Origin of the sequence: Sporomusa sp. KB1 (genome assembly GCF_007830295.1) — a bacterium.
Classification (GTDB): domain Bacteria; phylum Bacillota; class Negativicutes; order Sporomusales; family Sporomusaceae; genus Sporomusa.
In genome coordinates, this window is record NZ_VLKC01000002.1 from 2,141,776 (window position 1) to 2,199,446 (window position 57,671).

Annotated in this window: 61 protein-coding genes and 1 pseudogene (1 of these 62 running past the window's edge); 54 read left to right on the forward strand and 8 right to left on the reverse strand. The window is 45.4% G+C overall.

Features of this window, described 5'->3' with window-relative positions; all coding sequences use genetic code 11:
• From SALPA_RS31525 to SALPA_RS13625, 15 genes and pseudogenes are all read left to right on the forward strand, one after another.
• Positions 1-1,182: pseudogene (locus tag SALPA_RS31525) on the forward strand (monomethylamine:corrinoid methyltransferase).
• 130 nt (positions 1,183-1,312) lie between these two features.
• Complete coding sequence (locus SALPA_RS13560; protein ID WP_145094880.1) at positions 1,313-1,822, forward strand: GNAT family N-acetyltransferase; 510 nt, start codon at positions 1,313-1,315, stop codon at positions 1,820-1,822.
• Between the two features lie 29 nt (positions 1,823-1,851).
• Positions 1,852-2,307, forward strand: a complete 456-nt coding sequence (locus SALPA_RS13565; protein WP_222427987.1) for a GNAT family N-acetyltransferase — start codon at positions 1,852-1,854, stop codon at positions 2,305-2,307.
• A gap of 91 nt (positions 2,308-2,398) precedes the next feature.
• Positions 2,399-3,469 carry a magnesium/cobalt transporter CorA gene (gene corA, locus SALPA_RS13570; protein WP_145094883.1) on the forward strand — a complete coding sequence of 357 codons (1,071 nt, stop codon included), beginning with the start codon at positions 2,399-2,401 and terminating at the stop codon, positions 3,467-3,469.
• A gap of 163 nt (positions 3,470-3,632) precedes the next feature.
• Positions 3,633-4,544, forward strand: a complete 912-nt coding sequence (gene cpaB, locus SALPA_RS13575; protein WP_145094886.1) for a Flp pilus assembly protein CpaB — start codon at positions 3,633-3,635, stop codon at positions 4,542-4,544.
• 48 nt (positions 4,545-4,592) lie between these two features.
• Positions 4,593-5,822, forward strand: a complete 1,230-nt coding sequence (locus tag SALPA_RS13580; protein ID WP_145094889.1) for a type II and III secretion system protein family protein — start codon at positions 4,593-4,595, stop codon at positions 5,820-5,822.
• Between the two features lie 5 nt (positions 5,823-5,827).
• On the forward strand, positions 5,828-7,045 hold the full coding sequence (locus tag SALPA_RS13585) for a response regulator (RefSeq protein ID WP_145094892.1): 1,218 nt from the start codon (positions 5,828-5,830) through the stop codon (positions 7,043-7,045).
• 15 nt (positions 7,046-7,060) lie between these two features.
• Positions 7,061-8,035 (forward strand): type II secretion system F family protein, encoded by a 975-nt coding sequence (locus tag SALPA_RS13590; RefSeq protein ID WP_145094895.1) that lies wholly within the window; start codon positions 7,061-7,063, stop codon positions 8,033-8,035.
• A 109-nt stretch (positions 8,036-8,144) separates the two neighbouring features.
• Positions 8,145-9,278 carry a sensor histidine kinase gene (locus SALPA_RS13595; protein WP_145094898.1) on the forward strand — a complete coding sequence of 378 codons (1,134 nt, stop codon included), beginning with the start codon at positions 8,145-8,147 and terminating at the stop codon, positions 9,276-9,278.
• Between the two features lie 203 nt (positions 9,279-9,481).
• Positions 9,482-9,661: a Flp family type IVb pilin gene (locus SALPA_RS13600; RefSeq protein ID WP_145094901.1), complete on the forward strand. Its 180-nt coding sequence runs from the start codon at positions 9,482-9,484 to the stop codon at positions 9,659-9,661.
• A gap of 132 nt (positions 9,662-9,793) precedes the next feature.
• Positions 9,794-10,210: a TadE family protein gene (locus tag SALPA_RS13605; protein ID WP_222427988.1), complete on the forward strand. Its 417-nt coding sequence runs from the start codon at positions 9,794-9,796 to the stop codon at positions 10,208-10,210.
• Positions 10,207-11,130, forward strand: coding sequence for a pilus assembly protein TadG-related protein (locus SALPA_RS13610; protein ID WP_145094907.1), 924 nt, complete (start codon positions 10,207-10,209; stop codon positions 11,128-11,130). The genes SALPA_RS13605 and SALPA_RS13610 overlap by 4 nt, the downstream gene beginning before the upstream one ends.
• Positions 11,131-11,229: 99 nt before the next feature.
• Entirely contained in the window at positions 11,230-12,600 is a 1,371-nt protein-coding gene (locus SALPA_RS13615) for a CpaF family protein (protein ID WP_145094909.1), read from the forward strand.
• An 84-nt stretch (positions 12,601-12,684) separates the two neighbouring features.
• Positions 12,685-13,608 (forward strand): type II secretion system F family protein, encoded by a 924-nt coding sequence (locus SALPA_RS13620; RefSeq protein WP_145094911.1) that lies wholly within the window; start codon positions 12,685-12,687, stop codon positions 13,606-13,608.
• 222 nt (positions 13,609-13,830) lie between these two features.
• Positions 13,831-14,991: a M20 family metallopeptidase gene (locus tag SALPA_RS13625; protein WP_222427989.1), complete on the forward strand. Its 1,161-nt coding sequence runs from the start codon at positions 13,831-13,833 to the stop codon at positions 14,989-14,991.
• Between the two features lie 17 nt (positions 14,992-15,008).
• On the opposite strand, the gene SALPA_RS13630 is transcribed toward SALPA_RS13625, so the two are convergent.
• On the reverse strand, positions 15,009-15,326 hold the full coding sequence (locus SALPA_RS13630; protein WP_145094913.1) for a pyrimidine/purine nucleoside phosphorylase: 318 nt from the start codon (positions 15,324-15,326) through the stop codon (positions 15,009-15,011).
• Between the two features lie 346 nt (positions 15,327-15,672).
• Between SALPA_RS13630 and SALPA_RS13640 the strand changes: the two genes are divergently transcribed.
• From SALPA_RS13640 to rsmI, 11 genes are all read left to right on the forward strand, one after another.
• The gene (locus tag SALPA_RS13640) at positions 15,673-16,791 is read left to right on the forward strand and encodes an RNA-guided endonuclease TnpB family protein (protein ID WP_145094915.1); all 1,119 of its coding nucleotides are present in this window, start codon (positions 15,673-15,675) and stop codon (positions 16,789-16,791) included.
• A gap of 364 nt (positions 16,792-17,155) precedes the next feature.
• A complete protein-coding gene (locus tag SALPA_RS13645; protein ID WP_222427990.1) occupies positions 17,156-17,437 on the forward strand; it encodes a hypothetical protein in 282 nt (93 codons plus the stop codon).
• Between the two features lie 140 nt (positions 17,438-17,577).
• Positions 17,578-18,624 (forward strand): EFR1 family ferrodoxin, encoded by a 1,047-nt coding sequence (locus SALPA_RS13650; RefSeq protein ID WP_255451198.1) that lies wholly within the window; start codon positions 17,578-17,580, stop codon positions 18,622-18,624.
• Positions 18,625-18,722: 98 nt separating this feature from the next.
• A complete protein-coding gene (locus SALPA_RS13655; protein WP_145094921.1) occupies positions 18,723-19,061 on the forward strand; it encodes a DUF192 domain-containing protein in 339 nt (112 codons plus the stop codon).
• An 86-nt stretch (positions 19,062-19,147) separates the two neighbouring features.
• The gene (locus SALPA_RS13660; protein ID WP_304624552.1) at positions 19,148-20,617 is read left to right on the forward strand and encodes an aminotransferase class I/II-fold pyridoxal phosphate-dependent enzyme; all 1,470 of its coding nucleotides are present in this window, start codon (positions 19,148-19,150) and stop codon (positions 20,615-20,617) included.
• Positions 20,618-21,295 carry a thymidylate kinase gene (locus SALPA_RS13665; RefSeq protein ID WP_145094923.1) on the forward strand — a complete coding sequence of 226 codons (678 nt, stop codon included), beginning with the start codon at positions 20,618-20,620 and terminating at the stop codon, positions 21,293-21,295.
• 137 nt (positions 21,296-21,432) lie between these two features.
• Positions 21,433-21,879, forward strand: coding sequence for a YaaR family protein (locus SALPA_RS13670; protein ID WP_145101976.1), 447 nt, complete (start codon positions 21,433-21,435; stop codon positions 21,877-21,879).
• Positions 21,879-22,877, forward strand: a complete 999-nt coding sequence (gene holB / locus SALPA_RS13675; RefSeq protein ID WP_145094926.1) for a DNA polymerase III subunit delta' — start codon at positions 21,879-21,881, stop codon at positions 22,875-22,877. The genes SALPA_RS13670 and holB overlap by 1 nt, the downstream gene beginning before the upstream one ends.
• 1 nt (position 22,878) lies before the next feature.
• The gene (locus tag SALPA_RS13680; protein ID WP_145094929.1) at positions 22,879-23,691 is read left to right on the forward strand and encodes a stage 0 sporulation family protein; all 813 of its coding nucleotides are present in this window, start codon (positions 22,879-22,881) and stop codon (positions 23,689-23,691) included.
• Positions 23,691-24,440 (forward strand): tRNA1(Val) (adenine(37)-N6)-methyltransferase, encoded by a 750-nt coding sequence (locus SALPA_RS13685; RefSeq protein WP_145094932.1) that lies wholly within the window; start codon positions 23,691-23,693, stop codon positions 24,438-24,440. Before SALPA_RS13680 ends, SALPA_RS13685 begins: the two co-directional genes overlap by 1 nt.
• A gap of 63 nt (positions 24,441-24,503) precedes the next feature.
• A complete protein-coding gene (rsmI, locus tag SALPA_RS13690; protein WP_222428178.1) occupies positions 24,504-25,298 on the forward strand; it encodes a 16S rRNA (cytidine(1402)-2'-O)-methyltransferase in 795 nt (264 codons plus the stop codon).
• A gap of 37 nt (positions 25,299-25,335) precedes the next feature.
• Here the strand turns inward: rsmI and SALPA_RS13695 are convergent, their stop codons facing one another.
• Complete coding sequence (locus SALPA_RS13695; protein ID WP_145094939.1) at positions 25,336-25,584, reverse strand: AbrB/MazE/SpoVT family DNA-binding domain-containing protein; 249 nt, start codon at positions 25,582-25,584, stop codon at positions 25,336-25,338.
• A 285-nt stretch (positions 25,585-25,869) separates the two neighbouring features.
• On the opposite strand from SALPA_RS13695, the gene metG reads away from it, so the two are divergent.
• The 6 genes from metG (at position 25,870) to rsmA (ending at position 33,228) form a co-directional block, all read left to right on the forward strand.
• Positions 25,870-27,807, forward strand: coding sequence for a methionine--tRNA ligase (gene metG / locus SALPA_RS13700; RefSeq protein WP_145094942.1), 1,938 nt, complete (start codon positions 25,870-25,872; stop codon positions 27,805-27,807).
• Between the two features lies 1 nt (position 27,808).
• Positions 27,809-28,573 (forward strand): TatD family hydrolase, encoded by a 765-nt coding sequence (locus tag SALPA_RS13705; protein WP_145094945.1) that lies wholly within the window; start codon positions 27,809-27,811, stop codon positions 28,571-28,573.
• Positions 28,574-28,857: 284 nt separating this feature from the next.
• Positions 28,858-29,847 (forward strand): 3D domain-containing protein, encoded by a 990-nt coding sequence (locus tag SALPA_RS13710; protein ID WP_145094948.1) that lies wholly within the window; start codon positions 28,858-28,860, stop codon positions 29,845-29,847.
• 144 nt (positions 29,848-29,991) lie between these two features.
• Positions 29,992-31,719 (forward strand): ABC transporter ATP-binding protein/permease, encoded by a 1,728-nt coding sequence (locus SALPA_RS13715; RefSeq protein WP_145094951.1) that lies wholly within the window; start codon positions 29,992-29,994, stop codon positions 31,717-31,719.
• A gap of 74 nt (positions 31,720-31,793) precedes the next feature.
• Positions 31,794-32,375 (forward strand): ribonuclease M5, encoded by a 582-nt coding sequence (gene rnmV, locus SALPA_RS13720; protein ID WP_186451066.1) that lies wholly within the window; start codon positions 31,794-31,796, stop codon positions 32,373-32,375.
• A complete protein-coding gene (rsmA, locus tag SALPA_RS13725; protein ID WP_145094957.1) occupies positions 32,365-33,228 on the forward strand; it encodes a 16S rRNA (adenine(1518)-N(6)/adenine(1519)-N(6))-dimethyltransferase RsmA in 864 nt (287 codons plus the stop codon). Before rnmV ends, rsmA begins: the two co-directional genes overlap by 11 nt.
• A gap of 28 nt (positions 33,229-33,256) precedes the next feature.
• Here rsmA and SALPA_RS13730 read toward each other — a convergent pair whose 3' ends face one another.
• The gene (locus tag SALPA_RS13730) at positions 33,257-34,063 is read right to left on the reverse strand and encodes a glycosyltransferase family A protein (protein WP_255451200.1); all 807 of its coding nucleotides are present in this window, start codon (positions 34,061-34,063) and stop codon (positions 33,257-33,259) included.
• Between the two features lie 181 nt (positions 34,064-34,244).
• Between SALPA_RS13730 and yabG the strand changes: the two genes are divergently transcribed.
• From yabG to SALPA_RS13745, 3 genes are all read left to right on the forward strand, one after another.
• Positions 34,245-35,120: a sporulation peptidase YabG gene (gene yabG / locus SALPA_RS13735; RefSeq protein WP_255451201.1), complete on the forward strand. Its 876-nt coding sequence runs from the start codon at positions 34,245-34,247 to the stop codon at positions 35,118-35,120.
• A gap of 101 nt (positions 35,121-35,221) precedes the next feature.
• Positions 35,222-36,961, forward strand: a complete 1,740-nt coding sequence (locus SALPA_RS13740; protein WP_186451067.1) for a TaqI-like C-terminal specificity domain-containing protein — start codon at positions 35,222-35,224, stop codon at positions 36,959-36,961.
• Positions 36,962-37,139: 178 nt separating this feature from the next.
• Entirely contained in the window at positions 37,140-37,844 is a 705-nt protein-coding gene (locus SALPA_RS13745; RefSeq protein ID WP_145094970.1) for a CAP domain-containing protein, read from the forward strand.
• 59 nt (positions 37,845-37,903) lie between these two features.
• Here the strand turns inward: SALPA_RS13745 and SALPA_RS13750 are convergent, their stop codons facing one another.
• Complete coding sequence (locus SALPA_RS13750) at positions 37,904-38,188, reverse strand: hypothetical protein (RefSeq protein WP_145094972.1); 285 nt, start codon at positions 38,186-38,188, stop codon at positions 37,904-37,906.
• Between the two features lie 517 nt (positions 38,189-38,705).
• On the opposite strand from SALPA_RS13750, the gene SALPA_RS13755 reads away from it, so the two are divergent.
• The 4 genes from SALPA_RS13755 to SALPA_RS13770 all read left to right on the forward strand — a co-directional run bounded on the left by SALPA_RS13755 (position 38,706) and on the right by SALPA_RS13770 (position 42,013).
• Positions 38,706-39,092, forward strand: a complete 387-nt coding sequence (locus SALPA_RS13755) for a hypothetical protein (protein WP_145094975.1) — start codon at positions 38,706-38,708, stop codon at positions 39,090-39,092.
• 211 nt (positions 39,093-39,303) lie between these two features.
• Entirely contained in the window at positions 39,304-39,978 is a 675-nt protein-coding gene (locus SALPA_RS13760) for a DUF3794 domain-containing protein (protein ID WP_145094978.1), read from the forward strand.
• Between the two features lie 37 nt (positions 39,979-40,015).
• Positions 40,016-40,975 (forward strand): SH3 domain-containing protein, encoded by a 960-nt coding sequence (locus SALPA_RS13765; RefSeq protein WP_145094981.1) that lies wholly within the window; start codon positions 40,016-40,018, stop codon positions 40,973-40,975.
• 234 nt (positions 40,976-41,209) lie between these two features.
• A complete protein-coding gene (locus tag SALPA_RS13770) occupies positions 41,210-42,013 on the forward strand; it encodes a HipA family kinase (RefSeq protein ID WP_145094984.1) in 804 nt (267 codons plus the stop codon).
• On the opposite strand, the gene SALPA_RS33255 is transcribed toward SALPA_RS13770, so the two are convergent.
• On the reverse strand, positions 41,975-42,070 hold the full coding sequence (locus tag SALPA_RS33255) for a L,D-transpeptidase (protein WP_342747399.1): 96 nt from the start codon (positions 42,068-42,070) through the stop codon (positions 41,975-41,977). The two genes, SALPA_RS13770 and SALPA_RS33255, sit on opposite strands and share 39 nt — an antisense overlap.
• Before the next feature lie 52 nt (positions 42,071-42,122).
• Positions 42,123-43,637, reverse strand: a complete 1,515-nt coding sequence (locus SALPA_RS13780; RefSeq protein WP_145094987.1) for a recombinase family protein — start codon at positions 43,635-43,637, stop codon at positions 42,123-42,125.
• Between the two features lie 83 nt (positions 43,638-43,720).
• On the opposite strand from SALPA_RS13780, the gene SALPA_RS29045 reads away from it, so the two are divergent.
• Positions 43,721-43,885, forward strand: a complete 165-nt coding sequence (locus SALPA_RS29045; RefSeq protein WP_186451068.1) for a hypothetical protein — start codon at positions 43,721-43,723, stop codon at positions 43,883-43,885.
• A 48-nt stretch (positions 43,886-43,933) separates the two neighbouring features.
• On the opposite strand, the gene SALPA_RS29050 is transcribed toward SALPA_RS29045, so the two are convergent.
• A complete protein-coding gene (locus SALPA_RS29050) occupies positions 43,934-44,080 on the reverse strand; it encodes a hypothetical protein (RefSeq protein ID WP_186451069.1) in 147 nt (48 codons plus the stop codon).
• A 193-nt stretch (positions 44,081-44,273) separates the two neighbouring features.
• Here SALPA_RS29050 and SALPA_RS13785 point away from each other — a divergent pair, with 193 nt between their 5' ends.
• Complete coding sequence (locus SALPA_RS13785; protein WP_145094990.1) at positions 44,274-44,486, forward strand: hypothetical protein; 213 nt, start codon at positions 44,274-44,276, stop codon at positions 44,484-44,486.
• A gap of 127 nt (positions 44,487-44,613) precedes the next feature.
• Here SALPA_RS13785 and SALPA_RS13790 read toward each other — a convergent pair whose 3' ends face one another.
• A complete protein-coding gene (locus SALPA_RS13790) occupies positions 44,614-44,988 on the reverse strand; it encodes a L,D-transpeptidase (protein WP_145094993.1) in 375 nt (124 codons plus the stop codon).
• A 144-nt stretch (positions 44,989-45,132) separates the two neighbouring features.
• On the opposite strand from SALPA_RS13790, the gene SALPA_RS13795 reads away from it, so the two are divergent.
• The 13 genes from SALPA_RS13795 to SALPA_RS13855 all read left to right on the forward strand — a co-directional run.
• A complete protein-coding gene (locus SALPA_RS13795; protein WP_145094996.1) occupies positions 45,133-45,969 on the forward strand; it encodes a cyanophycinase in 837 nt (278 codons plus the stop codon).
• 18 nt (positions 45,970-45,987) lie between these two features.
• Entirely contained in the window at positions 45,988-48,654 is a 2,667-nt protein-coding gene (gene cphA, locus SALPA_RS13800) for a cyanophycin synthetase (RefSeq protein ID WP_145094999.1), read from the forward strand.
• Between the two features lie 93 nt (positions 48,655-48,747).
• Positions 48,748-49,230 (forward strand): chemotaxis protein CheW, encoded by a 483-nt coding sequence (locus tag SALPA_RS13805; protein ID WP_145095002.1) that lies wholly within the window; start codon positions 48,748-48,750, stop codon positions 49,228-49,230.
• 3 nt (positions 49,231-49,233) lie between these two features.
• Positions 49,234-50,094, forward strand: a complete 861-nt coding sequence (gene ispE / locus SALPA_RS13810; RefSeq protein WP_145095005.1) for a 4-(cytidine 5'-diphospho)-2-C-methyl-D-erythritol kinase — start codon at positions 49,234-49,236, stop codon at positions 50,092-50,094.
• 3 nt (positions 50,095-50,097) lie between these two features.
• A complete protein-coding gene (locus SALPA_RS13815; protein WP_021168520.1) occupies positions 50,098-50,781 on the forward strand; it encodes a GntR family transcriptional regulator in 684 nt (227 codons plus the stop codon).
• A gap of 23 nt (positions 50,782-50,804) precedes the next feature.
• A complete protein-coding gene (locus SALPA_RS13820; protein WP_145095008.1) occupies positions 50,805-51,563 on the forward strand; it encodes a nucleotidyltransferase family protein in 759 nt (252 codons plus the stop codon).
• Positions 51,564-51,757: 194 nt separating this feature from the next.
• Positions 51,758-52,576 (forward strand): pur operon repressor, encoded by an 819-nt coding sequence (purR, locus tag SALPA_RS13825; protein WP_145095011.1) that lies wholly within the window; start codon positions 51,758-51,760, stop codon positions 52,574-52,576.
• A 139-nt stretch (positions 52,577-52,715) separates the two neighbouring features.
• Positions 52,716-54,083, forward strand: coding sequence for a bifunctional UDP-N-acetylglucosamine diphosphorylase/glucosamine-1-phosphate N-acetyltransferase GlmU (glmU, locus tag SALPA_RS13830; protein ID WP_145095014.1), 1,368 nt, complete (start codon positions 52,716-52,718; stop codon positions 54,081-54,083).
• A 5-nt stretch (positions 54,084-54,088) separates the two neighbouring features.
• Positions 54,089-55,036, forward strand: a complete 948-nt coding sequence (locus SALPA_RS13835) for a ribose-phosphate pyrophosphokinase (RefSeq protein WP_145095017.1) — start codon at positions 54,089-54,091, stop codon at positions 55,034-55,036.
• Positions 55,037-55,144: 108 nt separating this feature from the next.
• On the forward strand, positions 55,145-55,777 hold the full coding sequence (locus tag SALPA_RS13840; RefSeq protein WP_145095020.1) for an N-acetyltransferase: 633 nt from the start codon (positions 55,145-55,147) through the stop codon (positions 55,775-55,777).
• Positions 55,778-55,794: 17 nt separating this feature from the next.
• Complete coding sequence (locus SALPA_RS13845; RefSeq protein ID WP_145095023.1) at positions 55,795-56,613, forward strand: polysaccharide deacetylase family protein; 819 nt, start codon at positions 55,795-55,797, stop codon at positions 56,611-56,613.
• Positions 56,614-57,174, forward strand: coding sequence for an aminoacyl-tRNA hydrolase (pth, locus tag SALPA_RS13850; protein ID WP_145095026.1), 561 nt, complete (start codon positions 56,614-56,616; stop codon positions 57,172-57,174). It abuts the gene before it with no gap.
• A 5-nt stretch (positions 57,175-57,179) separates the two neighbouring features.
• Positions 57,180-57,671 carry the 5' portion of a radical SAM protein gene (locus SALPA_RS13855; protein WP_145095029.1) on the forward strand. Its footprint extends 732 nt past the window's final position, so the window shows 492 of its 1,224 coding nt (coding positions 1-492); the start codon lies at positions 57,180-57,182; the stop codon falls past the right edge of the window.

A 57,671-nucleotide genomic window follows, 5' to 3' on the forward strand; every position in this document is an offset into this window, starting at 1 on the left:
CTGGTAGAATGCGGCGTCTATTGTATTGATACCAATAAAATAATCAGATACACCGAAGAAGAAGTATGGGCCTCAATCAAAGCGGCACCTAAATGTGTCACTTATGGTGAAGGCAAACAAGCCCGGGAACTCGCTTGCCGCAGCTATAAAGACAAGAGACCGCCGCTGATCCAGGGCGGCCCAACCGGAGCGCCCTGTTCCGAAGAACACTTTCTGGCGATCCATCAATCCTATGCCCAGGAACCATTAGTAGACACCATAGTAGACGGAGTTCTGCAAACCATAAAAGGGCATGACCCTGTGCCGCAAAGCCCGTGGGAAATAGCGGCTGTAAAATCAGAAGCCATAATGGTGCGAGCGGCTCAGGACAGAGCCGGCCGAACCGGTATGGGGCTCTAGGGGAATGAAACATCACTTTCACCCGCAGGAGTAATAGCAGCAGATTTTCCTGGGGGAATGAGGCCATCTGACAGCCATGAAGTATCCCAGCTAAATGAGCTGAAAATTGATGTAGGTGCATTAGTTTTCACCGCTCATTATGTACTAGCCGGAAATATTATCATGTGTGAGCAGATGCCTATCTACGGAGGCTATGCCGGTGGCTTGGAAGAAACCACGATAGTGGATGTAGCAACCACCATAAACTCCTTCGTAATGACGCAAGCAACCTGGCATTTGGACGGTCCGGTACATGTGCGTTGGGGCATAACTACAGCCAGAGAGGCTCTGGCTGTAGCAGGCCACGCCGCCATGGCAATCGAAGCCAACACCAATTTAATGCTGGGTAATCAATACTATACAGTGGCAGGCCCCTGTACCGTAATGTGCCTGTTGGAAACAGCGGCGCAAGCGATGACAGATACGGCCAGCGGCCGGGAAATACTGTCAGGAGTAGCAGCCAGCAAAGGGGTAGCCACCAACTACACGACCGGAATGGAAGCCAGAATGATGGCCGAAGTTGCGCATGCGGTAGCAGGCCTGGAGACCGAAAAAGTAAATGAAATGCTGGACAAACTGGTGGCGATGTATGAAAAAGAGTATAAGACAGCGCCGAAGGGCAAATCATTTGAAGAATGTTATGATGTAGCCAAATTGGTGCCGACACAGGAATATCTGGATGTATATGAGGAAGCCGTTAAGGTGTTGACTGATTTAGGTCTGGATTATTGGACGAAAAAATAATGTAAAAATTATTCACTAGCGCAGACGTCTTTGCATATTGCAGGGGCGTCTCTGCCTATATAACATCCATGCCTGGTTAATAAGAGGGGTTGTGCGGGTTGCAGTGTGGGAGAATATAAGGGGGATAACTATGATTCGACATGCACAAGAACGTGATTTGCCGGAAATTTTAGAAATATATAATGAAGCCATAATTCACACTACAACAGTCTATGAATGTAATCCCCGGACGTTGGAAGACCGTTTGGAATGGTATAGAGAAAAACAAAAAATCGACTTTCCGGTAATTGTCTACGAGGAAAATAGTAAAGTTTTGGGATTCGCAACCTTTAGTCAGTTTGGCACCTTATCGGGCTTCAAATTTACAGTAAAAGACTCAGTATATGTTCATAAGCAACACCGATGTAACTATGTTGGCACGAAATTATTAAAAGAGCTAATAGAAATTGCGAATAAAAGCAATTATGCAACAATGATTGCTGAGATTGACGATGGTAATGAAAGTAGTAAAATAATGCATGAAAAAGTTGGTTTTAAGAACGCAGGCATTATTCGTAAAGCCGGCTATAAGTTTGGTATGTGGCTTGATCTGGCTGTGTATCAGTATGAGCTTAAGGGATTTAAAGTTCCAGGTGGTTAATGATTTTGACATAAAGGTAGTGAATTAAAGTGGAATTGAATATAGTTGTAAGAAAAGCCTCTTTTACCGATATTGATGCTATGATTGAATTACTCAGACTACTATTCGCTATTGAGACTGACTTTGCGTTTGATGGCGATAGGCAGCGTTTAGGGCTAACTCTCTTACTGCAGGCGGAAAATACCGGCTGTGTGCTGGTGGCGGAACGTGGGCAGCACGTTGTGGGCATGTGCACGGCGCAGTTGCTTGTATCCACAGCGGAAGGCGGAATAAAAGCACTAATTGAAGATGTAGTAGTTGCTGAAAGCTGCCGGCGACAGGGTGTGGGTACACAACTGCTAATGGCAATTGAACAGTGGGCCGCCTGTCAGGGGGCTAAACGCGTCGATTTGCTGGCCGACCGGCGTAACAATCGGGCGCTTGATTTTTATCAACGGTTAGGCTGGCTGGAAACAAAACTTGTCTGTTTGCAAAAAAAGTTATAGCTCACCAGCTGATAAGAAAATTTTATAAAGGTAAGATATGTAAGGAAGGAGAACGTCTTTCTTTACATATTTTTTTTGCGAGGTGGGCGTTATGCCGAAATTTACAAGAAATTTGTCCTCTAAGGTTGGCTTGCCGCCAGGTACATTGCTGCATGTCGGTGATACGCGCGCGGATAAGGCTTATATTAGTGTGGCGAATTATGATGGTGTTGGTTTTACCGAAACAAAGGATGCTTTGCTAGGTGATTTGAAGAAATTAGCCGATATGCAGGGTGTTACCTGGATACAGGTGCAGGGGCTTACTGCTGAAGCCGTTGAGGGAATTGGCCAGCAGTTTACTATCCATCCGCTGGTATTGGAAGATATACTGCACACGAATCAGCGGCCTAAGGTGGCGGACTATGGAGATTATTTATGCGTAATTGTAAAGTCGTTGACAGTAAAAGCTGAAATAGACGGCTATGAGGCCGAACAGGTCAGCCTGATTTTGGGCCCAAACTATGTAATATCCTTTGTGGAAAGCCTGTACGGCGGCAAGGATGTATTGGCTAGTGTCTATGAGCGTGTCAGGGGCGGGCGGGGTAAGATTTGCCGGCTGGGAGCCGATTATTTGTTTTATGCCTTACTTGACAGTATTGTGGATCATTATTTTTTGGTGCTGGAACATTTGGGAGAGAAAATCGAGCTGCTGGAAAACCAGATCGCTAATCAGCCACGTCCCGAACTATTGCAGGAACTGCATGTGCTTAAGCATGACATGCTATTTTTGCGAAAATCGGTATGGCCTGTTAGAGATCTAGTGAGTGTACTGGAGCGGGGAGAAACGTCTCACATCAAGGATTCGACGGTTGTTTATCTGCACGATATATACGACCATGTGATTCAGGTCATCGAAACAGTGGAGATTTACCGGGATATGCTGTCAGGTATGCTTGATATTTACCTATCCAGTGTCAGTAACCGTATGAGTGAGGTTATGAAAATGCTGACAATTATTTCAACTATTTTTATTCCGCTTACCTTTATTGCCGGAGTCTATGGGATGAACTTTACGCATATGCCGGAACTGGAGTGGGAGTATGGTTATCCAATGATTGTATCCATTATGCTGGGTATAAGCTTGTTGATGGTGCGCTACTTTCGCAAAAAGCAGTGGTTATAGTGGGATAAAAGTCCCAGCTATTAGGAGCTGCTTGACCTAAGTCCTAAAAAAAGATAGGAGAATCTCCTCGCTAGTTTTTACGTTGGTTTGGGTTTAAAATTTAAGTACAGAGTAAACACGCTAGCTATTTTGCCTTACTAATTTGCAGGTGGTAACTCATTGTATGAGTACTTACTTTTTTAGCATTGTACATGGCAGGAGGGACGATATGCTCAGGTATTCCAATAAAGGACTTTTAGTGATTGCGGTAGTTTTAAGTATGCTAACAACCGGGCTTGTGTATAGCTATCTAAAGAAAACGAGTGGTAATCTCCCCGCCGATACCGCAGCCGTGGTCGTAGCTAAGATAGATATTGGTGCTAAGACCAGAATTACTCCCGAAATGGTACAGGTGACTAAGGTTCCTATAGCCTATTTGCAGCCGGGTGCTGTACAAGAGTCGAAAGAGGTCATTGGTATGTTGTCCAAGGAACCGATTATAGCTGGTGAGCAGATAACAGCACGGCGGCTACTTGGTGAAGGTAAGGCAGCTGGGTTTACCGGGTTGATTCCCGTGGATAAACGAGCGATAACTATCGGTGTTAATGAAGTAACTGGTGTGGCCGGATTTGTTAAAGCCGGCGATTATGTGGATGTGGTTGTCACTTTTGAGAAAAGTACGGTTGGTGACAATGTCAGCCACTTGGTGCTGCAGAATGTACTGGTATTAGCTGCTAACCGAGAAAGCGAGGGGGGAGCTGTTGAGACAAACAATACTACTTCCAAGGATAAAAAAGAGGTCATCAAAACAGCTACTGTTACGCTGGCGGTAACGCCTGACGAAGCAGCGAAACTTACTCTGTCAGAAGATAAGGGCAAAGTGCGCTTGACGCTTAGACCATTTATGCAAAATACCGGTGTTAGCATCGCCGGCCCGGTTACGCCCCAAGACATTGTCGGTATACATAATAACTCACCTGTTCCCCGTCAAGAACCGACAGAACAAGCGCCGCCAGCTCCACCGTCAATGGATAAGCAGGCCGGCGGTATTCAAATGATTCGGGGAACGAAAACCGAGGTTATAGCCATTAATTAGCGGTTACAGTACCGGGAATGCAGGATTGGCAGAAAGGCAGGAATTTTGATGAACAGGCGGAAGCTATTTGTTGCTGTTGTTATTGTAATTGCTAGTATCTTGGCCAATGGCATGGTGGCAGCTGCTGAAGAGAAAATGCCGGTAGCTGTTAACCAGTCCCGGGTTTTGCGCTTCAATGCCGTTGAACGGGTAGCGGTTGCCAACCCTGAGATTGCCGACGTAGTGGTTGTGTCTGGGATAGAGGTATTACTTGTTGGCAAGGCTCCGGGTTTAACAACCCTTCATATCTGGGCTGGCGGAGGTCGTTATAGTTATCTGGTCGAAGTCGGGGCGGCTGATGTTACCATTGCCAATGACATTAAGAATATTTTGGGGTTGTCTGATATTACTGTAAGCAAAGTGAATAAGACAATTATTCTTGAGGGTACAGTCAATGATCAGTACCAGAAAAACCGGGCCGAAAAAGTGGCATCAGCCTATGCCGAAAAGGTAGTCAACCTTTTGGAAATAACCCATCCGGTACAGGTACGCATTGAGGCCAAAGTAGTGGAGATTAACCGGGAATCGGCGAAAAGCTTAGGAATTAAATGGTCGGGGAACGATGCAGGAACATCAGGCAACTTTTCCTTTGGACAGTCTTCCATAAATTCTCTGGCACCAAAGGTTTTTGGTAACTTAGGTACCTACAGCCCTATCAATGCTCAGCTTGACGCTCTTGTCAAAAATGGCGTGGCCAAGATATTATCTCAGCCTAATATGATTACCTTAAGTGGTGATAAGGCCAATATTATGGTCGGCGGTCAAATCCCCGTACCTATTGGCCTCAATGATGGACGGATTTCGATAGAGTGGAAGGATTACGGCATTAAACTTGACATTGCGCCGGAAGTAAATGCTGATAAGCTTATACAAAGTAAGATAAAAGCAGAAGTGAGTACTCTTGACTGGACGGACGAGCATAAAATTGAACTTGGCTTGGGCATGAAGATTCCAACGATAAAACTGCGTATGGCCGAAACTGCCATTGCCATGTCCTCCGGACAAACCATGGCTATTGGTGGCCTAATTTCCAGTGAAGTTACCAAAGATGTGTATAAGCTGCCGCTACTGGGGGATATTCCGATTCTTGGTAATCTTTTTAAGAGTACCTCATTTAGTCGGGGGGAGACGGAAGTAATCCTATTTATTACGCCAACGATTGTGAATCCTGACGAATACATCCCGGCACAAACCACGGAAATGAAAGAGTTTGCTAAAGAAAACCCATTTAGGGGGTAAGCTTGATGAGTGAAAAGATAATGGTTTTTATTGTTGACGATATTGCGACTACAAGGGAAAATATTTGCAAATTGCTAGAGTTTGAGCCTGACCTGAAGGTTGTTGGTCAGGCCGAATCTGGTGCTGAGGCTGTGGAAAAAGTAAAGATCATGCAGCCTGATGTTATTCTCATGGATATTAATATGCCAGGACTGGATGGCATAGCAGCTACTGAGCAAATTGCCGCTGAAGTGCCTAATGCCTGCATCCTAATCATGAGTGTGCAGGGTGAACAGGAATACCTGCGGCGGGCTATGGTGGCTGGTGCCAAAGACTATCTGGTTAAGCCTTTTAGTGGCGATGAACTTCTCCAGGCTATTAAGCAGGGGGTTGTCAATGAAAAAAAACGCCGCAATGTACTTAAATTTGAGCAAAAACCACAGGTTCAGGGTAAGCTTATCACAGTATTTAGCACTAAGGGTGGTATTGGCAAGACAACTATTTCGACAAACCTAGCGGTAGCCCTGGCAGAAAAAGCAGAAACCAATGTGGGGATCGTTGATGCGGATTTGCAGTTCGGTGATGCGGCATTATTTTTAAATCTTGTACCTTGTGCCACTATTGCTGACTTGGTGCGTGATATCGACCACCTGGATAATCATGTGCTATCAGGCTATCTGATGCACTATAGCGACAATGTCAAGCTATTGCCGGCGCCGATACGCCCCGAACAGGGAGAAACGGTGACAGGCAGTCACTTGTCGCCTATTCTTAAGACCATGCGCTCCAATTTCAAATATACGATAATTGATACCGCCCCTACTTTTTCTGATAGTATGCTCGCTGTGCTTGATGCCTCAGATATTGTTCTGGTAGTGGCTGCGATGGACTTACCCACAATAAAAAATGTCAAGCTGTGTTTAGAAATTATGGAGTCACTGAACTATGGGCAAGATAAAGTCAAGGTGGTGCTAAACAGAGCCGATACGAATGCCGATATTAGCGTTGATGAAGTGGAAGCCAGTTTGCATTATAAGTTTTCGGCGTTAATTCCCAGTGATGGTAAAGTAGTGGTTTCTTCAGTAAATAGAGGTGTCCCTTTTGTTGTTAGTCATCCCGGAACACCAGTAGCGCAGAGTCTCTTTGAATTAGCTCAATTGGTTATTGGCGGTGACTGGCAAAAGAAACGGCAAGAACAGCCAGCAACAGGGGTTGTTGGGCGCTTTAAACGCCTATTTGGCTAGAGAGGGGACAGAGACATGCTGCTTATAATCGGGTTTGTGCTGTTTCTTAACCTAGTGGTTATTTGTCTGATTATTTTTCGTTGGCAGAGCCGTAATAAGATGGCTATCGACCAACGAATGGAACAATATCTTGCGCCAGCTACGCTGATAAAATCGTCTGAAGATAAGGCCGGCACCACACGTCAGCTTAGCGGCTGGCGGGCAATCATCAGATGGTTGGGGCAGCCGCTTGCATCATCTGACGGTTCTTGGACAAGGCGAATGGAACATCGGCTTGTTCAGGCGGGATTGCCGTTAAAGAGTCAGGAGTTTTTAGTTATCTGCCTGGGAACCGCCGTAGCTAGCGCCTTGCTGCTTATGTTGAAAGCTGGTTTGCCGGGTGTAGTGTTTGGTGGTATTTGCGGCTATGGCATGCCGTTCCTGTTTTTAAAAATAAAAATTAAACGGAGAGCCAAAGCCTTTAACGATCAGCTAGGTGATGCGCTAATTCTGATTGCCAATGCACTTCGGACAGGTTATAGTTTTATGCAAGCCATTGAGATGATAGCCCGTGAGATGCTGCCGCCAATTTCGGTTGAGTTCAGCCGGACCCTGAAGGAAATGAATTTAGGTGTACCTACGGAAGAAGCAATGACCAATATGGCGAGAAGGGTGAATAGTGATGACCTTGATTTAGTTATTACCGCAATATTAATTCAGCGGCAAGTAGGTGGAAATCTGGCAGAAGTGCTTGATAATATTGCCGGTACTATCCGCGAGCGGATACGTATTAAAGGGGAAATTAAGACGCTGACAGCTCAGGGGCGGATGTCGGGGATTATTGTTAGTCTGCTGCCGGTAGCCCTACTGGTGGCTCTTAAGATGGTTAATCCCGGATATATTGAGCTGCTGTTTACTCATCCGACTGGCCAAGTCATGCTAGGGATAGCTGTTTTAGGGCAGGCGCTGGGAATGGTGACCATTCAAAAAATCGTCAATATTGATATCTGAAACAGAGGGGGGATATTCCACCCTCTGTTGGTGTTTATCTTTAGCAGGATATGTTGTTACTATGGCGAATTTTGCTTTATAGCATTTGAAAAGCAAGAGTGGTGAATGAATGAAAAACCTTGATGTGAAAATTCTCGACAAGATTGTCAAAACGACTATTGCAACCGTAGAAAAAAGTAAAACACAACTATTTGATATATATGAAGCGGCAAAAGTTGAAATGGAGAAGGTCAGGCAGGATGTTGTGCGCATAAAAACGGAAACTGCAGATGCTATTTTTAAAGTAGACGAATTTGAAAAAAAAGAACGTCGTTCTCGCCTCAGATTGATGGAGGTTAGCCGCAATTTCCGGAAATATGCGGAGGCGGATATTAAAGCAGCCTATGAGGATACCAGCAATGTTCAGCTTGAGCTGGCTATGGCCAAGTTGCAGGAGCAAAATTTGCGCCGTCAGCGCGACGACTTGGAACTGCGGCTTAAAGCACTAAAAAATACAGTAGAAAAGGCCGAGAGTTTGGTTTCTCAGGTTGGTGCCGTTTTGGGATATTTGGGCAATCAGATGGGGTCGGTTGTGACCCAGATTGAGACGCTCCAGGCCAGTCAGAATTTTGGGGCCAAAATTATTCGCGCCCAGGAAGAAGAACGGCGGCGGGTGGCCCGGGAAATCCATGATGGCCCAGCTCAGGCTATGGCCAATATCGTTTTTCGGGCAGAAGTATGCGAACGTCTGGTAGATGTGGATCTGGACCGGGCCAAAAATGAGCTTAAGGATCTACGCGAGCAAGTACGTGTGGCTTTGCGGGAGACCCGGACCATTATTTTTGACCTCAGACCCATGACACTGGATGATTTAGGACTAGTGCCAACCATCAGGCGGGTACTGGAAACAATAAAAGAGCGTTGCGGTATTTTTTTCGAAGTTAAGGTACTGGGTGAGGAGAAGCGTTTGGATATCCATGTTGAGATTGGCCTGTTCCGCATTATCCAGGAGGCCCTCAACAACGTCGAAAAACATTCTAAAGCTACCACAGTCTGGGTACGAATTGACTTTCGACCAAGTGTGGTTTCAGCAGTAGTTGAAGATGACGGGCAGGGGTTTGACCCGGCCAGTGCCAGCGGCAATGAGAGTTTTGGCCTGATGGGGATGCGGGAGCGGATTAATCTATTAGGTGGCGAACTTACGATAAAATCGGAGATCAGTAAAGGCACCTTGGTTTTTGTTACAGTACCACTTACGCAATAGGAATAACGGCCTGTGCTAGGACTTTTCACTTGGCTAGTCCTGGGACCTACTGCCTACCAGAAGCCTAGCCGGAATAAGCCGTGATACCTAATGAAAATGAGACTAGCGGACGATGTTACCATACCTTCTTGCTGGTATAATGAAATCATAACCAGACGAGATTACTTTAATTGAAATAAATAAAAAAGTAGGAGGTATGGGAAATGTTGAGAATGTATTGGGAAATGTTTGCGGCCCGTTACTTGAACGAGAAAGGTCAAGGTATGGTAGAGTATGGACTTATTCTTGCGTTGGTTGCTGTAGGATGTATACTGGCCTTTACTAATCTGGGTACCGCGATTGGTGGTAAGCTTACTGACGCTACTACCGAGCTCAACAAATAAACATTGTTTAACCAGTAGCTAGGAAGCCGAATTTTATAACTATAGTAAATACAGTATAGGGCCTATCGGTTCATTAACCTCCGGACTTCCTTGGTCGGAGGTTAATTCTTTATGCTTGTCGGGGGTGATGATATGAATACTGCCAGTCATTTTAAACAAAACCGTGGCCAGGCCATGGTCGAGACCGCCCTCATTTTACCGGTTATCTTGCTGATTCTATTTGCCATCGTAGAGTTTGGAATGGTACTGAATCAGTATCTGGTACTGACGGCAGCCGCCCGGGAAGGTGCGCGAACTGCAGCGGTAAGTGATGATACTGCCGCACGAGTTGCCGTCGCTGAGGCTGTTGCCAGCATTAGTAATGTTGGTCTGCAAGTCAGCATTGCCTATCCAGGCGACAAACGCGAGCAAGGCAAATCAGTCACTGTGACAGTCAGTAAACCGATTGAAGTAACGACACCTGTGATTAAGAATATCATTGCTAGTGCTTTTGCTCCGGACACTCCGGTACTTACCGGGCGGTCGGTGATGCGGGTGGAGCTGCCATGAGGATTTTTGTTACTAATCAAAAAGGCTCGATAACAGTGTTGACTGTTTTGGCGATCACCGTCCTGCTTGGTTTTGCTGCCCTTGTTGTGGATGTCGGATTTTTATATGTAAATAGGGCTGAACTTGTTAACATGGCTGATGCTGCGGCTTTAGCCGGAGTCCAGGATCTGCCGGGTGATACAGCTCAGGCCGAGGCCAGTGGCAGAGAATACGCTGCCCAAAACGGTCAATCGAGCGATGTGGTCGAGGTTACTGTTCCTACAAACAAGGCTGTTGCTGTTACCGTCGAACGGACAGTTAACATGACATTTGCTAAAGTAATTGGCCTGAACTCAGTCGATGTCCGGGCCAAAGCAGCAGCCGTTTTGAGACCCATCAGTGGTATTATTGGTGTGGTGCCATTCGGGGTAGTTTGGCAGGAGTTTGTTTACGGCACGACTTATGCTCTGAAAGTCGGTGCTGGTGATGGCTCCACCGGCAACTACGACGCTTTGGCTTTGGGTAGTACCGGTTCACGTACTTATACCGATAATATTAAATTTGGCTATGATGCCAAGTTGTCAATAGGTCAATGGGTATCAACCGAAACCGGCAATATGTCCGGTGGTACCAGTGAAGGCGTCCACTACCGCATAGGTCTTGATCCTTATGCCACCTTTAATACGGTAGAGGCGGGCTCGCCACGGATCGTAATTGTGCCATTGATTGAATCAATTACCAACGATACAGGCCGGCATGATGTTAAGATTGTTGGTTTTGCCAGCTTTTTCCTGGAGGAAGTAGCTGGATCAGGAAATGAAAACCTTGTAAGCGGCAAGTTCATGCAGACTGTACTCGCCGGTGAAACGTCTGGTACTGCGACCGATTACGGCGTGTATAGTGCGGCACTTGTTCCTTATGAGTCAGTAGTGGCCAACTAGCGGCGCAGTAAACACGGCACCAGCTGACGCGGCAACCATGGTTCATGGCTCATCCTGTTGTCGAAGTACGCTATCAGCCATAAGGCAGGGAGGAACAATATGTCGTTGTTAAAACGCTTGGAAGAAGCTCAGATAAAACAGGAGCAGCCATCCAAAGGCGTGGAAAAGCCCAAAATGGCAGCACCACTCAAAACCGATCCCTATCAAAGCCTTAAAGGCAAGATTCACCAAAAAATAGTTGAGGAAATGAGTCAGGAAGAAAGTAAAGTTCTTGTTGATAAAAATGCTGATCGTAAAATGCTTGAAGAGGTGGTCGCTCGTATTGCTACTGTTGCGATGGACGAAGAAACAGTACCAGTACCCAGAAGCGAGCGCTCGCGGATCATTGCTGAAATTGTCGATGAGGTTTTAGGTTATGGGCCGATTGATCCGCTGCTAAAAGATGATACAATCTCGGAAGTCATGGTCAATAGTCCTACCCAAGTCTATGTTGAGCGCAAAGGGAAATTAGTGCTTAGTGATGTGCGGTTTCGCGATGACATCCATGTTATGCATATTATCGAAAAAATTGTGGCGCCAATCGGCCGCCGCATTGATGAGAGCTCACCGATGGTGGATGCCCGGCTGCCGGACGGTTCGCGGGTTAATGCCATTATTCCGCCACTGGCCTTAAAGGGGCCGTGTCTTACGATCCGCAAGTTTGCCAAAAATCCGCTAATGATCAATGACCTTATCAGCTTTGGTACGCTGAACCAGGAAATGGGCGATTTTCTGCGGGCGTGTGTTGAGGGTAAACTTAACATTGTAGTATCAGGAGGTACCGGCTCAGGCAAAACAACTACTCTAAACATCCTCTCGTCCTTTATTCCCCATGATGAACGGATTGTTACGATTGAGGATGCTGCTGAATTACAACTGCGGCAGGAGCATGTCGTTACCTTGGAAACTCGGCCTGCCAATGTCGAGGGAAAAGGTGCCATTACCATGCGCGATCTTGTCCGCAACAGTCTCAGGATGCGTCCTGACCGCATTGTTGTTGGCGAAGTCCGGAGTGGGGAAGCGCTTGATATGCTGCAGGCTATGAATACCGGTCATGACGGTTCGTTAACTACCGGTCACGCCAATTCACCGCGTGATATGCTCAGCCGCTTGGAAACCATGGTGCTCATGGCCGGTATGGATTTGCCGGTCAGAGCCATCAGAGAACAGATTGCGTCAGCCGTAGACCTTGTTCTTCAACAGTCGCGTCTGCAGGACGGCAGCCGACGGATTACCCATTTGACTGAAGTACAAGGCATGGAGGGCGAGGTCATTACTTTGCAGGATATCTTTGTATTTGAACAAACAGGCCGGGATGAGAAGGGGAAAATTACCGGTCATTTCAAGCCAACAGGAATTCGGCCGAAATTCTTAGAAAAATTAGCGGCAAACGGCATACAGTTGCCGAATGAGACCTTCTGGCCCAGGTAAGGAAGCGGCATTAAAGAATCTGCAGGCGCAGGCGAGTGGTGTAGCGCAAGACAGTAACGCACTCATATAAAGGAGGAACAACCTATGCTTATTGCAATCATAGCATTAACCTTCATAACGGCATTTGTATTCCTATACTTGGTACTTCACATCTTTATACCGCTTACCGGCCCGGTTGAGATGCGACTTAAGGCGCTGGACAGCATGGTGACAGGACGAACTGACATTGATGACGAACTGGCAAAACCATTTAGGCAGCGTATTCTGGCCCCGCTAAGCGGCGATATGGCAACAGTCCTGACTAAACTTACGCCCAAAGCCGTGCGCGCCAACATTGAGCAAAAACTGATTAGGGCCGGTGGTTTTGCCAAATTGACCAGTGATGAGTTTCTCCTGGTGATGGGCTTTTTGGCTTTGGCGCTGCCTGTCAGTGCCGGCACACTGGGCGTACTGGCCGGCACAGCCAGCAGCAAAGTAATTGGTCTTATGCTCATGGCTTTTTTGGTTAGTCAATTACTGCCGTTTTTGCTTTTAAACTGTAAAATTGCCAAACGCAAAGTAAGCATTCAGAAAGATTTGCCAGATGTGTTAGATCTCTTAACAGTTAGTGTGGAAGCGGGGTTAGGTTTTGACGGGGCACTGGCCAAACTGGCGGAAAAAATGAAAGGCGCACTTGTGGATGAGTTCAACCGGGTATTGCAGGAAATTCGTATGGGTATAGCCAGACGCGAGGCACTGGTTGCTATGGGTACACGCTGTGAAGTACCCGATCTCTCGCTGTTTACCACTTCGTTAGTGCAAGCCGACCAGTTAGGGGTTAGCATTGGCAATGTACTCAGAGTGCAGTCAGCATCCATGAGGCAAAAACGCCGACAGCGAGCTGAAGAGCAAGCCATGAAGGCTCCGATCAAAATGCTGTTGCCACTTGTGTTATTTATTTTTCCCTCTTTATTTGTGGTTCTCTTAGGGCCAGCTGTTATTCTGATGTTCAATAGTTTTCTCGAGTGAGCCTTGCTGATACTACTATCATCCGAAATGAATTACGAATTTTTCAATACTATCAACTATACTTACCATAAAAATCCTGCAAAGCAGCAAAAGCTTTGCAGGATTTAAAATTTTTCCGTTAGCAGTGATCTTATTTGTGTCATGAAATGTATCGTGTAATTTAGTATAATAAGAACAACATTAATGAAACGGGGTCCGTTCTAGAATAGGTAAGGAGCTGATATGATGAAGAATCAAATCATTCAAGAACTTGATCACCTGCAAGATGTCTTGTTTACCCTTAGTGATTCAATCGGTCACAACCCTGAGTTAGGCATGCGGGAATTTCAATCTGCCGCCAAACTCACCGGGTTGTTAAGTGGATATGGTTTTGCGGTTGAAATGAATATTTGTGGTTATGAAACGGCATTTAAGGCTGTCTGTGATTCAGGCAAGCCTGGTCCGGCGATTGCTTTTCTTGCCGAATATGATGCTTTGCCGGAGATTGGTCACGGCTGCGGTCATAATATGATTGGGGTTATGGCGGCTGGCGCCGGTATTGGTTTAAGTAAGGTTCTTGCTGATATTGGTGGCTGTGTAATCGTTTTGGGAACACCTGCGGAGGAAACTATGGGTGCTAAAGTGGCTATGGCTCGTGATGGGATTTTGGCTGGGATTGATGCGGCGATACTAGTTCATCCTCACAGTAAAACCCATGCCAGTGGTGTATCGCTGGCGATGGATTCGCTGCAGTTTGAGTTTAAAGGCCAGCCTAGCCATGCCGCATCCGCACCGGAAAAAGGAATCAACGCTTTAGATGCCGTTATTCAAACCTTTAATGCTGCGAATGCCCTGCGCCAGCATGTTACATCTGATGTCCGGATTCACGGGATTATTACTAAAGGCGGAGTCGCGGCCAATGTTGTGCCAGACCATGCTATTGCTCAATTTTGTGTGCGGGCGAGAAGACGCAAGGCATTGGATGAAGTCGTAAAGAAGGTAAAAAATTGTGCACAGGCGGCAGCGCTGGCTACTGGTGCACAATTAACCATAAGCAACTATGAGCTTTCCTATGAGGATATGAATACCAATCAAAAATTGTCAGAAGCTTTTGGCTCCAATCTGCTGGCAGTAGGTGAAACCAATATTAATCCACCGTCGGAGACCTTTGGTTCTATTGATATGGGCAATGTGAGTTATATTGTACCGGCTATTCACCCTTATATTGGTATTGGCGATGAAACCTTAGTAGGTCATACTGCAGAAATGGCGGCAGCTACTTTTACGCCCGCTGCGCATCAGGCTCTATTGCGCGCAGCCAAAGCCATGGCGTTAACTGGTTATGACTTAATTACTAAGGCCGGCTTGCTGGCAGAGATCAAAAAGGAATTTTGCAGAGTCTGATTCATTTACGCAGTTTGCTAGTTCTCGATATAGGAACAGCAGTAATCTGCTACTAGTAGTACTTTGAGTTTGAAGCGTGATTCAGCCGGGACCTGGAAGCTATCTCCAGCTTTATAAGTAAGCCAGTCGCTCTGTCCTGGCAACAATACCATCAGTTCACCTGCTAAAATTTCCATAATCTCGGCTGCTGCTGTACCAAATTCATATTCACCAGGGAGCATGATTCCTAGAGTCTTTCTACTGCCATCGGCAAAAATCACCGTACGGCTGGTTACCTTCCCTTCGAAATATACATTAGCTTTTTTAACAATAGACACCTTTTCAAATTGTTCCATAATGGCGAAGCCTCCTGATAAAAAATTTATAACGTCGCGCGTAAAACCCCGCGCCCTTGTGGCCGGGGATGTAAGCGCGGTATATGTGAGGGGTTCGATACCCTCACATATACGGTTAGACTAACTTCTGATTCTTAATATACTTTTGGATTGTCTCTGCCGGTATCGCACCAGCCGTTCCCACGTAGTAGCCTTTGCTTCATAGTCCAGACCCCCAGAACTTACGCCTTTTGAGGTCAGGAAAAGTCTTGGTAGCGTTAGTTTTCACTGCATAATTTCTCCTTTCAAAAGTTTAAATATAAGTCTATACTAAAATATATAGAGCATTTCAATAGGGAGATATGTTATGCCAACTATCACTAAAAGCATATCCGTAAAAATTGATGACCCGACTAAAACCAAACTGGAAGCATTACAGGACATACTCACCATTAGTGCAGACTTATCGTGCTACTACGTTGCTAAAATGGAAGCTTTAGACACAGAGTCAAAGAAAGTCCTACATACTGAAACCTACAACGAAGTCAAAACCATGTTTCCTGACATTCCTACCGGGCTCATTCAGACCATCCGGGACAAGTCGCTGGAAACATACAAATCCTACAAAGCCCAGATAAAGAAGGGTAAAAAAGCAAGTCTACCGGAATTCAAACACCCTGTAGTTAGATTTGACGGCAGGACATTTACCTTGCACACAACCGAAAAATGTTTCACCTACTTTGTATCGGTCAGCACCCGGCAAAAGCGGGTTATGCTGCCTGTACAGTACGGTTATTTTCAAGCGAAAATACTGGATAAGCTGTCTGCTGGCGAATACAAATTTTGTATAGCTGAACTATCATTCAGCTATCGGCTTAATTGCTATGTCCTGAATATTAGCTATAAATATGACGTGCCGGAAAAAGAAACATCAGCCGTCATGGGTATTGACCTGGGTATTACTAATCTCGCTGTCCTTGCCGTGCCTGGGCAGTTACATAAATTTTTCAGTGGTAAATGCCATAATCAAAAGCGTAGTCACTATGCAAACCTTCGGCGTAAGCTTGGTAAGAAAAAACTCTTGAAAAAGATTAAGTCTATCGGAAACAAAGAACAACGGTACATGAAGGATGTAAACCACAAAATCAGTAGGCAGATTGTTGAGGCCGCCAAACAGTATAATGCAGTTATCCAGTTGGAGGATTTGTCCAACATAAGAGCGCGTGTCAAGTTCTCACGTAAAATGAACCGTAAACTGCATAACTGGAACTTCTACCAATTGCGTTCCTTCATTGAATACAAGGCTATGGCCGAAGGTTTGAAAGTGGTACAGGTAAGCCCTAAATATACTTCCCAGCATTGTCATGTATGCGGTCATACCGAAAAAGGCAACAGACCAAATCAGGCGACTTTCCAGTGTAAAGCCTGTGGCTATCAGGCAAATGCAGACTTCAATGCTAGTATGAATATTGCTGTAGCTGGCTAAATGTCGGTTGCAGTGGGCTACTGTGAATCTAGCCCAGCCAATAATTGGCTGTCGTCAGGCGTAAACTCTCAGACGGCTAACCGGGGAATGATGAGAAGCTACTGTTTAGGCAGAAGGCTTGGAGTTACCACTGGAAGCCGCGTGGCCTTGTGCCCGCGGTAGTTCACAATTGTTATTATAGTGTATTCCGCATGTTTAGTAAAATAGGAAATGCTGTCGATGAGAAAATGCAGTGAATATTTGGGAACACTATAGAAAAAAGGAATTGGTGAGATGAATAGTCATGTATTGTGATTTCTGTGGAAAGCGACTTGCTGGTAATGTAAAGTACTGCCGGCATTGCGGTCGAATGCTAAGAAGTAGCTTGGATGATACTATGCCAGTGCCGGTCATCAATGAAGGTATGTTAATTAGCAGGCGCCAGGAGGCAAGTCCCAAGAAGAACATGGTTGATAGAACTGAGGTTTGGAGAAAAATGTATGGGCCAGTCGCTTTGGCCACGATTGCTATAATGCTCTATATTTTAGCAACGTTTGAAACAATTAAGCAATATCAGTTACTAACAACAATAATTGGCTGTCTGTTGGCAATCTACACCTGGCGTAAGGGTAAGATTAGATTAAGTAAGTTTTTCTTCCGCAAATAATTGTCAGTATCCACCTAAACACATTATGTAAAATAATAGAAAAATGCAGGACTTTTATATTTTAGCAAAGAATTTTTAAATGAATATACATGAGGTAAGTCACTATAGCAGGTAGAATGGGGGGGACATATATTTACCGGATGTTAGTTGCCTTTTTCATGACAGGCACAGGTAACTCATATACAGTTGCCCGATGGTGTGCGCAGGTCGCTGAGACAACAGGTCTTCGCAGTCAGTTGATACAAATAAAAGCGGGGGAAAAGAGTGATTCTGTTCCGCTCCGGTCACTGGCTGTGTTTACTTATCCAACCCATGGGTTTACGGCACCTTGGCTGATAATGAAATATGTCTGGTGTTTGCCTAACGGGCATAAGAATCATGCCATTGTATTACCAAATAGAGCAGGCATCCGGATAAAAGGGGTGTTTTTCCCAGGGCTGGAGGGTACTGCAGGGTATTTAATTGCACTTTTACTGTGGTTCAGAGGATATCGTGTGCAGGGAGTAATGGGTGTAGACATGCCGAGTAACTGGACGGCTCTTCACTGGGGGCTGAGCGGGGAAAATGCTGCTGTAATTACCAATATGGCAAAAAGTAAGGTAAAAAGCATGCTGCAGACAGTACTGGCTGGCAATAGACATTATGATGGGATTGTACAGCTTTTCTTAGGGGCAGCTTTAGCCAAGATTTCCCTAATGTATATAATTATGGCGCAATTTATATTAGCTAAACTGTTTTTTGCGTCAGATAAGTGCAATGGTTGTTCGCTATGCCAATCAATTTGCCCCAAAAAAGCTCTGCGAATGGTCGGCAGACCAGGACGGCCCTATTGGACTTATTCCTGCGACAGTTGTATGGCGTGTATGAATTATTGTCCGCAAAAGGCCATTGAAGTGAGTCCATTCATTATCACTCTGTTTTACTATATTGCCGCTGTGCCTGTGGCTGCATATGCGATGCGTTATGCAACCAATGGATATGCCTCGCATTGGGGGACCTTATCGTGGTTCGGTTTTGGAATTCAATATGGTTATACGCTGGTAGCCATTGCGCTAGCCTATGTCTTTCTGCACTTTACATTGAGTAGTCGCCTAATTCGAGAGATAGCGGGAAAACTGTCGCATACCCGCTATTTCCGGCGCTACAAGGCTGAGGGCGTATCCTTAAAGGACATACATCTTAAATAGCTCAAAATAGCGGCACGTAAGTGCCTGATAGCTCCAAAAGCTACATGGGAATATTTCTCTAAAGATTTGGGGAGCGCGGATAAGACAGTCGGGGGAATATGCGAATTATTAACGTAACTAAGCAGCAGGTATTAGGCGATAATATCAAGGTAGCGGCTACCTTTTTTTCGCGGTTGGTTGGACTTTTGGCTACACCTAGCTTGCCAAATGGTGCGGGTCTTATGATTAAACCGTGCAGCAGTGTCCATACCATGGGTATGCGATATCCTATTGATGTGATATTTGTGGATGATTTTGATAGGGTGGTTAAGGTTGTGATGGGTTTAAAACCTAGCCGCCTGGCGAATCAGTGGGGGGCGGACTATGTCATTGAGTTGCCTGCAGGAACAATTGCGGCTACCTATACCCAAAAGGGCGATCAATTGGAACTCGTTTAGAAGCTTGTACCATATAAAGCTGTGTGCTAAAATATTTACAAATTGCAAGGGTATAATAGAGGCATGAAGGTAAAGGCGGTGGCGGCGTGCTTGATCAGACAGAAGTACCATTATTGAAAGCGATGAATACATATATAGACGACGGAACAATTCCTTTTCATACCCCTGGACATAAAATGGGCAAGGGAATGCATCCTCTCTTTAACGAGGTAGTGCAGCAGAAGGGGTTGAAGCTTGATTTGGCCAATATGGCTGAGCTGGACGATTTGCATGAGCCGCATGGACCGATCAGGGAGGCACAGGATTTAGCCGCTGCACTGTATGGGGCCGACTACAGCTATTTTATGGTAAATGGGACAACTGGCGGTATCTATGCCATGATTCTTACCATTGCGGGGCCTGGCGATAAGATCATTATACCGCGTAATGCCCACCGCTCTATTATTGGGGGCATTATTTTGAGTGGAGCCATTCCTGTATTTATACAACCAGAGGTAGATACCGAGTTGGGACTGACGATGGGGGTTACACCAGAGACAGTTTCAGAGGCTCTCAGACAACATCCTGACGCCAAAGGGGTACTGATCATTAATCCCACATACTATGGTGTAGCTACCGACCTGAAAAAAATTGTGGATATTGTCCATGGCTACGATATTCCAGTTGTTGTTGATGAGGCCCATGGACCACATCTTAAATTTTCGTCACGCTTACCTATCCAGGCGCTGGATGCCGGTGCTGATATTGTGGCCCAAAGTTCGCACAAAATTATCGGGGCCATGACCCAGTGCTCTATTGTTCATTGCCGCCAGGGTCTTATCCGGGTGCCTCGCCTTAAAGCTATGTTGCAGTTAGTGCAGTCAACCAGCCCTAACTATATATTAATGGCTTCTTTGGATATTGCCCGCATGCAGATGGCGACAGAGGGGCGTGGGTTGATTGAACGCGCCGTTGATTTGGCTAACCAGGCTAGACAAGAGATTAACAAGATTCCGGGGCTATACTGTTTTGGTAATGAAAAAGTAGGTAATCCGGGCGTTTATAGTATAGATCCAACAAAGGTGACAGTGACTGTCAAGGGCCTGGGGCTAACCGGCGCCGAAGCCGAGCGGATTTTGCGGCATACTTATAAAATTCAGGTAGAATTATCTGATGTATATAATATTTTATTTCTTATCACCTTAGGCGATAGTATGACTGAGGTGGCGGCGATGGTGGCGGCGTTAAAGGATATGGCAATCACGCATAATGGTACGCGCGATTTTTCAGCGATTAATGAAATAACCCGGGGTGGAAAACATCCAGTAGCACCTGAGCAGGTTATATCGCCAAGAGAGGCGTTATTTGGCAATACCTGTATGGTGCCCTTTGATGATGCGGTTGGCATGATTTGTGCCGAAATTGTTACTTTCTATCCGCCGGGTATTCCGATGCTCTGTCCGGGTGAGCGGATTACACAGGAGATTATTGATTATTGTCATACTCTGCAAAATGCTGGATTGCATATTTCCGGTCCGGAAGATTATTTGCTTAACACGATAAAGGTAGTGGATTAAATGCACGGTAAATTAATAGTCATTGAAGGCACTGACGGTAGTGGTAAGGCCACTCAGTCCGGACAACTTGTCAATCGGCTTAAGGCCGAGGGCGTGAATGTGCGAAAAGTGGATTATCCCAATTATCAGAGTCAATCGTCAGCGCTGGTCAAGATGTATTTAAATGGTGAATTCGGTAACCGTCCGGAGGATGTCAATGCGTATGCGGCATCTGCCTTTTATGCGGTAGATCGGATTGCTTCCTATAAAAAAGAGTGGGAGAAATTCTATCTAAGCGGTGGCATTGTTATTGCCGATCGCTATACTACTTCGAATATGATTCATCAGGCGGCTAAAATCAGAGACCGGGCCGGGAAAGAAGCCTACCTTACGTGGCTGTGGGACTTTGAGTTTATAAAATGTGGTTTGCCGGTACCGGATAAAGTTATCTTTTTGGCGATGCCGCCTGCTGTCAGCCAGGAGCTGATGCGGGGACGGGAAAACAAGACCGGCGGGATCAAAGATATCCATGAACAAAGCAGTGAGTATCTGTCGTATTGCTTCACAAATGCCTGTGACATTGCCGATGCCTATGATTGGCATAAAGTGGCGTGTATTCATAAGGGGCAAGTAAAGACAATTGAACAAATCCATAGTGAAATCTATCCAATTGTCAATGAAATTATCGGCAGGGCATAATACAAGGCTCTGCCTTTGATTTTTGGTGTACTTCTGGCAAATATTTGATTATTTTACGAAAAACATTTATAATTTAAAAGATAATAAGAATGTGGTCTGCCAGGTATTTTGAGGCAGGAGGGTAAATTCAAATGGGCATGAAAGTAAATACATTCGGGGTAAGCAATCAGCCAAAGGTGACTGACCGCGAGATACCGAATAAGGCCGAAAAGTCAGGGGACTATTTTGCTGCGGATCTCTTAAAATCGCAGGAAGCCCAGTCAACGGAACGTCTACAGTCACTCATGACCCAGATTGATGAAAGTGGACGTCGTTTATCGCAGATGCCGACCTATAGCGAGCTTAAGTCATATCGGGAACTGGTTCGTAAGTTTATTGGCGAGGCTGTTTCGCGATCTTACAGCCTTGAAGCCCGCGCTGGTTGGGATCGTCATGGCCGGCAGAAATTGTACACAACCATTAAAAAGGTTGACGAAAAACTAGCCGAAATGACAGAAGATGTGCGTGTCGGCCAAGAGCGACAATTATCCATCATGGCCAAACATGACGCAGTGCGAGGCATGCTGGTGGATTTGTTTACCTAATGATGATGAATTGGAATGATGTAATCGGCCATCAGGATGCGGTGACCATAGTTAAAGCCATGTTGTCTACCGGAAAAATGCCACATGCTTTATTGTTTACCGGATCGGCAGGTATTGGTAAAAGCTTACTGGCTAAACTGGTAGCTGCCGGCATTCTTTGTAGTAGTGATCGGGGAAAACCTTGTGGACATTGCCATTCTTGCATGCTGTTTGGCCGTAGTGAGCATCCTGACTTTATTCAGGTTTCGCCTGACGGTGCTACTATCAAAATTGACCAGATTCGTTTACTTAAAAACGTTGCTGCGTTAACCCCGGCTATTGGTACAGGACGGGTTTGCCTGATTGAGGATGCGGAGTTGATGACTGTTCAAGCTGCTAATAGTTTGCTCAAGTTGTTAGAAGAGCCGCCTCCTGGTCTTGTTTTTATTCTCATTGCAGGAACCAGTAAACCGCTATTGTCGACAATATTATCTCGTTGCCGGAAGGTTTCTTTTCATCCTTTGCCTGCCGCTGTGCTGGAACAAGCGCTGGTACATAAAGGATATGAACCGGCTGCTGCGGCTGTTGCTGCCCGTTTAAGCGGTGGCAGGATGGGAAAGGCACTTACCTTACTGGCGCCGGATGGTTTGGTATCCAGGGATATGGCGCTGCAATTGCTTGCTAGTATCGGGCAAGAGGGGATGACCGCCATTTGGGAGCAAACGACCAGGTTTGCTGGTCTTGACACCAAGGATATAGTGACAGTGCTGGGATTTTTTTTGTATTTGTTGCGGGATTTACTAATGCTTGCAGGAGCGTATGGCGAGCAACTGCTATATAATATTGATCTTGTGCAGGAACTTGCTGATTTAGTACCTGCTTGGCCTGAGTGCCGCAGCATGGCAGCGATAACTGCTGTTAAAAATACCATTCGTGCCGTTGAGGGCAACGCCAACACCCGTTTAGCTCTTGAGGAGTTAGTAATAAATCTGAAGGATTGGCCAGAAAAAGGAGAGTAACATGCTGACAGTAGTGGGCGTCCGCTTTAAAAAAGCGGGTAAAATATACTATTTTGACCCAGACGCCATTGAAATTCATGAAGGCGATTATGTAATTGTCGAAACCGCAAGAGGACTAGAGTTTGGTGATGTCGTTATTGGGCCGCGGCAGGTGGAAGAAGAACAGGTTGTTGCTCCGTTAAAACCTGTATTGCGTAAGGCGACTGCTGAGGATGAAGAAAAAGTTAACGATAATCGAAAAAAGGAAAAAGAAGCTTTTAAAGTTTGCGAGCAAAAAATAGAGGCTCATAGTTTGCCTATGAACCTGGTGGATGTGGAATATACTTTTGATGTCAATAAGATCATATTTTACTTTACTGCCGAAGGCCGGATTGATTTTCGCGAACTGGTAAAAGACTTGGCTAGTGTCTTTCGTACCCGGATTGAGCTTCGGCAAATTGGAGTACGGGATGAGGCTAAATTGATGAATGGGATTGGTTGTTGTGGCCGGTCGCTATGTTGTGCTACCTTTTTGGGAGATTTTGAACCGGTCTCTATTCGGATGGCCAAAGAACAGAATTTATCACTCAATCCAGCCAAGATTTCAGGGATTTGCGGCCGGTTGATGTGTTGTCTGAAATACGAAAATGACTGCTATAGCGGCTGTAGCTGCCCGAAAAAGGTTATGCCGCCAACAGTTGGTAAGGAAGTAATTACTATCGATGGCGAAGGCAAGGTCATATCTCTCAATCGGCAGAAACGAACAGCCACCATTGGTTTAGCTGAAGGGAAAACCATGATTATTCCCTGGGACGAAGTGGTGGAAAAGGAATAATGGCCTCTGCCAAAGTAGGTCTGAAACCCGGCGAACGAGTGGATGACCTGATTATTAACAACTTAAAGCTTATTCAACACCCGGAGGAATTTTGTTTTTCGCTTGATGCGGTCCTGTTGGCTCATTTTGCCAGTATGCGGCAAAACGGCGTAGCAGCAGATCTCGGTGCAGGGACTGGTGTTATCGGCTTACTGTTACTAGCACGTGGAGCGGCAGCGGTTACTGGTATTGAGCTCAATCCGGACATGGCAGACATGGCGAGCCGTAGTGCCAAGCTTAACGGGCTGGAGGATAGACTGCTGATTCTAAACAGTGACCTTCGTCTTATTCATGATTTGCTGCCAGGTGGTAACTTTGAATTGGTCGTTTCTAACCCTCCCTACCGTCCGGTTGGGGGTGGATATATAAACCCCAATGACCGGGTAGCTATGGCCCGGCATGAATTGACAGCCAGCTTAACTGATATTGTAGCTGCTGCCCGGCATCTTGTTAAATACCGCGGCCGGTTTGCGATGGTACATTTGCCTGAACGTCTGGCAGAGATTATGCTAACAATGTGCCAGGCCGGCATTGAGCCCAAACGGCTGCAGTTTGTTTATCCACGGGTGGACAAGAAGCCTAACATGGTGCTTATTGAGGGTGTACGAGGGGCAAAGCCGGGACTAGACGTATTGCCGCCCTTACTTGTATATACTACTGATGGAAACTATTCTGAGGATATTATGAAGCTCTATGAGCAGGACAGGTGAACTTGAGTGACCGAAGCGGGCACGCTCTATTTATGTCCAACTCCTCTGGGAAATTTGGAGGACATGACCTTTCGGGCTGTACGGGTCTTGAAAGAAGCGGCTGCTATTGCGGCTGAAGATACCAGACACACACGTAACCTACTAAACCATTTTGACATTCATGCTCAACTTATTAGTTATCATGAACATAATAAAGCTGAACGGGGGCCGGAGATTATTGACCGGTTGCTGCTCGGTGAGAGTATTGCGTTAGTCAGTGATGCGGGTATGCCTGGTATCTCTGATCCTGGTGTGGACTTGGTACGTATGGCAATAGCTAACGGTATACCTGTTGTACCGTTGCCTGGACCTAATGCGGCACTGACGGCCTTGATTGCATCAGGGATGGACACTGCGTTATTTACTTTTGTTGGGTTTTTACCAAAGACCACAAAACACCGCCGGCAACTGCTTGAGAAATTAGCTAACTGTCCGTATACATTGGTATTTTATGAAGCGCCGCACCGGGTGCGGGCAACACTGGAGGAATTGATAACTTCATTTGGTGATCGCCAAGCGGTAGCGGCCAGGGAACTTACAAAAAAATTTGAGGAATTTGTCCGGGGCAGCTTGTATACGCTAGGGCAACATTTTAGCCAAAATCAGCCGCGAGGAGAATTTACCATTATTGTAGAGGGTAATCCTGACAATGAAGCGCAGAATCAGCCTGCCACTGCATTGTCAACAGCTGATATAGTGCAAGCTGTGCAACTGCTAATCCAGCAGGGCGTAAATAAAAAGGACGCCATCCGTGAGGTGGCGTCGCAAAATGGTCTGCCGAAACGACAGGTATACCAAGCTGTTCTTACAGATTCATAGCTACCTAACCGAAAGGCTAACTTTCTTAAAAGGCGGATTAGACGGCTGCTTGTCCCATAGAATCGAGGCAATCTTTACAAACGTTTTTACCTTTGAAGTTGGTTACGTCAGCTGCATTACCACAGAACACACAGGCTGGTTCATATTTGCGGAGAATGATGCGGTCGCTATCGACATAAATCTCGAGAGCATCTTTTTCTGCGATATCAAGAGTACGGCGCAATTCGATAGGAATAACCACCCTACCTAGTTCGTCTACTTTACGTACAATGCCAGTTGATTTCATTTTCCTGTCTCCCTTCACTCTACAATTAATTTTCTAAGGAACATCGAATAACAATATTCGACAAAAATCGCTCAACTAAATAATACCAAATATTACAAAGCGTGTCAACCCAATTTTTTACAAAATGAAGATTTTTTTTTCAAATGTGTCATTTGAAAGGAATAAAATTTCTATTCAATGTCATATACTACTACATTCTGTCGAAAAATACAACTATTGACAACTATATTTCCAATGCCTATAATTGGAAAAATAAAAATAGTGCGTTCACTGAAGGAGGACATTATGTCAAAGAAACCCTTTTATATTACTACACCTATTTATTATCCAAGTGACCGATTACATATTGGACATGCATACTGTACTACCATTGCAGACAGTATTGCCCGTTATAAGCGGCTATCAGGTTTTGATGTATTCTTTTTGACAGGTTCTGACGAACATGGCCAAAAGATTCAGCGTAAGGCTGAGGAGACGAATACTACGCCGTTGGCTTATGTGGATAAGATTGTAGCTTCATTTAAGCATCTATGGGAAAAATTGGGTATATCCAATGACGATTTTATTCGTACTACTGAAAAGCGGCATCACGAATTGGTACAGGCGGTCTTTCAAAAAATCTATGATCAGGGTGATATTTATAAAGCGGAATATGAGGGCTGGTACTGTACACCTTGCGAGACCTTCTGGATGGAACGTCAGCTAACTGACGGCAAATGCCCGGATTGCGGCCGGCCAGTCGAAATTGTCAAGGAAGAAAGCTACTTTTTCCGGATGGCTAAGTATCAGGACCGGTTGCTGAAATATATTGATGAAAATCCGGATTTTATCCAGCCTGCTTCGCGTCGTAATGAGATGCTTAATTTTATCAAAGGCGGTCTGGAAGACTTGTGTGTGTCCCGGACAACCTTTGACTGGGGAATCCCGGTTCCCTTTGATACCAAGCATGTAGTTTATGTATGGTTTGATGCTCTGACAAACTATATAACAGCAGCCGGTTACTTAAATGATAAAGAAAAATTCGCTAAATATTGGCCTGCCGATATCCACTTGGTTGGTAAAGAAATTGTGCGCTTCCATAGCATTATCTGGCCGGTAATTTTGATGGCACTGGGGATAGAATTGCCTAAGAAGGTATATGGTCACGGTTGGCTGGTAGTCGAGGGTGACAAGATGTCTAAGTCTAAGGGCAATGTGATTGATCCGTTGGCCTTGATTGATGAATTTGGTGCCGATGCTATCCGCTATTTTTTGCTGCGGGAAATTACCTTAGGGCTTGACGGCAATTTTTCGCGTGACGCACTCATTAACCGGATCAATGCCGACTTAGCTAATGATTTGGGGAATCTGCTGCATCGCAGTCTGAGTATGATTGGCCGCTTTAATGGTGGTGTTATCGAAGCACCGGGTGAGAATGAGGCTATTGACCAGGAGCTTATTGAGTTAGCACGCACTACGGCTGTTCGGTATGAACAACATATGGAGCAGCAGGATATTAATGCTACTCTCAAAGAAGTATGGGCGCTTATTGGGCGTACCAATAAATATATTGATGAGACCGGACCTTGGGCACTGGCTAAAGACCCTGCCAAAAAAGGCCGTCTACATACTGTACTGTACAATTTAGCCGAGGTTCTACGAATTGTGGCTATCTTGATTTCACCGTTTATGCCGCAAACATCGCCGAAAATTTGGCGGCAGCTTGGCCTTAAAACTGACTTTGCCAGCGTGCAATTTAATGAGGCTCAAGTCTGGGGTGGTTTACCAGTTGGCACTGTTGTCGCCAAAGCTGAGCCGATTTTTCCCCGCATTGAGGAGCAATTGGACAGTCAGGCTGAAACACAATCGACGCAAACAGCAGCTGTGCCTGCACCCCAGCCTGAGACCCCGGCCACACCGGGTATACCCGAAATTACCATTGAAGAATTTGCCAAAATTGATTTGCGGGTAGTCAAGGTACTGGCGGCCGAGAAGGTTAAAAAAGCCGATAAGTTATTGCTTTTAACGGTAGATCTGGGAACAGAGCAACGTACCATTATTTCAGGAATAGCCAAACATTATGAGCCTGAGCAACTCGTGGGGCAGAATGTGGTTATGGTAGTCAATCTGAAGCCTGCTAAAATCCGGGGCATAGAATCCCGCGGCATGGTATTGGCCGCCTCCTGTGATGAAAAATTGCAGCTTGTGACAGCCGATATGCCGCCTGGCAGCAGGGTGAAGTAAGATGCTATTTGATTCACATGCCCATATTGATGATAACCGGTTTGACGAGGATCGGGCTGCAGTTATTGCACGGGCCCAGGAGGCTGGCCTTGTGGGGATATTGAACGCTGGTGCTTGTATGGAATCCTCGGCCCGTTCAATCGCCTTATCCGAAGAACATGCATTTATTTATGCCGCCGTTGGTATCCATCCCCATGATGCCAAAGAAGCCAGGGACAGTGATTACGAGCAGCTAGCTGATTGGACCCGTAAACCTAAGGTGGTGTCTATCGGCGAAATTGGGCTTGATTATTATTATGATTTATCACCGCGCGAGCTTCAACAGCAGGTGTTTATCCGCCAGCTTGATGTGGCGCGCCAATGCAATAAGCCGGTTATTATCCATGACCGGGATGCCCATGGTGATTTGATGGCGATTATTAAAAAAGAAGCCAAGGGTTTGACAGGTGTGCTGCATTGTTATTCCGGTAGCTTAGAGATGGCCAGGGAAGTTATCAAGCTGGGTTTTTACATCTCCTTTGCCGGGCCTGTTACTTTTGCCAAAGACGGCAAGCTTAAAGAGGTGGCGGCAAACGTACCCCTTGAGCGGCTGCTGGTAGAGACAGATTGCCCCTATCTGACACCTAAGCCCTTTCGGGGCCGGCGCAATGAGCCTGCGTATGTCAAATTTACTGCTGAAGAAGTGGCTTGTGTCAGGAATATGGAGTTTGCTGCTCTGGCGGAGGCGGCGACAATAAATACTAAGCGGCTTTTTGATATTGGGTAAGTCGTATATTTCCATAGTAAAAATAAATATTTTACATAGGCAGGAATAAAATGGAAATTCAGCGAATATTTTACAATAATAGAATATTGCTGAATTTCTTTATTTTATGATTCACATTCCACAGGTCTCTTTTATTTTGCTTGGACATTTGGAATATAAATTATAAGGATAAAATTTAAAATAAATGAGAATACACGAGCAATATCCGGATAATTATGGTTAATTTATTGACTTATTAACCAAATTATGATATAATTTTATGGCTCGCAGAAAGGGGGTATTTCATGAGTGATGAAAGGTCTATACTAGCTAAGTATGGTCAGCGAAAAGTAGTGTTGATTCTGGCGCTACTGCTGGCATCACTGGTGGCAACCGGATTTGTTTGGGCACATAAACAGGTACATATTATTACCGATGGTCAAAACTACACTGTCAGTACCTTGTACTCAAGTCCGTATAAAATCTTGCAACAAGCTGGAATTACACTTAGTCCCGAAGATGAAATCAGGTTGTCGACAACCAGTGTGACTACCGGAACAGTCATTGAGGTATTTCGTGCCGTACCCGTAACGGTTATATATCAAGGAAAAAATATTAATTTACTTGCAGCTAAGCCCACGGTGCGCGATATTGCCGATCAGGCAGGAATACCGCAAGAAAAGGTAAGGTTGATGCCGGGAGATGACACTAAACCGGTTGCCGGCATGAACATTAAGGCCATTACATTAAGTGAGAAGATTGAAGAGCAGGAAATTCCTGAGTTGTACCAGATTATTCGCCAACCTGATCCTACCCTGGAAAAAGGGGTGGAAGAAACTGTGCAGGCAGGAGAGAATGGTCTTAAGAAAGCCGCGGTTCGCGTTAAATTTGAAGATGGCGTTAAAGTTTCTGCCGATGTTCTGTCCGAGGTTGTAGCAGTAAGTGCTAAACCTCAAATCATCCGGGTTGGAACCCGGGATAGGGTAGACACCTCGCGGGGGTCGATGCGGTTTAGCGGTGTACGCTATATGGAAGCTAGCGCCTATTTACCAACAGATGGATCATCCCAGGGGTTGACGGCCACCGGAATTGCCGCCGGTCATGGTATTGTTGCTGTTGATCCGGAAGTTATCCCGTTAGGTACCCAGGTGTATGTTCCTGGCTATGGGATGGGGCTGGCAGCCGATACCGGCGGTGCCATTGTTGGTGACAAAATTGATTTGTGTATGGAAAGTGCCAGTGAAGCCTACCGATTTGGCCGCCGGACAGTGAAGGTCTATATCTTAGATGAGTAAGGAAATGGCAGAGCTTTAGGCTCTGCCATTTCCTTTTGAATTATATATTTCGTAGTAAGGAAAGGCATACAAATTTTTTGGCCTTTAGAAGGAGTAGATAACCCGGGCAACGAAATAGGAACAATTATATTTGTGGTGAAGGGAATGGTGTTATTGGCTGGCATTAACCTCGGCTTTTTGAAAGATTGTTGGCAATTGGCCCGCGGCTATTGGTTTTCAGAAGAGAAGTGGCGGGCGTGGGGACTAGCGACGGTAATTATAACGCTGAATTTAGCTTATGTTTATATTTTGGTATTATTTAATCAATGGAATAACCGCTTTTATAACGCCCTGCAGAATTTGGATAGCGAAGAAGCTTTCAGCGCTCTGCTTGAGTTTAGCGGGCTGGCTGCTATTTACATTATTGTTGCCGTGTATCAGCTGTACCTGCAGCAGATGCTGGAGATAAAATGGCGGCGGTGGATGACGCAGCAATATTTGGACAGTTGGCTGGCAAAACAGACCTATTACCGGCTGCAGCTTATCGAGAATAACACCGATAATCCTGACCAGCGTATTAGCGAAGATCTGCGGCTGTTTACCAATTACAGCCTGCGTTTGTCGCTAGGTCTTTTAAAAGCCGTGGTTACGCTAGTATCCTTTATTGCTATCTTGTGGCAGTTGTCAGGTACGCTTACCCTTCCTGTAGGCAGTACAGAAGTGACAATTTCCGGGTATATGGTATGGTTTGCTATATTGTATGCGGTTGTTGGGACTTGGCTGACCCACAAAATTGGTAAGCCGTTAACTAAGCTCAATTTTGATCAGCAGCGCTATGAAGCTGATTTTCGTTTTAGCTTGGTACGGCTGAGAGAAAATAGTGAGAGCATTGCCTTTTACGGTGGCGAAGCCCGGGAGGGTCAGTCGTTTATGGGCAGATTTGGCAGTGTCTTGGATAATTTCTGGCAGATTATGAAACGCCAGAAACAACTGACTTGGTTTACCTCAGGCTATGGTCAAATTGCAATTATTTTTCCGTTTCTAGTAGCTGCTCCCCGGTACTTTGCCAAAGAGATTCAACTTGGCGGATTGCTCCAGACCGCATTGGCCTTTGGCAAGGTACAAGATGCGCTATCCTTTTTTGTTGAGAGCTACCCCTTGCTGGCCGAGTGGAAATCGGTGGTTGACCGGCTAACCGGCTTTGTTGGTAATATGGAGAAAGTAAATGCGTTAGCTAATAACGGTGCGGTGATTCATCAGACGTCAGATCCGGCCTTGAGGGTGTCTGACCTGAATATTGACTTGCCTGATGGCCGGCGGTTGTTGTCAGAACTTAATTTGTCATTGGCAGCAGGTGATTCCCTGCTGGTGGCTGGTTCCTCCGGCAGCGGCAAAAGTACGCTATTGCGGACGCTTGCCGGCTTATGGCCTTATGCTCAGGGAGAGATAACTGTGCCTAAAGGCCAAAGTTCCTTGTTTCTGCCGCAAAAAGCCTACCTGCCGCTTGGCACGCTGCGGGAGGTTTTGCTCTACCCGGGCCCCCGGCAGCCGGTTAATGATGAAGACATTTATACGGCTATGTCGCTGTGTAAATTGGAGGGGCTGAAGGATCAGCTTGATAGGGTGGAAGAATGGTCACATGTGCTGTCGTTGGGCGAGCAGCAGCGGATTGCTTTTGTGCGGGCTCTTATTCATAAGCCTGAGTGGCTGTTTATGGATGAGGCAACATCAGCGCTTGATGAACCCACAGAACGTGTATTGTACAAACTACTGTGTGAACAGCTGCAAAATACGGCCATGATCAGCGTTGGTCACCGGGGTACACTAAACAGCTATCACAAAAAGAAATTGACTCTGGATGGAACCGGGTGTTGGAGTATGCTTACTTTATAACATATAGATAAAAAAGCGCTAAATGTGATACTATATTCATAGTGCGTGTTACGCACAAAAAGATGGAGAGCGAAATGATTAAAGAAGTAATAGTAGTTGAGGGCAAACAGGACATTGCTGCTGTTAAACGGGCAGTGGATGCGGAATGTATTGCTACAGATGGGTTTAACCTATTGCCACGCACCATAAGCCGGATTGATGATGCTTATAAACGGCGGGGGATTATTATTTTGACTGATCCGGACAGTGCGGGTGAGCGCATTCGTAAATACTTAGCCCAGCGTTTTGCCAAAGCTAAACATGCGTTCGTACCAAGAGAACAAGCTTATGCGAATGATGATATTGGCATTGAACAGGCCTCGCCGGAGGCCATTCGAGATGCGCTTAGTAAAGTGCGGCTGCATGAGTGGCAGCCATCAAGTGAGTTTAGCTGGCAGGATATTATAATAAGCAGATTGACTGGTGTGCCGGACGCCACTATCCGACGGGCGGCGGTTGGTGAAATTCTGGGTATCGGCTATGCTAATGCTAAGGGCTTTTTTTATCGGCTCAATCATTATGGCGTTACCCGTGCCGAGTTTGCAGGGGCAGTAGATAAGTTGGATGATGCTGCTAATCTAAGCAGTGGTGTGGAGGAACCAAATTATGGCGATTAAGCCGTGTATTGCACAAAAAGAGGTAACTTTACATATATTAAAAACCTTTGGTATCCATATGAGCAAAAAATTAGGGCAAAATTTCCTGGTTGACGGCAATGTCGTGGCAGGAATTGTGTCGGCCGCTAACGTTTGTGAAGGTGAACCTGTACTTGAGATTGGACCGGGGATTGGCACGTTGACCCAGGGACTAGCTGAAGCTGGGGCTGAGGTTACTGCAGTCGAGCTTGACCGTCGCCTGCTGGAGATCCTTGGTAAGACGCTGGCAGGGTATAATAATGTCAGGGTTATTCATGGTGATATTTTAAAAATTGACATTTCCCGGGAAATAAACAAAGAAAGATACAAAGTTGTTGCTAATTTGCCCTACTATATTACAACTCCTATTATTATGAAATTCCTGGAAGAGAGACTGCCTGTCGAACTGCTTGTTACTATGGTACAAAAAGAGGTGGCGCAGCGTATGGTGGCCAAGCCTGGCGGCAAGGATTATGGGGCACTGTCAGTAGCTGTTCAGTATTATACAGAGCCGGAAATTATGTTTATTGTGCCACCGCAGGCTTTTATTCCGAAACCTGCTGTAGAATCGGCCGTTATCCGTTGTACTGTGCGTACGGTGCCGCCGGTTGAGCTTGTTAGTGAAAAAATGTTTTTCCGGGTTGTTAAGGCTGCCTTTGCTCAGCGTCGGAAAACCTTGGCTAATGGCCTTAAGTCGGCTGGCCTTAGCAAAGAAGAGCTGGAGCAAGTATTGACGCAGGCCCAAATAGATGGTGGGCGTCGTGGCGAGCAATTATCGCTGGCCGAGTTTGCCGCTATTGCTAACTCCTGGTCAAAATTAGTAAGTGATAGCTAAGTGAATTTATAAACCCTTAAAGCCCTGCTCATTTTGAGCAGGGCTTTTCGTTAAGAAACATATCTAACAAATCTAAGCGTCGGTCAATATGATAGCCCAGGTAGGTTTTGTTCTGCCATTGACGGTTGCGACTTTGGTTATGAAAGGCGGCAATGGCTTCCAGGCAATCGCCGACAATGGTATCAATGATTTTGTTGGTATGAATTTGATTTTTCACAGAGGAGCCTAGACGATAGTGGGGAATGGTAGTGGCTACATCAATTTTTAGCTTGTGCATGCGCGCAAGCGCCATGGTAACAGGGGGAATAGCCAGCTCACGCAAGGGCACTGTTTCCAGGAGGCGGCGGGAGACGGCATGGGGGCCATGGGCCGGGCTGGCTAAATTAATTTTTTTATCAAGCCCCAACTCTTTATTAAGATTGAGACGCCATTGAAAAGTAGGGTTATAGCGTTCGATATGGCGTGGTGGAGAAGGATAACAATTGGTTAAGGCCATATCCAGGTGTTTCAACAATATACCATCAACCAGCTCCATCAAATTCTCATTAAAAGTACCTACCATGTCGCCATCAACAAAAGCGACAACATCGCTGCCCAGTGCCAAAGCTACTTTAGCGCCAATGGCGCGGGGCGTGTCAATGCCTAAACATTCATGGAAATAGATAATTTGGAGTTTTGGAAGACGCATTTGTAAAACTTCGCGCATTGTACTGTCTTTGGAACCATTGGACACTAAGATAATGTGGTCAATAGGCAATGTTCCCAGATTTTGCAATACAGTGCTAATGCGCCCTCCCTCATTTTTGGCCGGAACGACCACGCAAATCACGTCCATCACCTCGGAGTGTAAGGATGCGTGTAAAAATGTATGCTGAAAGCAGCCTTATGAGGGCTCACTATAGTATATAGCGGAGAGAAGGCATTTGCCACCAGGTGTAGTCAGTAATTTTGTGGCACTTTAGCTAGGCGTTACATAGGATGTAATAGTTATAGCCACTGGTTAAGGGGGGATTAAGGTGGACATTCAAGTAGGCGACCTGGTTATTAGAAAATCTCATGGCGGCGATATTGTTTTTAAGGTAACTGACATATTTGTTGACGATACCCAGCAAACACACTGTGTGCTAAAGGGGCTACATTTACGGCTAATGGCTGATTCGCCTATCGATGATTTAGAGCCGATTGAAGCAGAACATTTACGCAATGAAATTGTTCGCATGGAAAATATGCATAACAATACCCTGCGGCAGGTCCTGGTACGCCGCAGCCGCGAACGGGAACAAATTGAATTAAGGCGGTCTGAGGCCACCAAAAAATTCACTTTCTTTGATTTGCCTGGCCGGGTATTACATCTTGACGGTGATGAGGAATACCTTAAAATGTGCTTGAAAACCTACAATCAACTTAATCTTCAGGCAGTGGGCCGTTGGGTGGAAGAAAGTAAACAAGCGGACGTTATTAGCAATTTATTAGAAGAAATCCGGCCGGATATTCTGGTGTTTACAGGTCATGATGCCTTAATTGGCAATGGTAAAAAGGATATAAATGATATCAATAACTACCGCAACTCGAAACACTTTGTTGCAGCTGTAAAAAAAGCCCGCCTAGTTGAGCCTTCCCGCGATGAATTAGTTATATTTGCCGGGGCTTGCCAATCACATTTTGAAGCTATTTTATCTGCGGGCGCCAACTTCGCCAGCTCACCTAACCGCATTTTTATTCATGCATATGACCCGGTGTTTATTGCAGAAAAGGTAGCTTTCACACCGATAAACCGGATAGTTGATGTAAGTGACGCTATTACGGCATCAGTAACCGGAGTTGATGGCGTAGGTGGTCTGGAGACCAGAGGGAAATTCCGATTAGGTATGCCAAAAACGCCAATTAAATAACAACAGACTCAACACACACACCACCGACCTGAAAAAAGGGAACGATAGTATTTTGACGAACTATTATCTTGTCAAATACTAATTGTATGTGGAGGTCTAATGTGGTAGTAACAGGAGAACCGCAAGGCAGTAGGAACGCCCGTAAGGCTGGCGGTGTTTTTTATACGCCAGTACATATTGTGAAATATATTCTGGCATGCACGCTGGCGCAGCATGATATAGTGGTAAATCCGGTGCCGCGAGTTCTTGATCCAGCTTGTGGGTCAGGCAACTTTTTGGTGGCGGCCTATGATTTGCTGCTGGCTAAGTTTGTTGAGAACCTGCCTGTATTGCGAGCCAGGTATGCCAAGCAGCGATACATGATCAAAACTGTCATGACAGAACATTATCTGGAAGGCAGATCCTACTGGCGTAGAGAAAACCTGCATTACCACATTATCCACTATTGTTTATATGGAGCTGATATGGATGAAGCTGCAATAAATAAGGCACAAGAAAGATTGTTGGAAAAGCAGGAAACACTGTCTTCACTGGATTCGGATACTATGAATTTGCTTACCTGTGACAGTCTAATTAAATGGGAAGAGGATCTGATAGAGGTGGACGGTTATACCGGCAATGACCGTTTGCGGCTAGCCGATTTTTGGACGCGAAAATATGATTATGTTATTGGTAATCCACCCTATATCAGTTTTGGATTAAACCGGGTAGGCAAAGTGACTGCCGGGCAGGCGCAGTATTTGCGGATGAACTATCCTCATTCGGCGCAGTATAAACTTAGCTATTATGCGCTATTTTTGGAACGTGGTATTTTGGCGCTAAAGCCAGGGGGTTATCTCGGCTATATTACGCCTGACAGCTATCTGCTAGGGCGCTACTATTCTAAAATTCGCGAGTTTATTCTCGATAATTGTAGGGTACAAGAACTGGCATTGGTAAATGCGAAGGTATTTGGCGGCGTGGTAGTGGGAATTCCGGCTATTACCATTTTGCAAAAAGAAAGTAGTGAGGAAGCCAAATCAACGGCCGTAGTAACGGTCAAGAAAATTAATGAAACAGAGATTGTACCTACTGCCTATCAATATCCGCAGGCGTATTTCTCTGAGCAGGTGTATAAACGGTTTCGGTTGTTTTTTCTGGCAAGGGATAAAGCTATTGTTGATAAGCTGGATCAAGCCCCCTGTCGGTTTGGTGATATAACAAAAATCAGGACAGGCATGCGCTCGCTTACTGTGCAGGCAGATATAAAAAGTAAGATGAGGCAAGGCGATACCTGGCGTCCGGGGCTGGTATCCTCAGCACAGGTATTGCCTTTTGGGCTTTCCTATCAGGGTGACTGGCTGGACGTTGATCCGACCAAACTAAATAAAGGCGGTTGGGATGGAGAAGTTATGGCTGGACCCAAGATTTTCCTCAGACAGACAGGCGATAGTTTAATCGCTGCTGTAGACAAATCGGGGTACTACCATCTGAATAATATTCATTCGCTGGTGGTAGATAAAGGTGAGCTTAGTTTAGAATATTTGGTGGCTATTCTTAATTCCCGGTTAATGAATTTTTATTATCAGACTGTCACTTTGGAAAAAGGGCGATCTATGGCGCAAGTGGATATTGAAATGGTGGAAAAACTGCCGCTAATCATTGACGAACAGCGTGTCGGTTTGTTAGTTCAGTTAGCAAAACAGTTGGCCGAGCAGGGTGGCTGTGGAATTGAAGATAATGGTATCTATAATGAACTGAATAAAGTAGTCTATGAGATATATGGGTTATCTGTAAGCGATAGCCTGTATATTGAGCAGAGCATTAGCAAGGGCAAGCAGGCGAAGAGGCGATGTGAATAGTGAGGTCTTCTTTCCTTTATACATAAATTGTTATATGCCCGGAAACAGGAGTTTACACAAAAGGAGCGAATATTACATAACATCAGACTGAGTGATCAGTTTGCAACCAAATAAATGCCAATATAACGGCACTTATATCCTTAAAAACAAACACTAGAAGGTTGGTTATGTAAAATTAATGAAGCTTAAAAAATCGGTAACTAAAACAATTCTCGGGTTGATGATAATGTCGCTGCTTACTACCTCTTTTGGTGGTGCATGGGCGACAACGGCTTATGCGGCAGAGGTAAAAGATGAATCTATTCAAAATGGGGATGACAAGGCAGTTATTGGCGGCTTAGTAGCTCTTGGTTTACTAGCTATGGTTGTTAGTGGAAAAAAGGGTGGCACCAGTGAGTCGGCAAGAAAAAATACTACGACGACTCCGACGACGACTACTACTACGCCGGGTACTTCTACTACAGGCTCAACATCTCAGACGACAACAACTACCTCAGGGCTTACAGCCGATGAAGCCAAAGCATTTCAATTATTAAACGCTGATCGCGCAGCCAATGGTCTGCCTGCGCTCAAAATCAACATGAGCCTGGTGCGTTTAGCAGAAAACTATGGACAGGATATGATTAACCGTAACTATTTTTCGCACTACAATCCGGAAGGACAATCTCCTTTCGATCGTATGAAGCAAGCGGGTATTAGCTACAGCGCCGCCGGTGAGAATCTGGCCATCAACAGTAATGTAACGGCTGCTGAAAAAGCCTTTATGAGCAGCTCCGGTCATCGGGCCAATATTTTGAACTCCAACTATACTGATGTGGGTATTGGCGTTCGTACTAATACTGCAGGGTCTGTGTATGTAGTGCAAGAGTTTATCAAAAAATAGGAACAATTTTATTGGAATAGCAAAATCCGCGCCCTTTGGCGCGGATTTTGCTATTCCAATTACATACACTTCGGGCAGCCACCACGATGCTCATGGTAATCGAATTCGTGACCGCAATAAGGACATACTTTATATAACCGATAGGTGCAGATTCTATAAAGCTTATAGTAACATTTAAAAGTTTTAACACATTCTTTAGTAGGCTGGCATTTCATTTTGGGAGTGCAGCACGACATATCCATATCGTTGCAGTCATCATCCATCGGTTCATGTTTGTCAGGACCGTCGCATTTGCTATAATCATCATCGCACTTCCAGTTGGGATATTTTTTATAAGACTTCATTAATTATATTACCTCCTTATTTATTTAGATGGGCATGTTTTCTCCCCCTAGGGGGAAGAGCATCTGATATATACTATGAATAACAGGGAAAAAATGTTATGTTGTTTTCCGGTATTGTGTTTATATATCAGCAGTGAAGAAGTTTACAGGTAGATTCTGTGAGGTCAAGGCACAATGAACTATATAGTAAAGAAAAGAAGCTGAAATCTTTATAAAACCAAGAATTTCAGCCTCTTTAAAAAGAGCAGTTAAGTAAAGTTATCTACTTTTTTATATTAACGGAAGATGTACGGATCAAGCTTGTGGAGGAAGGCACCATACATCTTCCGTAATTTTTTTATTTCAACAAATTGTAGGTATCAGTATAACCAAATAATTTTAGAATTCCTTTAGAAAATAATGTAAGACATAATTGGTTTACAGACAAATATATTTTAAATAATTACCTGCGATAATAAAAAAAATATATATAATCGATTTTAACATAATTTTTTGGCGGCTATAGGAGGGATATACTTTGGCAGCACAGGTGATTCCGTTTCCTGCGAAATCTGAACCCAACTTAACGGAAATAGAGAAGCTCATTCGGGAGTGGCTGTTCAATGTATCGGAAGATCAGGATTTCATTGAGACTGTGGCTTCGCGGATGATGAGTTTTATCAATAATTATGCCAATAAATGGTTTGAGCCTACGTTCAATTTAGTTGTACCATCAACGTTAACCCTGGAAGAAAGGAAAGCACTTTGGGTTTCCATTGAAACAGGTGTTGACGAAACTGCCAAACAGGTACAAGAAATGATTAATAAGATAATTGTAGAACGATTTTTCCTTGAGATAGAAATATATGAAAGTAAGGAAAAAGGGAAAATGGAAAAAAAAGAATTATTGTGCCCTAAGTGGTAAGCGAAACAAGCATAAGGCAGGAAAAAGCATTTGTAGTTCTATTGACTACAGATGTTTTTTTGTTTGTTACATGATGGAAATTTCGGGGTATGTTTTCCGGACATTAGTCATAGTTATAGCTTAGAGATTTGCCTGCAGTAATACATTTTTTGTCACATAAAAATTAGTGCAGGCATATATATAATTAGAATATACAAAGGGGGGAATCTGCATGAACGATAGAGCCAATAACAAGTGCACTCTTGGCATTGAAACCGGAACTATTATCGTGCGTCAAATAGTGGGAGAAAAAGAAAAACAAAAAGCACTGGATATTCACGTGGTTGTTCCGGAAAGAAAACCTTCCATTGAGCAAATTGTTGATGTATTTGTTAAAGAAGTAGAAGTAAATAGTGTTGATGTAATTACCGATAAAGTTATTGTTCGGGGTGAGTTCGAGATTAAAGCCATTTATGTAGCCGCTCTGCCTGAGCAGCCTGTTCATGCTGTAGAAGTTAAGCATTATCGGTGGACTCTTGATATTGATATTCCTGGGGCACGCCGGGGGATGGATGCTGAGGCTAGCGTTATTGTTGAGTTTGTGGATTATGATGTTGAAGACCATCACCGTGCCTATAAATACAAAAATTTTGAGCCTATCGAATGTGATGACGGCGAGGACGATGATGATGACAATGACTGTTACGACTACGACCACGACCACGACAATGACTGTCACGACCACGACCATGATCATGACCATGATTGTGACCATCATGGTCACCATCATCATCGCAACTGCCGGGAATTTGACGTATCAGTTATTTTAAAAGTCATCGCCAAAGTTATGACTGATCGGGAAGTTACTATTGGAACGGGAACGTTGCCAACTACACCCAAAGGTTAGGGTTTTCTTTAGGTATCAACGGAGAGGGGGGGAAACCATGGATGATAAAACGAGAGCAGCTTCTGGTTCAAGTAATACTTCCGGTGTGACTACGAAAACAGTTGCCGGTGTAACTACTGTTGATAGTGCTGAATTGGAATGCGGCTGCCCGGAACCAGGTCCGGAGACAATTGAGGTAGAACAAGTCCTGGGTGCTGAAATGGCCCAACGGGTTGTGGAACTTGATTTGTTTGTTCCGGCGCAGAAGCCAGATATTGAACAAGTAGTTGACGTATATGTGAAGGAGCTGGAAATTAACAAAGTTGATGTTATTCCTGACAAGGTCATTGTGCGTGGTGAATTAGAGGTAAAGGTAATGTATGTTGCTGATTTACCTGATCAGCCGGTACACGCGTTTGAGAAAAGGCACATTCGTTGGACGCGGGATATTGTGATTGATGGTGCTGAACCTGAGATGAAGGCAACTGCCGATGCAACTGTGGAATTTGTTGACTATGATTTCCACTGCCATCATGATAGGCGCAAGGTGCATATTACTATTGTACTTAAGGTCTGGGCCCGGGTAGTTACTACCACCGAGATGGATGTATATGCATTAAGTCCTATCGATGAAATCGGTGTAGTTGGAAGTACTACATCAACAGACAAAGTCAGTGCCAGTCAGTTTACTGATGAAAATGTATCAGCTGCAGAAACTGGTGGTGGAAACATAGCAGGGTTTGGCGAACAAAATGTTATCGTCACCGGTCCGATGACACCGACCGCTGGTACAGCCACTAGTGCCACCGGCACGGTAACAGTAACTGGCAATACAGTTAATATCAGAAGTGGACCTGGCACAAATTTCCCTGTTGTAACAAAGGTTAACAAAGGCACGACATTAACTGTTAAGGAACAGGCTTTTGGTTGGTACAAAGTAGTGCTTACTGATGGTACTACCACTGGCTGGATAGCCAGTTGGCTGGTAAATAGCACTACAGTTAATGCAAAAGGGTAAAGAAAATATGGCTTATACCGAGCCTTGAAGGATAGTGGAACCCGAGGTTGCCCTTATCCTGTTTTTAAGAAGTTAAACCTTTTGTTAGGATAAAATAGCGACCCAGGGATAGTAATCATCCCTGGGTATTGTTTTAATTTGCTCAAGCCAAAATCCCGGAGGCGCTAAGCTGCCGGGATTTTTGGTCCAGATGAAAAGGTTAAATCTTTATCAGCGGTGAGAGGAGATGGCCTAATGTATCGGGCGTTAAAATATATCGGTCCGGTTGGGCTGGGAGCTACATCTCCACAACTATTTCGCGCCGAAAATGACTGTGGAGAAGTAAAGGTATGTGTTGTTAAGTTATCATCCAATCGTCTTGGGTCCAAGGTTCTCGTAAACGAGTTGCTAGCTGCTCATTTTGGCGATTGGCTGAAGCTTTGCTTTCCACCAGGGGGACTTATTGACATTTCTCCGAAGGTATTGGCTAGTAGCCGGCGTTTGACTGCTGCCGCCGTACTGCCGGGTTGGCACTTTGGGTGTGAGTATTTACAAGGAGTTGGCTATGTAAACAAATACAATCTGCATCAGGCAGTAAATAAAGAGCAAATGGCTGGCGTTATGCTGTTTGACCACTTGTTCCATAATCCTGACCGGACGGAAAATAGAAAAAATCTGCTAATTCGCAAAGAACGGGATGGCTATAAGCTGTATGCGATTGATAATTCACATTTGTTTCGTCGTGGCAAATGGACAACTGGTATGCTGGAAGAGTTAGTTGATACGATTACGGTAAATCATCGCCGTTCCTATGGTGTGCTTTTGAAATATTATCTACGGCCAGCGCAATTATTCAAGTATGCTGCAGCCGTTAAGAATATTGAGGATGCGAAATTTGCTCAGTTTATGGATAGTATTCCTGAGGAGTGGCTGCCTGATAAGGCGGAGCGGCAGGCTTTGCTTGAATTTCTTGTTAGCAGGCGTGACAAAGCCTGCTGGGTAGCAGAACAATTAAGCCAGCTAATCCCGAATATACATCGGGGTACCGATATTTATTAAGGTAAATATCTCTTCAGCATGCGCGTTATGCATCCGGATACAGCCGTTAGATACCATTTGACCAATTAGCCAGGGGGCATTGATGCTTTGAGCAAATAAGCATGACAAATTATATCGTTTCCCACGTAATTTTAAACACTGGCGGCTTTTTGACACTTGGTTTGTCAGTTCTTACTACGGTAACTTTTGTAAGCACAGCTCTGATAATGGATTTCTTTTCATCAGGCGTAAGATCGCCTTGCTCAATCAAGGGTCGTAGTTGAGCGGCGACTTCCGCGAAACTTAATTTTGCTGCAACAGGTGCTTCGAGAGGTTTCAGTACATTTCTTCTTTCTTCGATATCAATTAATTGTGCTCGTATTTGGTCCAGCTCTTCCTCGGCATCTTTTTCAGATAGCTTTTGCTGCCTAAACCACTTAGTAATCGTTTCACGGCGCTTTACAAGTTCAGACTCCATTTGATTGAGTCTTTTGGTCTCTACCTTGTTGTTGGCAACCGGCTTTGGTTTCGGTATGAACTTTTTAGCCTTCTCATGGTTTTTTAATGCCTCTGCCAGCTTAGACCATAGAACGGCATCTAAAGCCTCAGCAGGAAGGCTCCTGCTGGCACATTTGAGGCCTGCATTGCGAAGATCGCTGTATCTTTGTGTAGCGCACTGGTAGTAAGGCTTATAACTGCCATCTCTGAACGCACAATGATGGGCTAGCATACGGCGGCCACAAACACCACAATACATTATTCCGGCAAAAAGATAGGGATGGATAAACGGTCTTTTTGTGGTTGCTTTGTTTTGCTTCAGCTGATGCTGTACGCGTTCAAAAGTCATCTCGTCGACAATAGCTGGCACAGGAATAGAAATCCATTCATCTTTTGGGCGTTCCATTGTCTTGCGTGTATCTATCCCGGTTTTCTGTTGCCGGTTCTTCATACTGTGAAAGGTGCCCGTGTATGTCCTATTAGTCAATAGGTTATGAAGCGAAGAGGTTGGCCAGAGTGCTTTGCCGGTAGGCGATAAAACAACTCTTTTCTTTAGTTCTTTTTGTACGCGTTCAATGCTCATCTGATCATCTATGACAAGTCGATAGATTTCACGGACAACAGCAGCCTGCGTCTCATTAATGGTATAGGTGCAATTAGCTTGATCGTAACTATAACCAAACAATCCAAAATCCTGGATGATTTTACCCTGGGACGATTTTTTCTTTTTGCCGCGTAGTGTCCGGTCAAGTATCTTAGCTTTTTCAAATTCCGCTATGGCGCCACGCATAGAGAAAAACAACCTTCCTTCCGGACTGGCATCATAGTTCCCGGTAATGAACCGCAATTCGACCTTTGCTTTTTCCATCTCTTCCGCTACTAGTAGTTGAATAGATAGTTTACGGGCTAGTCGATCAGGATCATACACGACAACCGTTTCAATTCTCCCGGCAGCAATATCGTCGCGGAGACTAGTTAAGGCCGGACGGTCGATAAATTCGCCGCTATAGCCCTCGTCTACATACTCTACTATGTTTGTTTTACCCTGTTTAAATAATAATGCTTTGCATGATGCTATTTGGTCAGGGAGGGAATAGCCGGTTTTCGCTTGTTCTTCTGTACTGACGCGAGCATAAATTGCGTTCATTTTGTTATTTCACACTCCTTATCTATATGATTTTATGCAAGAGTACAACCAGTAACCGCATATGTTTTACCGGGGGTGGTGACATGATTGGTGTGATTGATGAGGAAAACTCTAGTTTTCCTGTAACCGAAGCAGCCCAGGAAGCCTTTGAAGCAGCAATGGCAAAAATTATTATGGCTAGGTGGGAAGCTATGTCAGTAGAGGAGCAAGCTAAGATAATTAAGCCAAGTAAATCCGGTAAGTCCTAAGACAGAGGGAAAAACTATAAAAAAATAAAAAGCCGCGCAGCGGCAAAATCAAGTTGTTTTATCCATTTGCTTAATTACGTTAAATACCTGCTGATAAAGATTTGTTATCGATGTTGCACTAGGCATTAATTGTGTATTACTTGCAGCTGCTGCAACAATTTGAGCAGTTAATGTAGCAATCTGTTGATTATCCATCTATTAATCCTCCCTAAAACTGATTCCTAATTGATTCATTATACGAGTAATGCTTTAAGGATATGCACCAATTTGTAGCAAGCGGTAATCAATCCTAATAGGACTTTTGACCTGTAAAGTTAGTAAATTTGTCTTAAGGAAGTATAGTAAAGGATGTCGAAATAGATATAAAAATAATAATAGGGTGATGGAAATGGGTGCAATGATCGAGGAAATTGATTCTTTGAAGAAGCAAATGGTTGGCTTAGGATATGTAGAGGGAGAGGTAAACGCGTTTATACATGATGCTATAGGAGACAAGCCGATATCTAAGCTTAGCAATCAAGAGTATAAAGATTTGATTGACTACTTGAACAGCTATCTATTGTTTGCGAAAAAAAGCAAAGGATTAGTATCGAGTCATTAATTGAGCCTGCGGGCTCTTTTTTCATGTTCCCCAATAAGTATTCTAACGGTGTTAGCTCTGGAGATAATATAGTTTCTAAACGTTTATACATATATAGGAAGTCTTAATTTCTGTCATGTTTTTTTTATCAATGTGTGTTTGTGCCATGAAGGCCATAGGCATCATAATTGAGGCCCATCCAGCGTGTGCCGAGCACTCCGCCTGGGTTGGTAATTTTCGTGGCAATGGCAAAATTGCCGGTAGGCGTTGGGGTTGATGGTTTGCCGATGGCAACTGGGTATTGACGGACTGGGTTATTACCATCAAATAAGGTTATTTGGCGCTGGGATTTAACCAGCAAAATATTAGCTCTGGGCAATATGTGGCTAGCTCTGATAGGGGAGATTGGTATTACTTCCTCAGTGGTGGCAGTCAGGTTTTGACAGTAGGAGATATAACTTTCGCCTGCTGCCAGCGTAATGTTTTTTAAAGATTCGGGCAAATAAATCTTTCTAATATTCAATATGCTTCGACCTCCGTTTGCTCCCGTTTTTCTGCTTCATTATATTCAATACCAGTCAATTCGGTTAATAAAAACCTATTGAATAAATTTTATACAATTTTGGTAAAAATAGGAGCATAAGATAAATAGGAGAATTATGTTAGGATGAATGACACAATAACAGCAAATAAAGACAAACCGTGCGGTAGTTTACTTATCATTGGCGGTCATGAAGATAAAGTAGGCGAGTGCTTGATCTTGCGTCAGTTTATAGATATGGCTGGCGGCAAAAATAGCCAGATTGTAGTGATTGCTACTGCCACCGGCCAGCCCCGCCTTGTGGGTAATGAATACCGGCAACTATTTTCTTCTCTCGGAGTGGCGGCAGTCACCATTATGGCTGTTGCCGACCGGGAGGCGGCAAACCAACAGGAACAGGCTGAGATTATAAAGCAGGCCACCGGCATATTTTTCACAGGCGGCGACCAACTGCGTTTTACCAGTATTCTTGGAGGGTCAGCCGTTGACGCTGCCATTCGGGCTGCTTTCAGGCAAGGAGCTGTCATTGCCGGGACAAGTGCAGGGGCAGCTGTTATGAGTGAGACCATGATTGTAGCCGGTAACTCCAATGATACGCCTAAAAAGTCTTCCCTAATCATGGCTCAGGGCATGGGGTTTTTAGCAGAGGGGGTAGTTGATCAGCATTTTGCCCAACGTGGACGTATTAACCGTTTGCTAGAAGCAGTCGCCCAAAATCCGCATGTTTTGGGAATCGGCATTGACGAAGATACAGCCCTTGTTGTTGGACCCGACCGGCTTTGTCAGGTAATTGGCTCACAGACGGTGACCATTATTGACGGTAAGAGTATTATCTATTCCAACATTTCTGAGTCCAATCGCTATCAGCCATTAGCCATATCTAATGTACTATTACACATTTTGCCTGCAGGATTTGGTTTTGATTTAAATCTAAGGCTGCCATTGCAGCTTGCTACTAACTAGCTAAAGGAGGATTGCAACATGAAATTATTATCTACACGCTTTATTGCCGGACCTAACATCTACAGTTATCGCCCGGTTATTAAAGCGACTATTGATATTGGCAGCTATGAAGATATAGACAGCAGTGGAATGGTTGATTTTGTCGTGTGCTTATTAGCATTACTGCCAGGACTACACAAGCATAGCTGTTCACGGGGTTATCCTGGCGGTTTTGTAGAACGTTTGCACGAGGGAACGTATCTGGCACACATTTTTGAGCACGTAGCGCTTGAACTACAGTCGCTGAGCGGTGACGAATATGCCTCTGCTTTTGGCAAGACCCGCGGGTCGGGGCGTCGGGGCATTTATCAGGTTGTATTTGGTTGTAAATCAGGTCAGGTAGGGCTAGCTGCCGCTGACGGTGCCTACCGTTTGCTTGTGGCGGTGCTTAATGGACAAGCTTTTAATGTGCCAGAGGCAGTCGCGAAGCTAAAGAAAATGGGAGAAGAGGGCAGATTGGGACCAAGTACAGCAGCTATTTATGAAGCGGCGCGACGGCGGGGTATTCCTGTTTTGCGTCCGGATTATGAAGTTAATTTTCTTATTCTCGGCTATGGCAATAAGCAACAGCGGGTTTGGGCTAGTATTACTGGACAAACAAGTTCCTTGGCTGTTGAGTTGGTGGGAGATAAATTCCTTACCAATACGTTGTTGCGGCAAAATGCTGTGCCTGTACCGGAGGGATATGTTGTTACAAGCTTGGCAGAGGCTGTCGCTGCTCTTGATAGGATCGGTGCGCCGGTTGTTATTAAACCTGTCAATGGTAACCACGGAAACGGGGTTACGCTAAATATTTGGAATAAAGCCGAGGCGGAACGGGCCTATCAATTGGCTGCCGAGTATGATGAGCGGGTGTTGGTAGAAGAATATGTAGCAGGCCGCCAGTATCGATTGTGTGTTGTTAATGGTAAACTGGCGGCAGGGGCTGAGCGGATACCGGCCCATGTTGTTGGCGACGGTATTCATTCAATTGCTGAACTGGTTGAATTGGTTAATCTAGATCCGGCTCGTGGCAGTGGTCACAGTCGCCCGCTAACCTGTTTGCAAATAGATGCCGCGGCCATTATGACCCTGTCCCGGCAAAACCTATCAGCAGCGTCTATCCCAGCTGCCGGACAGCTGGTCGATATCCGTGACAATGCGAATCTGAGTACTGGTGCAACAGCCAAAGACGTAACTGCCAGTATTCACCCGGACATCATCCGGCTGGTGGAGCGGGCAGTGCGGCTTACTGGTCTGGATGTGGCAGGGGTTGACCTGGTTATGCCTGATATTTGTCGGCCGCTGGCTGCCGGGCAAGGGGCCATTATCGAAATTAATGCTGCGCCTGGCCTTAGAATGCATTTGTATCCAAGTTCGGGGATACCCCGTGATTTAGGCGCAGTCATTGTTGATTATCTATTTCCTAATGGGGCCGATGGCCGGATACCGATAATTGCCGTCACTGGCACAAATGGCAAAACCACGGTTACTAGGCTTATTGGTCATATCTTTCGGCAAGCTGGCTATAAAACAGGCATGACCACCTCTAGCGGCATCTATGTGGATCAGGAGTGTATTATGCAAGGTGACACAACTGGTCCAGCCAGTACGGCCATGATATTGTCTGATCCTGCGGTAGAAGTGGCTGTATTGGAAGTCGCTCGCGGTGGTATCATCCGAGGTGGATTGGGCTATGATTTTGCTGATGTCGGCATAATTACGAATATTACCGAAGATCATATTGGGCAGGATGGTATTGAGGATCTTGAGGATTTGGCCTATATTAAGTCTTTGGTTATTGAACGCGTGCGGCCAGATGGTGTTGTGCTTTTAAATGCAGATGATAGCCGGGTGGCAGATCTCAAGGTACGGACAAAGAGTGAAATTATTTATTTTAGTACCCAGCCTGACAATATTATTGTTCGTCGCCATCTCGGTGAAGGGGGCCGGGCCTGTTTTGTCAAAAATGATGCCATTTATCTGGCAGCGGGAAAAAAAGAGCAAGTTCTGATTACAATTGTTAATGTCCCCCTTACCTTGCAGGGGTTTGCCTATCATAATATTCAAAACACTGTAATTGCCGTTGCGGCTTGTTGGTCGCAGAAGCTATCCTTAGAGGCTATTCATAAAGGCGTGATCAGCTTTAACCAAAACCCGGGGAGACTTATGCTGATGGCGATGGCGGGTTTTCGGGTTTGCGTTGATTACGCTCACAATCCGGCTGGTTGTCAGGCGTTGGCAAGTACTTTAAGGCGCCTTAAGCCACGAAGATTGATTGGAGTTATTGCGGCACCTGGGGACCGGAGGGATGATGTTATCATCAGCCTTGGCAGGGCTGCCGGCCAGGGATTTGACAGTATCTATATTAAGGAAGATTGTGATTTGCGGGGGCGGCAGCCGGGTGAGACAGCAGCCCTGCTGTTGCAAGGTGCTTTGGAAGCTGGGATGGCTGCTGCGCAGGTAACCACCATTTTTGATGAATGCGAGGCCGTGACTACTGCTTTGAACCAGGCCGTTGCAGACGATTTAATTGCCATTTTTTACGAAAACTATGATGTTGTCATGACGACGATAACCGGGTTTGAGCAGAGACAAAAATCCGGCTGCTTGTGTAGAACAGACCTCCCGAAATTAGTGGTCGCCGGAATGCGAATCAAAGGATAATGAAAAAAATATGGAAAGCAGGTTGGTAGTTGCAGGCAACTACCCGAACAGGTAGAATATATATGATATAGACTGCCTGTGGGGGTGTCATGGATGGAAAAGAACGATACAATTGTTGACCAGGAGCTTCAACTAGTAATTTTTAAACTGGCCCAGGAAGAGTATGGGTTACCCATTACCAAGGTGAAGGAAATAAATCGTCTGGTGCCGATTACCAAATTGCCACAAACGCCTCTGTTTATGGAAGGCATCATAAACTTACGCAGCCGGATTATTCCGGTAATAGACCTAAGAAAACGTTTTGGAATTGCCGTTTCTGAATACACGGAAGAGAGCCGGATTATTATTGTCGAAGTTAGTGGTGAGACGGTTGGCGTTATTGTTGATGCCGTTGCTGAGGTAGTCCGGATAGCTGCCGCCAGTGTTGAGCCGCCGCCCCCGTCATTTGTTCTTGATGCGAAATATATCCAGGGGATAGGAAAACTAGAGGACCGGTTACTTATCTTGCTCGAGATTGATCAAATTTTGAGTTCGCAAGAAACCATTAATTTGAAACAGCTTACTTTGCAAGGATAGGATATGCTAATACTTAACGCCTATGCAAAGATTAATTTGGCGCTTGATGTCCTCTATAAACGCCCTGACGGCTACCATGAAGTAGCTATGGTTATGCAAGCGGTCCGACTTGCAGATACAGTTACGTTAACAAGTCAGCCTAACGATATTGCGCTGAGTATCAATATTTCCGGTTTACCGGCAGATGCCAGCAATTTGGCTTATCGGGCGGCTGCTTTGCTCAAGCCATACGCTTCCCCGCAGCAGGGGGTTCATATCCGATTGGACAAGCAGATTCCGCTCGCTGCAGGCTTAGCCGGTGGCAGCGCGGATGCCGCCTCTGTGCTTAAGGGATTAAACAGCTTATGGGAACTCAATCTGAGCTTGGATGAGCTTAGTAAGCTTGCTGCCCAGCTTGGTTCGGATGTGCCATTTTGCCTATATAATTCTACCATGCTGGCAACAGGGCGGGGAGAACTGCTGGAACCGCTGCCGCCGCTTAAATCCTGTTATGTTGTACTTGCCAAGCCGGCGATTGAAGTACCTACTTCCTGGGTGTACCAGCAATTCAAGGCAGACAAAGTTTCACGACGCCCGGATATTGCAGCTATGCGTAGTTGTCTTGCAGCGGGCAGCTTGACGGGAGTGGCCCGAAATTTGGTTAATGTACTGGAGAGTGTAACGATTCCCGCATACCCGGTAATTGCTAAGATTAAAGAGTCTATGCTTAGATATGGAGCTATGGCGGCGCTGATGTCTGGTAGTGGGCCAACCGTATTTGGTCTTGCTGATTGCCAGGAGCAGGCAGAGGCTATTGCCTGCCAGCTAAGGGCTGAGGGCGTGCCTGAAATATTTATAGCAGAAACAGTTTCAAAGGTGGAGTGAATTGTGGAGAGACGATTAATACCGATTAGATTAGACAGCTATAAACCACTCAGAGAAGTGGTAGCAGAAACATTAAGAGAAGCTATTGTTAGTGGAACATTAAAACCCGGCGAGCGGTTGATGGAAATTCAGCTGGCGGAAGAATTAGGTGTAAGTCGCACGCCGGTGCGGGAAGCCATCCGCAAGTTGGAGTTGGAAGGCTTTGTTGTTATGATTCCCCGTCGGGGAACCTATGTGGCTGATCTGTCAATTAAAGACATTAATGAGGTCTTTGAAATACGTACCGCACTTGATGTGTTGGCTGCCGGCCTTGCGGTCGAGCGTATTACTGAAGATGAATTGGAACAACTGGAACGACTGCTGGTGGAAATTGGTGAATTAATCGAGGGAGACGATATTGATAGAATAGTCGAGGTTGACAGCCAATTCCATGATGTTTTATACAGGGCCAGCCGTAACGAACGCTTAGTTGGTATTATCAGCAATCTCAGAGAACAGTTTACCCGCTTCCGGGCAATCTCCATCCAGTATCCGGGGCGGATGAAAGTATCTATAGAAGAACATTGCCACTTGGTTGAGGCTATTGCCTGCCGCAATACTGAACTGGCCCAGCAAATTGCCCGCGAGCATATGGAGAACTCAGAACAGACATTGCTGCAGGATTTGAACGAACGCCGTCAGGCCTAACATCTCAAAAGGAGTGTAACTTAATGTATGATGCCATAATCCTGGCTGGTGGAGAAAATAATGAGCATTTAAATCGCTATACAGCACAGCCCTATGAGGCCCTGATTGATATTGCCGGCAAACCAATGGTGGAGTATGTGGCCGAGGCGCTTGCGACCAGTAGCCATGTTTCCCGCATTTTTGTTGCTGGTCCAGCCGAAGAACTGGGCAAATGCTCGTTCCCTGAAAAGGCCGTCATCCTAAAAGGCGGTCAGACAATTATGGAAACCATCAGCTTGGGAATGAAGGCATTAGGACATGAAAATCTGACTTTGGTGGTAACAGCGGATATTCCGCTACTGACAGCGGCAGCTATTGATGATTTTCTTAGGCAATGTGCCAGCGTGGATGCTGATGTATATTATCCTGTTATTGCTCAGTGTGATCATGAACGCCGTTTTCCAGGTAATAAACGGACCTATGTGCGCTTGAAGGAAGGAACATTTACCGGGGGCAATATCTTTCTTGCCAACCCCCGGATTGTTCCGCAATGTGTACAAGTCGCCGAGCGTATTATTGCTAACCGGAAAAATCCTGTTAGGCTGTGCTTCCTGTTAGGCTGGATTTTTGTTGTGAAATTTATTGTAGGCTCACTGAAGCTTACCCAGGTAGAAGCCCGGGTAAGTGATATTCTGAGAATTAAAGGTGCGGTGATTCGTTCCCCGTATGCGGAACTTGGCATTGATGTCGATAAACCAAGTGATTTGGAGTTAGTAAGAATTTGTTTTGCCCAAACCTGCTGATTAAACGCGGATATCTTCCGCGTTTTTTATTTATCCGCTTCTGGCTGGCGTCCTAAAGGACTTGGTATAAGCCAAGTCTTATATTGCAAAATTTTTATGAGTGGCAGGAATTGTAGATTCTATAGAGAATGTGAATAAAAAAATATATTTGGGAGATAATATTCGGTATTTCCATGATTGTGGAGGAAGTAAGCATGGATAAAGTACGGAAAATGGAGCGAGTAGCTGCATTGACTAAGATTATGACAGATCGGCCGCGGCATCTATTTTCGCTTAATCAGTTTAGTGAACTGTTTGGGGCTGCTAAGTCAACCATATGTGAAGATATTACAACCATAAAAGAAACCATGGGTTATTTCGGGTTAGGGATAATTGAGACAGTAGCCGGAGCAGCGGGAGGTGTCCGGTTTATTCCTAAAGTATCGGACACAGATACGGATAAAATCTTGCATGAACTGGCTTTTAGACTAGTTGAACCTGACCGTATTATCCCTGGTGGTTTTTTATATATGTCAGATTTGTTATTTACTCCCCATCTGATGGTAAAAGTGGGAGAAATTTTTATGCAGCGACTGGCACATTTGGAGCCTAATTACATTTTAACCGTGGAGACCAAGGGTATTCCCCTGGCCTTTATGACCGCGCGGGCGTTTGATTTGCCACTTATTACTGTAAGACATGGCAGCAAGGTGACCGAGGGATCAGCTGTCAGTATAAATTATGTTTCCGGTTCTTCTAAACGTATTCAAACCATGTCGCTCCCTAAGCGGGCGGTGCCAAGTGGAGCCAGGGTGTTGATTATTGATGATTTTATGAAAGCTGGTGCTACGGCGCGAGGCATGGTTGATTTAACAAATGAGGTTGGGGCTAAGGTTGTTGGAATAGGGGTGCTGGTAGCGACCGCTGAACCTGAGCATAAATTAGTGGAAGACTACTTGTCGTTGCTTATTTTACATGATGTTGATGAACATACTAAGGTAACAGACATCAGACCGGTGTTAACATCAGACTAGCGACGGGATATAGATTTGCTGCGTTTTCGGCTTTAATTTTATCACCTGGAGGATTTTGCGTTTTTGTGTCGAAAGGAGAATAGTTCCTCAATAGACCGAGCCTGAACTGCCGCTTGCAGTCAGGAATGGAGGTATATCGATGTCAAATTTGATGGCTATCATCCTGGCAGCCGGTAAAGGCACCCGGATGAAATCAGCCTTACCTAAGGTTCTCCACCAGGTAGGCGGGAAACCTATGGTTCAACAGGTACTAGATGCAGCTGTGTTCGCTGGGGCAGACAAGAAAGTTGTCGTCATAGGCTTTGGTGCGCAAAATGTAGCTGATGCGTTAGCTGGTCAGGCTGAATTTGTTGTTCAGACTGAGCAGCTTGGGACAGGGCATGCAGTCATGCAGGCTAGGCGCGAACTAACAGATTTTGATGGCACAGTTATGGTCTTATGTGGCGATACGCCGCTTTTGACTGGAGAACTGTTGGCCAAGCTGTACGCTGAGCATGGTCAAGCACAAGCCGCTGCTACTGTACTTACGGCAGGCATGCCTGACCCGGCCGGGTATGGACGGGTTATTCGTAATTCGGCTGGACAAGTGGAAAAAATTGTTGAACAAAAAGATGCCAGTCCGGCAGAACTTTCGGTATGTGAGATTAATACCGGCATTTATTGTTTTGCGGCCAGCCAATTGCTTGCGGCACTCGATGGTTTAACCTGCAATAATGCGCAAGAGGAGTATTACCTGACAGATGTTATTGCGATTTTAAACAAACAAGGCCAAAAAGTAGGGGCTGTACAAGCTGCCGACCACCGCGAGACGCTGGGGATAAATTCCCGCTTGCAGCTGGCAGAGGCCGAAAGCATTATTAGGCGGCGCAAACTTGACAACCTGATGGAAAATGGTGTTACTATTATGGATCCGGGCAGCACTTTTATTGATACTCAGGTTGAGATCGGCGCTGATACCATTATTTATCCGTTTACCTGGATTGAGGGCCAAAGTAAAATTGGTGCTAATTGCTTAATCGGTCCCAATACCCGGGTAACCAATACCACGGTAGGGGATGAGACTACTATTCATTTTAGCTATACCCATGACTGTACTGTGGGTAATCATGTGATTCTTGGTCCATATGTACACCTGCGGCCTGACACCTGGCTTAAAGATGGGGTAAAGGTGGGCAATTTTGTTGAAGTAAAAAACAGTATTGTTGGCGAAAAAAGTAAGCTGCCACATCTTAGCTATATCGGTGATACCGATATGGGTGCTGGCGTTAACATCGGGTCAGGTACTATTACCGTGAACTATGACGGTAAACATAAGCATCGTACGACAATTGAAGATGATGCATTTATTGGCTGCAATACTAATTTGGTAGCGCCAGTGACGGTTGGTAGCGGCTCTTATGTAGCTGCCGGTTCGACCATTACCAAAAACGTTCCCCCTGGTTCTCTGGGAGTAGCACGCGCCCGTCAAAATAATATTGAGGGCTGGGTGGAAAAACAGCGGAGGTAAGAGAAATGGAAGATACAAAGAGATTACGAATATTTAGTGGCAACGCCAATCCGGTACTGGCCAAAGAGATTGCCGCCTATCTTGGATTGACAGTAGGCGATGCTTTTGTTGGTAAGTTTAACAATGGTGAAATTCAGGTGATGATCGACGAAAGCGTGCGCGGGACAGATGTGTTTATTGTTCAGCCGACAAGCTATCCGGTCAATGATAATATGATGGAACTGCTAATTATGATTGATGCTGTAAAACGGGCTTCGGCCAAAAATATCACGGCAGTCATTCCTTACTATGCTTACGCCCGCCAGGACAGAAAAACGCGCGGTCGTGAACCCATTTCGGCTAAGCTAATGGCCAACCTCCTGACAGTAGCCGGTGCTACCCGGGTTGTTACTATGGATTTGCACGCCGGACAGATTCAGGGTTTCTTTGATATTCCTGTGGATAATTTGCCAGGTGTTCCTACCCTGGCTGAATATATTATGTCATTACAGTTGGAAGATCTTGTTGTAGTATCGCCTGATCTTGGCGGCGTATCGAGAGCGCGGCTGTTTGCCGACCGGATGCATGCGCCTATTGCTATTATTGAAAAACGTCGTCCAGCCCCTGGTGTAGCCGAAGTTATGAACCTGATCGGTAATGTTGAGGGAAAAACCGCTGTAATCGTTGATGATATTGTTGATACGGCCGGCTCGCTCACAGAAGGGGCAAATGCCTTGACCAGAATGGGCGCTAAAGCCGTATATGCCTGTTGTACCCATGCTGTATTAAGCAATCCGGCGGTAGAGCGCATTGAGAAGTCTAATATTACCGAACTTATTGTTACAAATACAATTCCGATGGCCGAAGGGAAGAATTCTCCTAAGATTAAGGTGTTGTCAGTAGCTCCGCTTCTTGGCGAAGCGATTATTCGGATTTTTGGCGAACTGTCGGTTAGCAAACTGTTTGACAATTAATTTACTCCACTACGTTCATTGCGAGCATAGGGTGGCAATGAACGGCTATAATGGGAGGTACGCAAATAGGGCGCGAATATCGCGCCCTATTTGCAAATAAACTATTATATGGATAATTATTTAATTATGCGCGCCCGGCTGACAGATGTGCCGGAGATTGCCCGTCTGTTTACCGAAAGCTTTATGGATAGTGTATTGCATCATTGTGGTGGCCGCCTGCCTAATCCGCAGGCTATGCAGGATGTGTTTACGCTGGTTTATCAGGCAGAGCCGGCAGCGGCATTGCTTGCTAAAGAGAAAGCAGGACAAGTGCTTGGTTATTGTTTTGCCCCGGTGGGCTTAAGCCAACTTTGGTGGCAGGCTCTAACCGGCGGGCATTTAATCAAGTGGGCTTGGCGCTGGCTTACAGGTCAGTATGGTTTTGGCCTCAGTCCTGTCAAAGTAATTGTACTTAATAAACTGGCCTTTCTCCGTTCTGCCACTACTCCTGGTAAGACAGCCAACGCCCGTATTTTATCCATTGCCGTTGCACCTGCTGCCAGGGGTAGGGGCATTGCTAGTGCCTTGATGGCTGAAGCTGATAAGTACTTTAAGGATAATAAGGTGCAAAGAGTGAGGCTCGAGGTACGGCCAGATAATCAACCAGCTATCCGGGTTTATGAAAAATCAGGTTACTATCCGGGGGGGACTACCTATGATTCTCAGGGACCCTGGCTTATTATGTTTAAGGAAATTTCCTGAAACGGGGTTGCTGCACCATGTTTGAAACCAATATCCGCCTTATTAGCATGCTGGGATTGCTTACGATAGTAGTGATTATTAGCTTGTTTTTGGACTATCTGCGGATACTCAGACGACCAGTAAGGCTTGGACTTAGTGTAGCTATTCTGGGTATTATTATTGGTTTTATTTTAACCCTAAATGCCGTACTGCCGGCTAATCATTTTTACGGTCCGGTGTTTTCTGAAAGCAGAACAAGTCTGAAGTTGGTGGCGCTTACCTTTGATGATGGACCTTATCCGCCTTATACTGGCCAAATTCTGGATGTTCTAAAAGAGCGGCAGGTACCGGCTACGTTCTTTGTCATTGGCCAAAATGCCGCCAAATACCCTGACATAATCCGGCGGATTGCCGCTGAAGGCCATCAATTGGGTAATCATACCTATAATCACGTCGATTTGCTAAAACTGGACCGCCAAGCTATCATAACAGAGATAGCACAGACCAATAAAGTGATTGCTGATGCTGTAGGCTATGCACCCCATGTGATGCGACCGCCGCATGGTTTCCGTGATGCCGTTGTTATGGATGCTATGGCTGAGTATCAGCTAAAGGTGGTCGAATGGTCAGTGTCTAGCCGCGACTGGGTAAACCCCGGAGCCGAGGTTATTGCCGAGCGGGTATTGGGTAAGGTGAAAAATGGTTCAGTCATTCTGCTCCATGATGGCGATGGTATTGCTGCCGCTTTGCCGAGAGAGCAGACGGTGACTGCTACTCGCATAATCATTGACAAGTTGGCAGCGCAGGGCTACAAATTTGTTACTGTTGATGAAATTTTCAAAGTGTCGGAGGAATAGATGAAAATTGTAGTTGGTCTGGGTAATCCCGGACAGGAATACAGTGCCACCCGTCACAATACTGGTTTTATGGCGGTAGACAAACTGGCCGAGCGGTGGGCAGTTACAGCTTGGCGTGAGCGCTATAATGCCGCGGTGGCTGAATACCGGGGTGAGGAAACTGTATTATTGGTAAAGCCTCAAACCTTTATGAATCTAAGTGGCCGGGCGATTGTGCCGCTGGCGGCTTTTTATAAGGTTCCCTATGAGGATATTATTATTATCTATGATGATCTGGATTTGCCGACAGGGCGGCTGCGGCTTAGACTCAAAGGCAGCTCAGGCGGTCATCGCGGTATTGAATCCTTGCTTTTTGAATCAGGTAAAGATGATTTTGCCCGGATTCGGATTGGCATTGGACGACCACCTGAGGGCTGGGAAACACCCAACTATGTGCTTGGCCGGTTTTCGCCGGAGGAAGCCTCTGCTATGAGCCAGGCCATCAGCCAGGCGGCTGATGCAGTGGAATGCATTATAAAAGAGGGCTTCAATAAGGCTATGAATAAATTTAACAAAGGGTAAAAAGTATGATTACAACGCTTTATGCAGATAAAAATGGCGAGATCTTTGATGCTCCCGGCTGCCATGCTGTCGGCCGCCAGGGACAAGACTATCTCGCCTTACGGCCACAAGATATGATTCCCCTGCCGGAAGGCGCGGAACTAATGTTTCTGCCAGGGCGTAACGCATTACAGATGAAAGGCGATACGCCTCAAATGCTGAAGGGACGCTTAGCCGTGGCCGTCATGTTGCCGGTAGGCTATACTCGCACGCTCCTGCCAGCCTACGAACGCCAGGGGAATGCGCCGCTGCTGCCGCTTTATGGTTATACCGCGGCTGCTTTGTACAACGATGAAATTTATGTAGCAGCAATCAAAACAGCAGATAATGCCAAATGGCATCCCTACCGTTACAACACGCCGGATTTAAAGAAACGGGTTGCGCGGGTAAAACGTGATTTGCCTGACAATCGACTTGTTGAGCATTTGGCAAACTGCTCACTTACCTGGCATTGCTGT

Coding starts and splice junctions, on each gene's coding strand:
- SALPA_RS13580 (WP_145094889.1), top strand. CDS start 4,593: ATGAACAGGCGGAAGCTATTTGTTGCTGTTGTTATTGTAATTGCTAGT.
- cpaB (WP_145094886.1), top strand. CDS start 3,633: ATGAGTACTTACTTTTTTAGCATTGTACATGGCAGGAGGGACGATATG.
- SALPA_RS13760 (WP_145094978.1), top strand. CDS start 39,304: ATGAACGATAGAGCCAATAACAAGTGCACTCTTGGCATTGAAACCGGA.
- SALPA_RS13665 (WP_145094923.1), top strand. CDS start 20,618: ATGCACGGTAAATTAATAGTCATTGAAGGCACTGACGGTAGTGGTAAG.
- SALPA_RS13630 (WP_145094913.1), bottom strand. CDS start 15,326: ATGGAACAATTTGAAAAGGTGTCTATTGTTAAAAAAGCTAATGTATAT.
- SALPA_RS13835 (WP_145095017.1), top strand. CDS start 54,089: ATGGAAGATACAAAGAGATTACGAATATTTAGTGGCAACGCCAATCCG.
- SALPA_RS13705 (WP_145094945.1), top strand. CDS start 27,809: ATGCTATTTGATTCACATGCCCATATTGATGATAACCGGTTTGACGAG.
- SALPA_RS13625 (WP_222427989.1), top strand. CDS start 13,831: ATGATGAAGAATCAAATCATTCAAGAACTTGATCACCTGCAAGATGTC.
- SALPA_RS13845 (WP_145095023.1), top strand. CDS start 55,795: ATGTTTGAAACCAATATCCGCCTTATTAGCATGCTGGGATTGCTTACG.
- SALPA_RS33255 (WP_342747399.1), bottom strand. CDS start 42,070: ATGGTATCTAACGGCTGTATCCGGATGCATAACGCGCATGCTGAAGAG.
- SALPA_RS13560 (WP_145094880.1), top strand. CDS start 1,313: ATGATTCGACATGCACAAGAACGTGATTTGCCGGAAATTTTAGAAATA.
- purR (WP_145095011.1), top strand. CDS start 51,758: ATGGATAAAGTACGGAAAATGGAGCGAGTAGCTGCATTGACTAAGATT.
- SALPA_RS13620 (WP_145094911.1), top strand. CDS start 12,685: ATGCTTATTGCAATCATAGCATTAACCTTCATAACGGCATTTGTATTC.
- SALPA_RS13605 (WP_222427988.1), top strand. CDS start 9,794: ATGAATACTGCCAGTCATTTTAAACAAAACCGTGGCCAGGCCATGGTC.
- SALPA_RS13680 (WP_145094929.1), top strand. CDS start 22,879: ATGCTGACAGTAGTGGGCGTCCGCTTTAAAAAAGCGGGTAAAATATAC.
- SALPA_RS13780 (WP_145094987.1), bottom strand. CDS start 43,637: ATGAACGCAATTTATGCTCGCGTCAGTACAGAAGAACAAGCGAAAACC.
- SALPA_RS13820 (WP_145095008.1), top strand. CDS start 50,805: ATGTATGATGCCATAATCCTGGCTGGTGGAGAAAATAATGAGCATTTA.
- pth (WP_145095026.1), top strand. CDS start 56,614: ATGAAAATTGTAGTTGGTCTGGGTAATCCCGGACAGGAATACAGTGCC.
- SALPA_RS13610 (WP_145094907.1), top strand. CDS start 10,207: ATGAGGATTTTTGTTACTAATCAAAAAGGCTCGATAACAGTGTTGACT.
- SALPA_RS13615 (WP_145094909.1), top strand. CDS start 11,230: ATGTCGTTGTTAAAACGCTTGGAAGAAGCTCAGATAAAACAGGAGCAG.
- SALPA_RS13595 (WP_145094898.1), top strand. CDS start 8,145: ATGAAAAACCTTGATGTGAAAATTCTCGACAAGATTGTCAAAACGACT.
- cphA (WP_145094999.1), top strand. CDS start 45,988: ATGAAATTATTATCTACACGCTTTATTGCCGGACCTAACATCTACAGT.
- SALPA_RS29050 (WP_186451069.1), bottom strand. CDS start 44,080: ATGGATAATCAACAGATTGCTACATTAACTGCTCAAATTGTTGCAGCA.
- ispE (WP_145095005.1), top strand. CDS start 49,234: ATGCTAATACTTAACGCCTATGCAAAGATTAATTTGGCGCTTGATGTC.
- holB (WP_145094926.1), top strand. CDS start 21,879: ATGATGATGAATTGGAATGATGTAATCGGCCATCAGGATGCGGTGACC.
- SALPA_RS13805 (WP_145095002.1), top strand. CDS start 48,748: ATGGAAAAGAACGATACAATTGTTGACCAGGAGCTTCAACTAGTAATT.
- SALPA_RS13590 (WP_145094895.1), top strand. CDS start 7,061: ATGCTGCTTATAATCGGGTTTGTGCTGTTTCTTAACCTAGTGGTTATT.
- SALPA_RS13585 (WP_145094892.1), top strand. CDS start 5,828: ATGAGTGAAAAGATAATGGTTTTTATTGTTGACGATATTGCGACTACA.
- SALPA_RS13745 (WP_145094970.1), top strand. CDS start 37,140: ATGAAGCTTAAAAAATCGGTAACTAAAACAATTCTCGGGTTGATGATA.
- SALPA_RS13655 (WP_145094921.1), top strand. CDS start 18,723: ATGCGAATTATTAACGTAACTAAGCAGCAGGTATTAGGCGATAATATC.
- rsmI (WP_222428178.1), top strand. CDS start 24,504: ATGACCTTTCGGGCTGTACGGGTCTTGAAAGAAGCGGCTGCTATTGCG.
- SALPA_RS13770 (WP_145094984.1), top strand. CDS start 41,210: ATGTATCGGGCGTTAAAATATATCGGTCCGGTTGGGCTGGGAGCTACA.
- SALPA_RS13685 (WP_145094932.1), top strand. CDS start 23,691: ATGGCCTCTGCCAAAGTAGGTCTGAAACCCGGCGAACGAGTGGATGAC.
- rsmA (WP_145094957.1), top strand. CDS start 32,365: ATGGCGATTAAGCCGTGTATTGCACAAAAAGAGGTAACTTTACATATA.
- SALPA_RS13795 (WP_145094996.1), top strand. CDS start 45,133: ATGAATGACACAATAACAGCAAATAAAGACAAACCGTGCGGTAGTTTA.
- SALPA_RS13710 (WP_145094948.1), top strand. CDS start 28,858: ATGAGTGATGAAAGGTCTATACTAGCTAAGTATGGTCAGCGAAAAGTA.
- SALPA_RS29045 (WP_186451068.1), top strand. CDS start 43,721: ATGATTGGTGTGATTGATGAGGAAAACTCTAGTTTTCCTGTAACCGAA.
- SALPA_RS13695 (WP_145094939.1), bottom strand. CDS start 25,584: ATGAAATCAACTGGCATTGTACGTAAAGTAGACGAACTAGGTAGGGTG.
- SALPA_RS13750 (WP_145094972.1), bottom strand. CDS start 38,188: ATGAAGTCTTATAAAAAATATCCCAACTGGAAGTGCGATGATGATTAT.
- rnmV (WP_186451066.1), top strand. CDS start 31,794: ATGATTAAAGAAGTAATAGTAGTTGAGGGCAAACAGGACATTGCTGCT.
- SALPA_RS13650 (WP_255451198.1), top strand. CDS start 17,578: ATGTTAGTTGCCTTTTTCATGACAGGCACAGGTAACTCATATACAGTT.
- corA (WP_145094883.1), top strand. CDS start 2,399: ATGCCGAAATTTACAAGAAATTTGTCCTCTAAGGTTGGCTTGCCGCCA.
- SALPA_RS13765 (WP_145094981.1), top strand. CDS start 40,016: ATGGATGATAAAACGAGAGCAGCTTCTGGTTCAAGTAATACTTCCGGT.
- metG (WP_145094942.1), top strand. CDS start 25,870: ATGTCAAAGAAACCCTTTTATATTACTACACCTATTTATTATCCAAGT.
- SALPA_RS13785 (WP_145094990.1), top strand. CDS start 44,274: ATGGGTGCAATGATCGAGGAAATTGATTCTTTGAAGAAGCAAATGGTT.
- glmU (WP_145095014.1), top strand. CDS start 52,716: ATGTCAAATTTGATGGCTATCATCCTGGCAGCCGGTAAAGGCACCCGG.
- SALPA_RS13640 (WP_145094915.1), top strand. CDS start 15,673: ATGCCAACTATCACTAAAAGCATATCCGTAAAAATTGATGACCCGACT.
- SALPA_RS13715 (WP_145094951.1), top strand. CDS start 29,992: ATGGTGTTATTGGCTGGCATTAACCTCGGCTTTTTGAAAGATTGTTGG.
- SALPA_RS13730 (WP_255451200.1), bottom strand. CDS start 34,063: ATGGACGTGATTTGCGTGGTCGTTCCGGCCAAAAATGAGGGAGGGCGC.
- SALPA_RS13600 (WP_145094901.1), top strand. CDS start 9,482: ATGTTGAGAATGTATTGGGAAATGTTTGCGGCCCGTTACTTGAACGAG.
- SALPA_RS13670 (WP_145101976.1), top strand. CDS start 21,433: ATGAAAGTAAATACATTCGGGGTAAGCAATCAGCCAAAGGTGACTGAC.
- SALPA_RS13840 (WP_145095020.1), top strand. CDS start 55,145: ATGGATAATTATTTAATTATGCGCGCCCGGCTGACAGATGTGCCGGAG.